General features: G+C 61.6%; 52 protein-coding genes, 1 tRNA gene, 1 pseudogene and 1 riboswitch (2 of these 55 running past the window's edge). Of the genes and pseudogenes, 14 read left to right on the forward strand and 40 right to left on the reverse strand.

Going from position 1 to position 57,525, the window contains the following annotated elements; translation table 11 throughout:
* The 3 genes from QMG79_RS06780 to QMG79_RS06790 form a co-directional block, all read left to right on the forward strand.
* Positions 1-285 carry the final stretch of an IMPACT family protein gene (locus QMG79_RS06780; RefSeq protein ID WP_283538034.1) on the forward strand. 423 nt of this gene lie to the left of the window's left edge, so 285 of the gene's 708 nt are visible here — the last part of the coding sequence; the start codon falls outside the window, past its left edge; it ends in the stop codon at positions 283-285.
* Entirely contained in the window at positions 278-838 is a 561-nt protein-coding gene (locus QMG79_RS06785; protein ID WP_283537806.1) for a GNAT family N-acetyltransferase, read from the forward strand. The genes QMG79_RS06780 and QMG79_RS06785 overlap by 8 nt, the downstream gene beginning before the upstream one ends.
* A gap of 165 nt (positions 839-1,003) precedes the next feature.
* Positions 1,004-1,570, forward strand: a complete 567-nt coding sequence (locus QMG79_RS06790) for a type 1 glutamine amidotransferase domain-containing protein (RefSeq protein ID WP_283537807.1) — start codon at positions 1,004-1,006, stop codon at positions 1,568-1,570.
* A gap of 194 nt (positions 1,571-1,764) precedes the next feature.
* Here QMG79_RS06790 and rpsA read toward each other — a convergent pair whose 3' ends face one another.
* From rpsA to polA, 3 genes are all read right to left on the reverse strand, one after another.
* A complete protein-coding gene (rpsA, locus tag QMG79_RS06795) occupies positions 1,765-3,246 on the reverse strand; it encodes a 30S ribosomal protein S1 (protein WP_283537808.1) in 1,482 nt (493 codons plus the stop codon).
* A gap of 216 nt (positions 3,247-3,462) precedes the next feature.
* Positions 3,463-4,758: a GNAT family N-acetyltransferase gene (locus tag QMG79_RS06800; protein ID WP_283537809.1), complete on the reverse strand. Its 1,296-nt coding sequence runs from the start codon at positions 4,756-4,758 to the stop codon at positions 3,463-3,465.
* A gap of 112 nt (positions 4,759-4,870) precedes the next feature.
* A complete protein-coding gene (gene polA / locus QMG79_RS06805; RefSeq protein ID WP_283538035.1) occupies positions 4,871-7,510 on the reverse strand; it encodes a DNA polymerase I in 2,640 nt (879 codons plus the stop codon).
* A gap of 193 nt (positions 7,511-7,703) precedes the next feature.
* Here polA and QMG79_RS06810 point away from each other — a divergent pair, with 193 nt between their 5' ends.
* Positions 7,704-8,171 carry a hotdog fold thioesterase gene (locus QMG79_RS06810; protein ID WP_283537810.1) on the forward strand — a complete coding sequence of 156 codons (468 nt, stop codon included), beginning with the start codon at positions 7,704-7,706 and terminating at the stop codon, positions 8,169-8,171.
* Between the two features lie 75 nt (positions 8,172-8,246).
* Here QMG79_RS06810 and QMG79_RS06815 read toward each other — a convergent pair whose 3' ends face one another.
* The 4 genes from QMG79_RS06815 to QMG79_RS06830 form a co-directional block, all read right to left on the reverse strand.
* A complete protein-coding gene (locus QMG79_RS06815; RefSeq protein ID WP_283537811.1) occupies positions 8,247-8,795 on the reverse strand; it encodes a dihydrofolate reductase family protein in 549 nt (182 codons plus the stop codon).
* Between the two features lie 93 nt (positions 8,796-8,888).
* Positions 8,889-9,110 carry a hypothetical protein gene (locus QMG79_RS06820; protein ID WP_283537812.1) on the reverse strand — a complete coding sequence of 74 codons (222 nt, stop codon included), beginning with the start codon at positions 9,108-9,110 and terminating at the stop codon, positions 8,889-8,891.
* Complete coding sequence (locus QMG79_RS06825) at positions 9,107-10,315, reverse strand: inorganic phosphate transporter (protein ID WP_283537813.1); 1,209 nt, start codon at positions 10,313-10,315, stop codon at positions 9,107-9,109. Before QMG79_RS06825 ends, QMG79_RS06820 begins: the two co-directional genes overlap by 4 nt.
* Before the next feature lie 167 nt (positions 10,316-10,482).
* On the reverse strand, positions 10,483-11,163 hold the full coding sequence (locus QMG79_RS06830) for a hypothetical protein (RefSeq protein ID WP_283537814.1): 681 nt from the start codon (positions 11,161-11,163) through the stop codon (positions 10,483-10,485).
* Between the two features lie 81 nt (positions 11,164-11,244).
* Here QMG79_RS06830 and QMG79_RS06835 point away from each other — a divergent pair, with 81 nt between their 5' ends.
* Entirely contained in the window at positions 11,245-11,865 is a 621-nt protein-coding gene (locus QMG79_RS06835; protein WP_283537815.1) for an L-threonylcarbamoyladenylate synthase, read from the forward strand.
* 60 nt (positions 11,866-11,925) lie between these two features.
* On the opposite strand, the gene QMG79_RS06840 is transcribed toward QMG79_RS06835, so the two are convergent.
* Together QMG79_RS06840 and hrpB are read right to left on the reverse strand one after the other, a co-directional pair.
* Positions 11,926-12,582, reverse strand: a complete 657-nt coding sequence (locus tag QMG79_RS06840; RefSeq protein WP_283537816.1) for a DedA family protein — start codon at positions 12,580-12,582, stop codon at positions 11,926-11,928.
* A 178-nt stretch (positions 12,583-12,760) separates the two neighbouring features.
* On the reverse strand, positions 12,761-15,433 hold the full coding sequence (hrpB, locus tag QMG79_RS06845) for an ATP-dependent helicase HrpB (RefSeq protein ID WP_283537817.1): 2,673 nt from the start codon (positions 15,431-15,433) through the stop codon (positions 12,761-12,763).
* Between the two features lie 293 nt (positions 15,434-15,726).
* Between hrpB and QMG79_RS06850 the strand changes: the two genes are divergently transcribed.
* Genes QMG79_RS06850 through QMG79_RS06860 form a run of 3 tightly spaced genes read left to right on the forward strand, consistent with a single transcriptional unit; the run spans position 15,727 to position 20,416 of the window.
* Positions 15,727-16,749, forward strand: coding sequence for a 3-oxoacyl-ACP synthase III (locus tag QMG79_RS06850; RefSeq protein ID WP_283537818.1), 1,023 nt, complete (start codon positions 15,727-15,729; stop codon positions 16,747-16,749).
* On the forward strand, positions 16,743-19,436 hold the full coding sequence (locus tag QMG79_RS06855) for an alpha/beta fold hydrolase (protein WP_283537819.1): 2,694 nt from the start codon (positions 16,743-16,745) through the stop codon (positions 19,434-19,436). The genes QMG79_RS06850 and QMG79_RS06855 overlap by 7 nt, the downstream gene beginning before the upstream one ends.
* Positions 19,433-20,416 carry an NAD-dependent epimerase/dehydratase family protein gene (locus tag QMG79_RS06860; protein ID WP_283537820.1) on the forward strand — a complete coding sequence of 328 codons (984 nt, stop codon included), beginning with the start codon at positions 19,433-19,435 and terminating at the stop codon, positions 20,414-20,416. Before QMG79_RS06855 ends, QMG79_RS06860 begins: the two co-directional genes overlap by 4 nt.
* Here the strand turns inward: QMG79_RS06860 and QMG79_RS06865 are convergent.
* Both QMG79_RS06865 and QMG79_RS06870 read right to left on the reverse strand, forming a co-directional pair.
* Positions 20,407-21,657, reverse strand: a complete 1,251-nt coding sequence (locus QMG79_RS06865; protein WP_283537821.1) for an Nramp family divalent metal transporter — start codon at positions 21,655-21,657, stop codon at positions 20,407-20,409. The two genes, QMG79_RS06860 and QMG79_RS06865, sit on opposite strands and share 10 nt — an antisense overlap.
* Before the next feature lie 253 nt (positions 21,658-21,910).
* A complete protein-coding gene (locus QMG79_RS06870; protein ID WP_283537822.1) occupies positions 21,911-22,792 on the reverse strand; it encodes a cytochrome c oxidase assembly protein in 882 nt (293 codons plus the stop codon).
* 98 nt (positions 22,793-22,890) lie between these two features.
* Between QMG79_RS06870 and QMG79_RS06875 the strand changes: the two genes are divergently transcribed.
* The 4 genes from QMG79_RS06875 to QMG79_RS06890 all read left to right on the forward strand — a co-directional run bounded on the left by QMG79_RS06875 (position 22,891) and on the right by QMG79_RS06890 (position 25,863).
* Entirely contained in the window at positions 22,891-23,394 is a 504-nt protein-coding gene (locus tag QMG79_RS06875) for an SRPBCC family protein (RefSeq protein ID WP_283537823.1), read from the forward strand.
* 374 nt (positions 23,395-23,768) lie between these two features.
* On the forward strand, positions 23,769-24,665 hold the full coding sequence (locus QMG79_RS06880) for a hypothetical protein (protein ID WP_283537824.1): 897 nt from the start codon (positions 23,769-23,771) through the stop codon (positions 24,663-24,665).
* Positions 24,662-25,270 (forward strand): hypothetical protein, encoded by a 609-nt coding sequence (locus tag QMG79_RS06885; protein ID WP_283537825.1) that lies wholly within the window; start codon positions 24,662-24,664, stop codon positions 25,268-25,270. The genes QMG79_RS06880 and QMG79_RS06885 overlap by 4 nt, the downstream gene beginning before the upstream one ends.
* 221 nt (positions 25,271-25,491) lie before the next feature.
* Positions 25,492-25,863, forward strand: a complete 372-nt coding sequence (locus QMG79_RS06890) for a hypothetical protein (protein WP_283537826.1) — start codon at positions 25,492-25,494, stop codon at positions 25,861-25,863.
* Positions 25,864-27,121: 1,258 nt separating this feature from the next.
* Here the strand turns inward: QMG79_RS06890 and QMG79_RS06895 are convergent.
* From QMG79_RS06895 to QMG79_RS06910, 4 genes and pseudogenes are all read right to left on the reverse strand, one after another.
* Positions 27,122-28,213 carry a type I restriction endonuclease gene (locus QMG79_RS06895; protein WP_283537827.1) on the reverse strand — a complete coding sequence of 364 codons (1,092 nt, stop codon included), beginning with the start codon at positions 28,211-28,213 and terminating at the stop codon, positions 27,122-27,124.
* A gap of 467 nt (positions 28,214-28,680) precedes the next feature.
* A pseudogene (locus tag QMG79_RS06900) lies at positions 28,681-29,008 on the reverse strand (IS3 family transposase); the annotation flags it as partial.
* 59 nt (positions 29,009-29,067) lie between these two features.
* A complete protein-coding gene (locus QMG79_RS06905) occupies positions 29,068-29,346 on the reverse strand; it encodes a hypothetical protein (RefSeq protein ID WP_283537828.1) in 279 nt (92 codons plus the stop codon).
* Between the two features lie 89 nt (positions 29,347-29,435).
* A tRNA-Leu gene (locus tag QMG79_RS06910) sits at positions 29,436-29,516 on the reverse strand.
* A gap of 202 nt (positions 29,517-29,718) precedes the next feature.
* On the opposite strand from QMG79_RS06910, the gene QMG79_RS06915 reads away from it, so the two are divergent.
* Positions 29,719-30,324 carry an ANTAR domain-containing response regulator gene (locus tag QMG79_RS06915; RefSeq protein WP_283537829.1) on the forward strand — a complete coding sequence of 202 codons (606 nt, stop codon included), beginning with the start codon at positions 29,719-29,721 and terminating at the stop codon, positions 30,322-30,324.
* 180 nt (positions 30,325-30,504) lie between these two features.
* Here the strand turns inward: QMG79_RS06915 and pyk are convergent, their stop codons facing one another.
* The 11 genes from pyk to hisI form a co-directional block, all read right to left on the reverse strand.
* On the reverse strand, positions 30,505-32,013 hold the full coding sequence (gene pyk, locus QMG79_RS06920) for a pyruvate kinase (protein ID WP_283537830.1): 1,509 nt from the start codon (positions 32,011-32,013) through the stop codon (positions 30,505-30,507).
* A gap of 75 nt (positions 32,014-32,088) precedes the next feature.
* Positions 32,089-33,546 carry a glutamate synthase subunit beta gene (locus QMG79_RS06925; RefSeq protein ID WP_283537831.1) on the reverse strand — a complete coding sequence of 486 codons (1,458 nt, stop codon included), beginning with the start codon at positions 33,544-33,546 and terminating at the stop codon, positions 32,089-32,091.
* Positions 33,539-38,155 (reverse strand): glutamate synthase large subunit, encoded by a 4,617-nt coding sequence (gene gltB / locus QMG79_RS06930; protein ID WP_283537832.1) that lies wholly within the window; start codon positions 38,153-38,155, stop codon positions 33,539-33,541. The genes QMG79_RS06925 and gltB overlap by 8 nt, the downstream gene beginning before the upstream one ends.
* A gap of 441 nt (positions 38,156-38,596) precedes the next feature.
* Entirely contained in the window at positions 38,597-39,703 is a 1,107-nt protein-coding gene (lgt, locus tag QMG79_RS06935) for a prolipoprotein diacylglyceryl transferase (protein WP_283537833.1), read from the reverse strand.
* 1 nt (position 39,704) lies between these two features.
* Complete coding sequence (gene trpA / locus QMG79_RS06940; protein ID WP_283537834.1) at positions 39,705-40,511, reverse strand: tryptophan synthase subunit alpha; 807 nt, start codon at positions 40,509-40,511, stop codon at positions 39,705-39,707.
* Positions 40,508-41,872: a tryptophan synthase subunit beta gene (gene trpB, locus QMG79_RS06945; RefSeq protein ID WP_283538036.1), complete on the reverse strand. Its 1,365-nt coding sequence runs from the start codon at positions 41,870-41,872 to the stop codon at positions 40,508-40,510. Before trpB ends, trpA begins: the two co-directional genes overlap by 4 nt.
* A gap of 105 nt (positions 41,873-41,977) precedes the next feature.
* Positions 41,978-42,799 carry an indole-3-glycerol phosphate synthase TrpC gene (gene trpC / locus QMG79_RS06950; RefSeq protein ID WP_283537835.1) on the reverse strand — a complete coding sequence of 274 codons (822 nt, stop codon included), beginning with the start codon at positions 42,797-42,799 and terminating at the stop codon, positions 41,978-41,980.
* The gene (locus tag QMG79_RS06955; protein WP_283537836.1) at positions 42,799-43,086 is read right to left on the reverse strand and encodes an HGxxPAAW family protein; all 288 of its coding nucleotides are present in this window, start codon (positions 43,084-43,086) and stop codon (positions 42,799-42,801) included. Before QMG79_RS06955 ends, trpC begins: the two co-directional genes overlap by 1 nt.
* Positions 43,087-43,167: 81 nt before the next feature.
* Complete coding sequence (locus QMG79_RS06960; protein ID WP_283537837.1) at positions 43,168-43,788, reverse strand: Trp biosynthesis-associated membrane protein; 621 nt, start codon at positions 43,786-43,788, stop codon at positions 43,168-43,170.
* Positions 43,785-45,341, reverse strand: coding sequence for an anthranilate synthase component I (locus QMG79_RS06965; RefSeq protein ID WP_283537838.1), 1,557 nt, complete (start codon positions 45,339-45,341; stop codon positions 43,785-43,787). The genes QMG79_RS06960 and QMG79_RS06965 overlap by 4 nt, the downstream gene beginning before the upstream one ends.
* A 97-nt stretch (positions 45,342-45,438) precedes the next feature.
* The gene (gene hisI, locus QMG79_RS06970; RefSeq protein ID WP_283537839.1) at positions 45,439-45,825 is read right to left on the reverse strand and encodes a phosphoribosyl-AMP cyclohydrolase; all 387 of its coding nucleotides are present in this window, start codon (positions 45,823-45,825) and stop codon (positions 45,439-45,441) included.
* Between the two features lie 111 nt (positions 45,826-45,936).
* On the opposite strand from hisI, the gene QMG79_RS06975 reads away from it, so the two are divergent.
* Complete coding sequence (locus tag QMG79_RS06975) at positions 45,937-46,581, forward strand: TIGR03085 family metal-binding protein (RefSeq protein WP_283537840.1); 645 nt, start codon at positions 45,937-45,939, stop codon at positions 46,579-46,581.
* A gap of 13 nt (positions 46,582-46,594) precedes the next feature.
* Here the strand turns inward: QMG79_RS06975 and hisF are convergent, their stop codons facing one another.
* The 14 genes from hisF to QMG79_RS07045 all read right to left on the reverse strand — a co-directional run.
* Positions 46,595-47,371: an imidazole glycerol phosphate synthase subunit HisF gene (gene hisF / locus QMG79_RS06980; protein WP_283537841.1), complete on the reverse strand. Its 777-nt coding sequence runs from the start codon at positions 47,369-47,371 to the stop codon at positions 46,595-46,597.
* Between the two features lie 12 nt (positions 47,372-47,383).
* A complete protein-coding gene (gene hisG / locus QMG79_RS06985; RefSeq protein ID WP_283537842.1) occupies positions 47,384-48,226 on the reverse strand; it encodes an ATP phosphoribosyltransferase in 843 nt (280 codons plus the stop codon).
* 98 nt (positions 48,227-48,324) lie between these two features.
* Positions 48,325-48,588, reverse strand: coding sequence for a phosphoribosyl-ATP diphosphatase (locus QMG79_RS06990; protein WP_283537843.1), 264 nt, complete (start codon positions 48,586-48,588; stop codon positions 48,325-48,327).
* Between the two features lie 169 nt (positions 48,589-48,757).
* Positions 48,758-49,243, reverse strand: a complete 486-nt coding sequence (gene ribH, locus QMG79_RS06995; RefSeq protein ID WP_283537844.1) for a 6,7-dimethyl-8-ribityllumazine synthase — start codon at positions 49,241-49,243, stop codon at positions 48,758-48,760.
* A 12-nt stretch (positions 49,244-49,255) separates the two neighbouring features.
* Complete coding sequence (gene ribA / locus QMG79_RS07000) at positions 49,256-49,984, reverse strand: GTP cyclohydrolase II (protein ID WP_283537845.1); 729 nt, start codon at positions 49,982-49,984, stop codon at positions 49,256-49,258.
* Positions 49,981-50,673 (reverse strand): 3,4-dihydroxy-2-butanone-4-phosphate synthase, encoded by a 693-nt coding sequence (gene ribB / locus QMG79_RS07005; protein WP_283537846.1) that lies wholly within the window; start codon positions 50,671-50,673, stop codon positions 49,981-49,983. The genes ribA and ribB overlap by 4 nt, the downstream gene beginning before the upstream one ends.
* Positions 50,673-51,332, reverse strand: a complete 660-nt coding sequence (locus QMG79_RS07010; protein ID WP_283537847.1) for a riboflavin synthase — start codon at positions 51,330-51,332, stop codon at positions 50,673-50,675. Before QMG79_RS07010 ends, ribB begins: the two co-directional genes overlap by 1 nt.
* Positions 51,332-52,516, reverse strand: a complete 1,185-nt coding sequence (ribD, locus tag QMG79_RS07015) for a bifunctional diaminohydroxyphosphoribosylaminopyrimidine deaminase/5-amino-6-(5-phosphoribosylamino)uracil reductase RibD (protein WP_283537848.1) — start codon at positions 52,514-52,516, stop codon at positions 51,332-51,334. The genes QMG79_RS07010 and ribD overlap by 1 nt, the downstream gene beginning before the upstream one ends.
* Positions 52,513-53,214, reverse strand: a complete 702-nt coding sequence (pnuC, locus tag QMG79_RS07020) for a nicotinamide riboside transporter PnuC (protein ID WP_283537849.1) — start codon at positions 53,212-53,214, stop codon at positions 52,513-52,515. The genes ribD and pnuC overlap by 4 nt, the downstream gene beginning before the upstream one ends.
* A gap of 93 nt (positions 53,215-53,307) precedes the next feature.
* Positions 53,308-53,454: riboswitch (FMN riboswitch) on the reverse strand.
* 101 nt (positions 53,455-53,555) lie between these two features.
* Positions 53,556-54,212, reverse strand: a complete 657-nt coding sequence (gene rpe / locus QMG79_RS07025) for a ribulose-phosphate 3-epimerase (protein WP_283537850.1) — start codon at positions 54,210-54,212, stop codon at positions 53,556-53,558.
* 88 nt (positions 54,213-54,300) lie between these two features.
* A complete protein-coding gene (locus tag QMG79_RS07030) occupies positions 54,301-55,905 on the reverse strand; it encodes an RsmB/NOP family class I SAM-dependent RNA methyltransferase (protein WP_283537851.1) in 1,605 nt (534 codons plus the stop codon).
* Positions 55,902-56,822, reverse strand: coding sequence for a methionyl-tRNA formyltransferase (fmt, locus tag QMG79_RS07035; protein WP_283537852.1), 921 nt, complete (start codon positions 56,820-56,822; stop codon positions 55,902-55,904). Before fmt ends, QMG79_RS07030 begins: the two co-directional genes overlap by 4 nt.
* Positions 56,819-57,397, reverse strand: a complete 579-nt coding sequence (def, locus tag QMG79_RS07040; protein ID WP_283537853.1) for a peptide deformylase — start codon at positions 57,395-57,397, stop codon at positions 56,819-56,821. Before def ends, fmt begins: the two co-directional genes overlap by 4 nt.
* 42 nt (positions 57,398-57,439) lie before the next feature.
* Positions 57,440-57,525 carry the end of a cytochrome gene (locus tag QMG79_RS07045; protein WP_283537854.1) on the reverse strand. It continues 799 nt past the right edge of the window, so the window shows 86 of its 885 coding nt (coding positions 800-885); its start codon lies off the right edge, out of view; the stop codon is at positions 57,440-57,442.

Consider the following 57,525-nt stretch of genomic DNA (forward strand, 5'->3'; position numbering starts at 1 on the left):
CTCGCTCCCCTGGTGCGCCGGTCCCGGCTGCGCATCTGCCGGGTTTCAGCAGCGCATCAGCATGCCGGGCGGCTGGAAAACGATCTGCGAACGGCCGGATACCAGCTGCAACCAACTACCTATGGGCCCCTCCAGGCAGAGCTCGTGCTGGCAGTGCCTGATCGGGCCAGCGCCATTGCGGGGGCCAAGGAGCTCGTGTTGTCCCTCACCGCGGGGATCTCTGAACTACATTCCGGTGAGACATCATGGATCGACCAGGATCTGAGACGAGGACACCATGACTGAATGCCACAGGGAGCCCGCCACCGACACCTCTTCGTCAAACCACAGGACTGACGCAACTCTTCCCCGGACGCTCCACCTGGCGGACGTCACAACTGTAGTTCTTCCTGGGCTACTGAGGCTGGCGTTGGCGCAGGCCGATGCGGATGACGTCACGCCGCCTCGTGGGGCCACAGCGGACATGGCCGGTGGTTGGAACCAAGATCGCATTGACTGGTTCCTCGCCTATCACCATGCAGCGAGTGGACTTGACGGACCTACGGGCGAGAAGACGTGGGCCGTCCTGGTCGATGGCGAACTGGCAGGCTCGGTTCGACTGAAATCCGTCGGGGTGGACGCCGCGGAAACGGGCATCTGGCTCGGGCGAACTTTCCGGGGGCAGGGCATTGGCTCCGGCGCCATGGAATTGGTCTTGACAGCTGCACGGGCCGTTGGCGTCACCAGGATTGTAGCTTCGACGGCGACCAGCAATGTCGCTGCCCAACGCCTCCTGGCCAGCGGCGGAGCTGACCTGACGCACACAGGAAATGCTGTCACCGCCCGGATGGACCTCTAGACAAGTACACCACGTCGTTGACTCACCCCATGCCTGCCACCGGCAGGCATGAACAGCTGATACCAAGCTTGCTTATTACTGCCTGGATTCATACGCTGGAGAGGTCCCCAAAACCGCTGCGCGCGCCCGCTTTGTCGGTCCGCGCACAGGATTCAGGAGTTTCCCATGACAGAACACACGATTGCTGGAAAGAAAGTTGCTTTCCTGCTCACCGACGGCGTGGAACAGGTAGAGCTGACAAGTCCGTGGGATGCAGTGAAAGCCGCAGGCGGCGAGCCAGTACTGGTCTCACCCACCAGGGATCCGCTGCAGGGCTTTGACGGAGATGACAAGGGCGATACCTTCTCCGTTGACATCACTGCCGCAGAAGCCAACGCCGAAGACTTTGCGGCACTGGTCATTCCGGGAGGCGTCATCAATGCTGACCATCTCCGGGCAGACAAGGATGCCCAGGCCTTTGCCCGCGCATTTTTTGAGCAGCATAAACCTGTCGCATCCATCTGCCACGGCCCCTGGCTACTCATTGATGCCGGTGTGATCAGCGGACGCAGGGTTACCTCCTACTACACCCTGGCGACGGACCTGAACAACGCTGGCGCATCCTGGAGCGACGCTGAAGTGGTGGTGGACAACGGCCTTATCACCAGCCGCACCCCTGACGACCTTGGCGCCTTCAACGCCAAGCTTCTTGAGGAGATCGCCGAAGGCAGGCACCAGGGCCACAACGTCTGATTCTTCCAGTTCCTTTGCCCCGGCGGGCAAAGGAAGCCGCAGGGCAATCGGCACCGGCCACTCGGTCGGTGCCGATGGTGTCTGAGGGTAAGGCACCGGACACAGCACTCTTCGAAAACCGCAACAAAAAACAGGCCCCCGCCTAGGGCGGGGGCCTGTTCCTGTGGTGCCTCAGTGGGCTCCGAAAACCGAAATTAGTTTCCGGTCAGCTTTTCACGAAGAGCAGCAAGTGCCTCGTCGGATGCCAGGGTACCGCCACCGGTGGTGGCTTCCTGGGCAACAGGCTCGGAGGAGTAGCTGGTGGTGCCTGAATCACTTTCACCGGACGTTGCAGCAACTGCATCGTCAGCTGCGTGCTGGGCAACCTGCTTCTTGTGGGCTTCCCAGCGAGTCTGGGCATCAGCGTACTGCTGCTCCCACACGGCGCGCTGGTTCTCGTAGCCTTCAAGCCACTCGTTGGACTCAGGATCGAAGCCCTCGGGGTACTTGTAGTTGCCCTCTTCGTCGTACTCTGCGGCCATGCCGTAGAGAGCCGGATCGAATTCGGTGGAGTCGGCGTCGACACCTTCGTTGGCCTGCTTGAGGGACAGCGAGATGCGGCGGCGTTCCAGGTCGATGTCGATGACCTTGACGAAGAGCTCGTCTCCGACAGAGACAACCTGCTCGGCCAGTTCAACGTGGCGCACGGCGAGCTCAGAGATGTGGACAAGGCCTTCGATGCCGTCTTCGACGCGTACGAACGCACCGAACGGAACCAGCTTGGTGACCTTACCCGGCACAACCTGGCCCAGTGCGTGGGTGCGGGCGAAGGTCTGCCACGGATCTTCCTGCGTAGCCTTGAGCGAGAGTGATACCCGCTCGCGGTCCAGATCGACCTCAAGGACCTCGACAGTGACTTCCTGGCCAACTTCGACAACCTCTGAAGGGTGGTCGATGTGCTTCCAGGACAGCTCGGAAACGTGAACCAGACCGTCGACGCCGCCCAGGTCCACGAATGCACCGAAGTTGACGATCGAGGAAACGACACCGGGACGAACCTGGCCCTTTTCCAGCTTGTTGAGGAACGTGGAACGAACCTCGGACTGGGTCTGCTCAAGCCATGCACGGCGGGAAAGAACAACGTTGTTGCGGTTCTTGTCCAGCTCGATGATCTTGGCCTCGATCTGCTGACCAATGTACGGAGCCAGGTCGCGCACACGGCGCATCTCGACGAGTGATGCCGGCAGGAAGCCGCGCAGACCGATGTCGAGGATAAGACCACCCTTGACAACTTCGATGACGGTGCCGGTAACGACGCCGTCTTCTTCCTTGACCTTCTCGATGTCGCCCCAGGCACGCTCGTACTGAGCACGCTTCTTGGAGAGGATCAGGCGGCCTTCTTTGTCTTCCTTGGTGAGCACCAGGGCCTCGACGAGATCGCCAACGGAGACAACGTCTCCGGGATCAACGTCGTGCTTGATGGAAAGCTCGCGGGAGGGAATGACACCTTCGGTCTTGTAACCGATGTCGAGCAGGACTTCATCGCGGTCAACCTTGACGACGGTACCTTCGACGAGATCTCCGTCGTTGAAGTACTTGATGGTGGCGTCGACTGCTGCGAGGAAGTCTTCAGCGGACCCAATGTCGTTAATGGCGACGACGGGGGTACCGGACTTCTCGGTGGAGGTGATGGTCATGTAGTAGGGGCTCCGTTGTGGATAGTGAGTCGGTCAGGTGACCACCACGTCCGGGTATCGGCAGTGGTGCGCGGCGGATTGCCGGGTCATCCTGATTATGGTGAAAAATTAATGCATTTTGACGCGCACACGTAGTACACGCCCGTTTATTCTAGACGAACCGGCCAACCGGGGTCAAAGCACGTACCTTGCGGGACCACAGGTCAGAGGGACACCTCAGAAGTGCGTCTGGCAGAATGCTGGACGTTCGACGGCGAACATTCTAGTCAGCAGGAATCCGGCCCCTGCGGTGTTTTCCTGGATTCGCCCGGCGGCCATCAGCGATGCGGCACTTGCTCCACCGAGGTAGAGCGATGACAGCGTTGAAATGTCCATCTCCAGGTCTGGAGCAGTTACGGACTCTGCAACGGCCGCACTGCCAGAGTCCACGACGAGCGTGAAGGTCCCGCCAGCGAGCCCTAGCGCGTCACGCAGCTTGAGGGTCAGGCGCCCGTCGGTTGGAAAGTAGCGTTCTTCGAGTGCTTTGCGGACATCCAGGATCCGAAGCCACAGCATATCCCGGGAGTCGGCGGCCGCTATGCACCGGGGATCCTCCAATGCCCAGGTCAGAGGGTTGTCAACAGCTGTGTTCTCCCAGGTCACCCGATCCACAAGATCGATCGCCCCGAGGTACTGCCAGAGCTCAAGATACGCCGCCGGGTTTGCGGCTACGAGGTCCACGATCTCCATGGTTGCGGGCGTCTTGTCCCAACCAGCAAATTTGTAGGAGACATACCCGTCCACCGTTCCGTCTGCCGAGTAGTGCAGTGCAGCCTTGACCTTTGCGTCAGGCGCACCATCCTCGTCCCCGACAGACCCGGAGGCAACCTGTCGGTAATAGTCTTGCCGGCCAACAGAGCCGGGGAGGTTGGCGTGCATCTTCGCAAATACCTCCGGGGCAAGATCCAGCAGGACCTTGGGGTCAGCCACATCCACTGTGCCGAGCGGCGTGTGATTGATCCGGAATCGCCGCGAGGTATCTACCCGGATGTTCTGCTCCGAGGTGGCCACGCCGAATCCAAACCGTCCATAGATGGATGCTTCGGACGCAGTCAGCGCAGCAATGGCCAGCCCATCTTTCTTGGCCAGCGCAAGGTCTTCGCTCATCATCCTGCGAAGCAATCCCCTACGACGGTGCGAGGTGCGCACCGTAACGGCAGTCACCAGGTGGGCTTCGAGAAGCCGCCCAAAGCCGATGTTCAGGGAATTGCGCATGGTCCCAAAGGTTGCCACGGGAATCTCTGCTGGCAGCGAGTGCGGCGCTGGCTCGCCTGTCTGGTAAGCCCCCGTGAACATCCGACCGTCGGCAACACTCATCTGAAGGCCGCGGTCAACGCGCTCCTCAGTGCGACGCTCGTCATGGAAACCGAATGTCACTGCATGGGTCCATGCGACGGCAGCGTCGTATCCTGGTTCGTTTTTGGCCACCGGGGCAAACCGGCGGATTACGTAGTCTTCGCTCGTTGTTGGCACGATGTCGAGCCTAGTCAAAGCTGTGCGGACGCGCTACCCGCAAGGCAAAACACCACGCCGAACGGCTCCCACAAGGAGTGATCCGCAGGACTTGACCTGAAGGGCGTCCCTATCAGTGGCCGGCGTCGTACCAGCTTGGACCCAGCCCGATCTGGATGTCGAGGGGGACTGTCAGCGAAGCGGCTCCGGCCATCTGTTGGGTCACCAGGGTCTTCACTGCTTCCAGTTCACCGGTGGCAACTTCGAGGACAAGTTCGTCATGAACCTGCAGTAGCATCCGTGATGTGAGGCCTTGGGCTTCGAGCTCCGCGGCAACTCCCAGCATGGCCCGCTTGATGATGTCCGCAGCCGATCCCTGGATGGGTGAGTTCAGGGCAATCCGCTCTGCGTTCTCGCGCGCCTGGCGGTCGGTGCTGGTCAGGTCCGGGAGGTAGCGGCGGCGGCCTTCAATGGTGGAGGTATAGCCATCAATACGGGCTTGTTCAACGACGCCACGCAGATAGTCCCGGACAGCTCCAAACCTGTCGAAGTAGTCCTTCATCAGGTTTCGAGCCTCATCCACGGAGATTTCCAGCTGCTTGGAGAGTCCGAATGACGTCAGCCCATAGGCCAGGCCGTAGGACATTGCCTTGACCTTGGAGCGCATGGCACTGGTGACATCCTCCACGGGAACATGGAAGATGTTGGAGCCCACAAACCTGTGCAAGTCCTCCCCCTCCCGGTATGCGGAGATGAGTCCCTCGTCGCCTGAGAGGTGGGCCATTATGCGCATTTCAATCTGCGAGTAGTCGGCCGAGAGAAGGCATTCGTAGCCTTCGCTGACCACAAAGATGCCACGGACGCGGCGGCCCTCCTCACTGCGGATGGGGATGTTCTGCAGATTGGGGTTGTTGGATGAGATGCGCCCGGTGGCTGCCACGTTCTGGGCGTAGGTGGTGTGGATCCGGGTGTCGGCAGCTACCGATTTCTTGAGCGAATCCACCATCTGGCGCAGCTTGGCGGATTCACGGTGCGCCATGAGCTGGACCAGGAATTCGTGCCCGGTTTTCTCCAGGAGGCTCTTCAGGGACGCTGCGTCGGTGGTGTAGCCGGATTTGATCTTCTTGGTCTTAGGAAGCTCAAGTTCTTCAAAGAGGACTGTCTGCAACTGCTTGGGCGATCCGAGGTTGACCTCATGTCCGATCGCCGAGAAGGCCTGCTCCTGGGCGTGCTCGATCACCTTGGCCAGATCCGCCAGTTGGTCGTTCATCTTGTCCATGGACACGGCGATGCCTGTCATTTCCATGGCTGCCAATACTCGGCTGACGGGTAACTCCAGGGTTGTCAGGAGTTCCTGTGCCTTGCGGTCGTGGAGTTCCGTTTCGAAGTACCGGCTCAGTGCCAGCACAACAGCGGCCTGCTGTACAAGAGCCACACGCCCGGTGGCGTCCGCTTCGTCGAGGGCAAGTTCCAACTGGCCGGTCTTGGCAGCTGCCGTGGAGACTGTCAGCTGCAGGTGATGTTGAGCCAGTTCCGCGAGTTCATAGCTGCGGCGGTCAGGCTGGATCAGGTACCCGGAAATGGATGTGTCATCAACCACCCCCTCCAGCCCTAGGCCTCGGCTTGCAAGACCTTTCAGGGCAGCCTTGTAGCCGTGCAGGAGCTTGGCCTCCTCAGGATCTTTCAGCCAAGCCGACACCACAGAATCGGCTTCGGCGTCCAAGGACACCAGGTCCACCACAGCGGCAGCGTCGTCGCGAACCAGGGCCAGGGCAAGTACTTCCTCCCCCACAACCGCCGGCTGCAGGTCAGCCGCCACGGCCGTCCGCTGGCCAGTACCGGCATCAAAGAAGGCCTTGAGTTCAGCGGCCGAGGTCAACTGGCTGAACTCAGGGATGGCGATGGACTCCTGTTCCTGGGCTGATTCCTCATTGCCATAAAGCGCGAACAACCGGGTACGGAGCGTACGGAACTCAAGGGTGTCAAAGAGCTCTTCGACCGCAGCATGGTCTGGCCGTGGTTCCTCCAGGTCATCAAGGCCGACTGGCAGGTCCAGATCCGTGAGGAGCCGGTTCAGGCGACGGTTGCGCTTAACGTCTTCAACATGCTCGCGCAGGGCGCCGCCCACCTTGCCGCCGATTGAATCAATGTTCTCGAGGATACCTTCGAGCCCGCCGTAGAGGTTGATCCACTTCGCTGCCGTTTTTGGACCCACGCCCGGCACCCCTGGCAGGTTGTCCGCGGTCTCACCCACCAGCGCGGCAAGGTCTGAATACTGCGGCGGAGTGACGAAATACTTCTCCTGGATGGCCGCAGCGTCCATGCGGGGAATGTTGGAGACACCCTGCTTGGGATACAGGACAAAAACGTTGTCGGTGATGAGCTGGAAGGCATCTCTGTCACCTGAGACAAGAAGGACCTCGAAGCCAGCTTTATCCCCCTTCGCGGCCAGGGTTGCAAGAATGTCGTCAGCCTCAAAACCGGGCATCTTGATGGTCTTGATACCCCAGGCACCCATGACCTTGTCGATCAGGTCGATCTGGCCGCTGAACTCACGGGGCGTCTCATTGCGTCCGCCCTTGTAACCGTCATACTCGGCTTTACGGAACGTGGTGTCATCACTGACATCAAAGGCAACTGCTACGTGGGTGGGTTTCTGTTCCTTGATCAGGTTGATCAGCATGGACGTGAACCCGTGCACGGCATTGGTGTGCTGGCCGGACGTTGTCGAGAAGTTTTCCGCTGGCAGGGCATAGAAAGCCCGGAACGCCATGGAGTGTCCATCAAGGACTAGGAGCCGGGGCTGGTCAGTGAGCGGTACCACCGGAGCCGCTGTTGCTGAGACACCCGTAGCGGCAGGCACCTGCCCGGGTTGGGTTGTCAGGGCGGAAGCCTCTGCAGGGGCAATATCGGTGCCGGCGGTGGCCGGTTTGGTAGTTTCACTCACAGGTGCCAGCCTAGTTGCCATGGACGACAATTTCACCCAGGTACCCTATGCCGACGAACTCACCGCAGCGGGGGTCCCTCCGCACCTCTTTGGCTGGCTTGGTGAGCGCGGTGTTGGCGCACTCGTCGTGAAAATGGGAATCCGGTTTGTGGAGCTCTCTGCGGAGCGCATCGTCGCGACCATGCCGGTAGAGGGAAACACCCAGCTCGCGGGGATCCTGCATGGCGGGGCCCACGTGGTCCTCGCCGAGACCTTGGGTTCCGTGGCTGCTGCCCTGCATGCTGGCACTGAGCGACATGCTCTCGGTATCGAGGTAGGCGCTACCCACCACCGTTCCATTGCCTCCGGAAGTGTCACTGGAACCTGCACACCCATCCACCTGGGCCGCACGTTGACGACCCACGAGATCGTTATGACAGATGATCAGGGCCGGCGACTCTCGACCGCAAAGATCACCAACATGCTGCGGGACAACCACCAGAAGTAGCCGTTCAGGACAGCCATTCAGGACAGTGGGCGGGCGCAAATGCCCCGGGCTGGGACTGCAATGCGGTACCTGGGTTCACGTCGCTTCATGGAAGCGGTACCGGTTCTCCACCACGCCACGGCCCAGCACCCTGGAACGCGACAGCGTTAAGTCGCCCGACGGTGCCGTGAGCGGTAGCAACCGACGTCCCGATCCCAGCACCACGGGAATCACCGACAGCACCAGCTCATGCAAGCTGCCAGCAGCGACAAACTGGGCCGCAAGGTCTCCGCCGCCGAGCACCCAGACATTCTTCCCTTGCGCCACGGCAGCAAAATCTTCGGTGAACTCGCTGACCGGACCCCTGATAAACCTGACATCGGCGCCCGCCGGTACTGACAGTTCCTGGTGGGTGAACACGTAACTCGGCACATCGGGGTAAGGCCAGGCCGCTGAGTTGTTCTCGCGGAGCCACCTGTAGGTCTGGGCTCCCATGACCACGCAGCCAATATCCGCAATGAAGTCGGCATAGGACTCCTCGCTGCCAGCGAAGCCGTCGAAGGCCAGCAACCAGGAGAGGCCGTGGTCATCAGTGGCTATGAATCCGTCAATCGAGGCCGCAACAAAATAGTGGAACTCCGTCATGTGACAAGCCTAGCGCCGACGGACCGGGAACCGCTTTGACAGCCCCCACGGCGCCATGGCCCATGGGCTTCACTGCTTCCTGTTCCGGGCCCGTCAGGCTCCGAAATACGGGATGATCAGGTATAGGCCGAACAGGACCGCCAGGCCGCACAGCCCGAAACAGGCGAAAGCCAAATATTTCACCGAGCGTGGCCTGGCCGCTGTGGTATCCCCGGCAATGGCTGTCAGCCTTACCCCCAAGGAGTAGAGAGTCACAACCACCAGTGCCGAGACAAGGGTGGCTCCGGCGACCGTCACCAATTCCAACCATTTCATGACTGCGTTCCCTTTGCCTTGGTGCCCTTGCTCTTCATCGACTTCTTCTTCCGAAAGCGGACCGCCTGCCCGGCCGACTCAACCTCGACAGCGTTGTGGCTTCCAACTGACGACTTCCGCGAATGCAGGAGCATGTAGGTTACAGCCGCAAATCCAGCGACTGCGGCGATCACAACGCCTACAGTCCCCGTACCGACCAGCACAGCCGTGAGTGCTCCGACAATGCCAGCCGCTGGCAGGGTAAAGAGCCAGCCGATAGCGATCCGGCCAGCAGTTCCCCAGCGTACAGACGTCCCCTTGCGGCCCAGGCCGGAACCAATGACCGAGCCGGAAGCGACCTGGGTGGTGGACAGTGCAAAACCTAGGTGCGACGACGCGAGGATCGCTGACGCTGTGCTTGTTTCCGCGGCAAATCCCTGCGCTGGCTTGACCTCCGTAAGGCCGGAACCCATGGTGCGAATAATCCTCCAGCCACCGGAGTATGTGCCGATCGCGATGGCGAGGGCGCAGGCCGAGATGACCCAGAACTGTGGCCCGGTACCGGCTTCCTGCGTCCCGGCGGCAATCAAAACCAGGGTGATGATTCCCATGGTCTTCTGCGCATCGTTGGTCCCGTGTGCCAGCGCAACGAGGCTGGAGGTGAAGATCTGGCCCGTGCGGAAACCGCCGCGCTTCTGGGTGAGCTTGTCACCCGTCTCGGGGTCATGGCGTGAGGTCAGGGAATAGGCAAGCCTGGTACACAAATAGGCAACCAGGCCTGCAATGAGGGGCGCAAAAACGGCTGGCAGGATGACCTTTTGCATCAGCGTCTCGAAATTCACGGCACTGAAGCCAATGCCCGCAATCGCTGCACCGATCAGCCCGCCGAACAGCGCATGGGAGGAACTCGACGGGAGGCCCTTGAGCCAGGTGATCATGTTCCAGAGGACAGCGCCCATCAGTCCGGCGAAAATGATCTCCGGCGTGATCTGAACTCCGTCGGTTCCTTCACGGATAATTCCCCCGGAGACAGTTTTTGCAACCTCCGTGGAAAGAAAGGCCCCCACCAGGTTGAGGATCGCGGCCAGGGCAACAGCGGTCTTGGGCTTGATCGCTCCGGTGGCGATGGGCGTTGCCATCGCATTTGCCGTGTCATGGAACCCATTAGTGAAGTCGAAAAAGAGTGCAAGCGCTATAACCAGCGCCACCATGAAGGTGATGTCCACCTGTTGCCCAATCTGCAGAAAACGTCAGTTCAGCAGTTCCACTCCCCTGCCTGCCCGTCACAGCCTAGTTCACCAAATGTTTGCCGGGAACGGGTTGCGGTATTCACAGAACAGGCCTGAAACCTTATAGATCGTACGCGCCAGGGCCTGCAGGGCAAAACACCACGCTAGGGCTTGGGACTCTCCTGGTGGCCTGAATCCAGCATTGGGGCCATCCGGGTTTCCAGTGCGGCAACTGCGGCATCGGGTAGATCAATAAGGCCATCCAGTTCGCGGCGCACCCTGCGATACGCGGACTGCCGTTCCGCTGGGGTTGCTGCAGTGTCTTCGGCGAGTCGCAGCAATTTCCTGGCGGTGGCGAGCCTGTCACGTTCAGGACCGGTGAACCGGCCATCCTTGATGCGTCGAGCCTCGCGTTCGGCGATCCCGAAAGCGACGTCGAAGCTATTGACTGCAGCCCGGTAGGCCTCACATCGGGCTACGGGAAGTGGATCACCTCCGGGCGGTGGGCGGAGACCCTCCGCTTCGCGTTTGGCTCGCAGGAACGCGACCGTGAGGGGCTCACGAACATCAGACATCATGGGAAAGTCGATCATCTTCCCCACATCCAGTTCGTAGTCGAGCCAGCGACGTTCGACGCCGTCGTGCGTCTTCTTGATTCCGTCCAGGTCAGCTTCGGCGTGCTGCAGCCGTTCGAAGCTCTGGTTTTTGGCTGCCAGGATTTCAAGGCGGCGCTGGTGGCGGCGTTCTGTGGACTTGCGCCATGAGGTGGCCCAACCACCAGCCATACCGCTGAACACAAAGACCAGCCACCAGTAATGTCCCAGGAAATTCAACAGTGGCTCCACGCTGTTATCGTCGCATCCCGGCATACGTACCGACAAGGTTCAGGATGGATGGTCACAGCCTGGCGCGCGTAGGATCAGGGCATGGCTCGCTACTTTGATGTTCACCCTGAGGACCCCCAGGCCCGTTCGATTGCCCAGGCGGTATCCATGATTAGGGATGGCGGCTTGATCGCATACCCTACGGACTCCTGCTATGCGTTGGGCGCCCAACTCGGAAACAAGGATGCGCTTGATCGGATCCGCACCATCCGGCAACTCAATGACAAGCACCACTTCACCCTGGTATGCCGTGACTTCGCCCAGCTTGGACAGTTCGTCAACATTGGCAACGACGTTTTCCGGAGCATCAAGTCAGTCACCCCTGGCAGTTACACGTTCATCCTGCCCGCCACCAAGGAAGTTCCCCGGCGGCTTCTGCACCCCAAGAAGAAGACAGTGGGCGTGCGGATCCCCGATCACCGCGTGGTGCAGGCCCTTCTTGCCGAACTTGGCGAGCCGCTGCTCTCCAGCACATTGCTCCTGCCGGACGAGGAGGAGCCCCTCACCCAGGGCTGGGAAATCAAGGAACGGCTTGACCACATGGTGGACGCGGTGATCGATGCCGGTGACTGCGGCCCAGAGCCCACCACCGTCATCGACTTTTCCTCGGGCGTTGCAGAGGTGGTTCGTCGCGGGATGGGAGATCCTTCCCGATTCGAGTAGGAGCAGGATCTGTCAGTAGCCGTGGTGGGTAGCTCGTTGGACAGGTGGCCCGACTTCGCCTCAGGAAGACACGGAACGGCGCGAATTCCGCACCTTGCGTGCAATGAAGACGAAGGCAAGAAGAAGACAGGCTGCAATCACCACACCTTGGAAGACGCCTGTGTACTGCTCCACGATGTGCCAGTTCGCGCCCAGGAAGTATCCCGCGAGAATAAGCACGCTGTTCCAGACCAGGCTCCCAGCCAGGGTCAACCCCAGAAAAGGCAGCATGGGCATCCTATTGATACCTGCCGGGATGGATACAAGGCTGCGAAACAGCGGAATCATCCGGCCCAAAAACACCGCTTTGTACCCGTGTTTGTCGAACCAGACGTGGACCTTGTCCACGTCGTCTCCTGACATGAACGGCACTTTGCGCACAAGGGCCCTGGTGCGTTCCAGACCCAGCCAGGCGCCCAGGAGATACAGGATCCACGCGCCAACCACAGATCCAAGTGTTGTCCAAAAGATGGCGCCCAGCAGGGTAAATTCACCCCTGCTGGCGGTGAAACCAGCCAACGGGAGGACCACTTCACTGGGAATCGGTGGGAACAGGTTCTCCAGGGCAACGATCAGTCCTGCCCCCGGAGCGCCGATGGCCTCCATGACGCTGACAATCCAGTCGGACAGTCCGCCGGCGGCTGAGGGGTCAGAAGCTGTGGGCAGGGCTGCGAGCATGGTGTCCTAACAGAGGTAGCGGTGCGGGCATGCACTATTCTCTCAAGGTTTCCTGAGTGCGAGCCGAATAGCACCTGGTGTGGGTCACCTGCTGGCGCCCTGCCCGACGACAGGGCGCCATCTGTTCGTTTGGCTCCGCAGGACACCAGCTGGCGCTCATTGGCTGGGGAGACGGACGCTACCCGCCCCGCCGCTTGGTTCGCGCGGTGGCCTGCGCTGTCCACGGATCCTCTGGCCAGGGATGCCGCGGATAGCGTCCCCGCATCTCAGCCCTGACCTGCGCATACGGACCAGACCAGAAGGACGTGAGGTCTCCCGTAACAGCGAGCGGCCGGCCCGCAGGAGACAACAGGTGGAAGAGGACCGATACCCGCCCGTCGGCCAACCGGGGCGACTCGGCAAGTCCAAAACACTCCTGCAATTTCACGGCAGCAACCGGGGCGCCGCCGTCGCCCGTCAACGAGTAGTCCAGCCGGACGGAGGACCCACTGGGAACGTGCAGGCGTTCGGGTGCCAGCACATCAAGCTTCTGTGCCACCTGCCAGGGCACCAACCGCCGCAGTGGTTCGACCAACGTGATCTTCGCCGCCGGAACACCCTCCGCCAGCCGGTCCAGTTCAGGTCCAAGCCAGAGGTCCACCTCAGCCAGCAATGCCCCGTCAGAGACATCTGGCCAGGGTTCCCCCACCACGCGATGCAGGAACGCCAGCCGATCACGCAGCAACTGCGCGGACTCAGACCAGCCAACAGCATCAAGGCCGTGCACCTGCAGGCTCTGCCCGACAGCGTTCCTAGCCTGAGTGCGCGTTGCCTGCACGGTGGTGGTCGAGAGGACCAGTGCACCCAGGGACCGCATCCGACGGGCAGTGATTTTTCCATTCGCGAAGACAGTCTCCACACGCTCGGTGACCAGACCTGCTGCTGCGGTCAGGGCGTCGGCTTCCGAGAGAGCAGCGGCAGATCGGATAATGGCGCCTGTTCCCGCGGCATCCCGTGCCTGCGACAGGGAAAGCTCCGCAATGGCAAGCCACTCATTGCCGGCAAGCCCACTCCCGACGGGGAGTCCGGCACGGGTTCCAGAGGCCAACAGGTACTGTTCCGTTCCAGGTATGCGGCGTGCCACGCGTTCCGGGAAGGCCAGGGCCACCACTGTTCCCGGACCATGCCCGGCGCTGGCCCGCGTCCCAACAGATTCGCCCCGAGGTCCGGCCGATTCTCCCTCTGGGTCCCCCGATGATCCGCGTACCCGTGGGATCAAGGCTTGAAACCTCCGGCTCTCATCCCGCCAGCGCTTGCCCGCAGGATCTTTCCCGGAACGAAGCATGCCCAGCGCGGCAGGAAGGTCTGCGCCAGCTGGCCTGGTGTCCTGGGTGACTGCGGCAACAACGTCAGCAGCAACGGTTGGTCCAGCCAGCAGCGAACCCTCCACCAGGGCCCTGCCCCAGCGAGGGTCGGCGGGTACAGCAGCCAGCTTTTGACCAAGGGACGTCACCCGCCCATCAGAGCCGAGTGCACCCAGGCCGCGAAGAACAGTCATGCCCGCCTCCATGGCCGGTACTGGGAAGGGATCCGGCATGCGAAGGCCGACGCCGGCGGGGGCGCCCCAACATGCAAGCACAAGTGCCGCTGAGGTGAGGTCGGCAACAGCCGCCTCTGGAGTTCGGTACGCAGGAGCCGCAGCAAACGTCTGCTGGCTGTAGCAACGGATCACCCGCCCTGGGCCTTGGCGGGCAGCACGGCCTGCCCGCTGGTGTGCTGAAGCCTTCGAACTCGTCATTGTTACCAGGCCCGTCATCCCCCGGCCCGCGTCCCGACGTGGTTCACGGGAGAGTCCAGAGTCGATCACCAGGCGCACCCCCGGCACGGTAAGGGAGGATTCGGCGAGCGCAGTGGAGACAATAACGCGAGGGAGTCCGCCCGGGGCCCGCGCTGAAACGGCTGCGTCCTGCAGTGCAGCCGGGACCTGGCCGTGGAGCTCCAGCACATCAAGGCCAGTGCCACAGCGGCTGCGGATCCGTTGCGCCACCGCAGCCACCTCACCCGCTCCCGGGACAAAGACGAGGCAGTCGGCGTCGGGCTCTGCGGCCAGCAGGTCATTCAAGCCAGCGACCGCGGTGTTCGCGATATGGTCCAGGAAAGACTTGGTGATGCCGCGCTCATCAATGCGGGTCTGCGACGGCGGATTCCATTCGACCGCCAGCGGGAACTGAGGCGCGGGGCAGTCAACCACTGGTGCTGACGCTCCGTCTTCCACCCCCAGCAGCGCCGCAAAACCGGCCGCCTCCAGAGTGGCTGACATGGCAATGAACCGAAGGTCCCCGCGCAGTTCACGCACCTCACCGAGCATTCCAAACAGGAGCCCAGACTCCAGTCCGCGCTCGTGCACCTCATCAAGGACAACGGCTCCTATGCCCGGCAGTCCCGGATCAGCCAGAAGGCGTCGGATAAGTATCCCCGGCGTCACAAATTCCACCAGGGTGTCAGCACCGGCTCTCTGTTCTCCCCGGATGGTGAAACCCACTCGGTGGCCAAGTGGACTGCCATCAAGATCCGCGAGCCGCCGGGCCGCGGAGCGCGCTGCCACACGGCGTGGTTGCATCACCACAACTTTGGAAATCGTTCCACGGCGTCCGTAGGCTGCCTCATTGGTGATGATGTTCGCCACAGCAGGAGGGACCAGCGTGGTTTTGCCGGTACCCGGTGGAGCCTGCACCACCACTGCAGCGCCCGGCCCGCCGTCGAGCAAAACCGCTTCAAGGTCGCTACGGGCCGCGGCAAACGCAAGACCGGCTTCCAGCCGCTGTAGATTAAAAGCTGCAGGGAACGTGGTCATCAGTCCATTCGGGGGCATTGGTGGCTCCTGGACGGCTCTCTGCTGCTGGGTCACGGATTCCTTGTCCAGCTGCGCTGACAAGGAATGCAGGCCACGGTGGCCGTGGCCGAATGGTCAGAAACAGCTAAGCGTACGTAGAATTATTTGTCGAGCTCCGACATTTCCGCCCGACTGAGCGGACCATGCCGCTGACGACGCAGGCGAAATATGCAGGAACCAGCCTGCACCGGGCATAGTTAAGCTCTTGGGCTTTTGCTTCTATGGGGTGAGCAACCTCCCGGGCACAGGACGGACACGAACAGAGGCTTGATTTGATAGGGAATGCAACATTCCGGCACAGCAACACCGCGTTGCTTTCGGTAAGCAGCGTCGAAGCTCCGCAGATAGTCAGCTCAGCTGACTTTGACCGCCGGCTCGCCCCGACCATGAAACGGCTCAGGTTCCCTCCTAACCTCCTGGAACGCGTCACGGGTATCACGCACCGGCGCTGGTGGGCTCCTGGGACATCGTTCGACGATGCCGCCATTGAAGCGGGCGCCAAGGCACTTGCCGAGTCGGGCATCGCAGCGTCCGAGGTGGGCCTCCTGATCAACACCTCCGTGACCCGCCGCAGCCTGGAACCCTCTGTCGCCGTGAAAATCCACCATGGCCTGGGCATGCCGTCCTCAGCCATGAATTTTGATGTTGCCAATGCCTGCCTTGGATTTGTCAATGGTCTGACGCTGGCAGCAAACATGATCGATGCGGGCCAGATCAAGTATGCGGTGATCGTTAACGGTGAGGACGCCGAAGCGACCCAGGAGGCAACCATAGCCCGCCTGCTTCGGCCAGAGACGACCCGCGCAGACTTCACCAGTGAGTTTGCCACGCTTACCCTCGGTTCAGGGGCGGCTGCAGCAGTCCTTGGTCCGGCAGACGAACACCCCGGCGCCCACCGGATCATTGGCGGCGTCATGCGTGCAGGGACTGAGCACCATGACCTCTGTGTGGGCGGCATTGACGGCATGTCCACCGACACCAAGGGACTGCTCGATGGTGGACTGCAGCTTGTGGTCGATGCCTGGCGCGAGGCGCAACCCGAGTGGGACTGGGCGTCCATGGACAGGTATGTCACGCACCAGGTGAGCAACGTGTATACCCAGGCCATCATTGACGCAGTGGACCTTGATCCGGCAAAAGTCCCCATCACGTTCACGGAGTGGGGCAACGTGGGTCCCGCTTCCCTTCCCATGACCCTCGCAGCTGAAGCCCAGACACTGAGCTCAGGTGACCGCGTCCTGTGCATGGGGGTTGGTTCCGGCCTGAACACTGCCATGGTGGAAATCGCATGGTAGCTGGCCCCTGGCCCGGCGTCGACCCTGCATGGTCCCGCGAAATCGATGTGGTTTCCACGTCCGAAGCGGACCCGGCTGGAACTGAGCGCAGATGGCATCTGCTGGATAACGGCGACCAGTTGGCTGAACGTGGACTGACTCCGAGGGGTACCCTGCTGTGTGTCCACGGAAACCCCACATGGTCCTACCTGTGGCGGACCCTGCTGGCCGCTGGATCCGATCCAGTCCACCCGTGGCGGGTTGTTGCGGTAGATCAGTTGGACATGGGCTTCTCTGAGCGTTCGGGAACATTCCGTCGCCTGGCGGACCGGATCAACGATCTGGGTGATCTCAGCGCTGCACTGGACCTCGGTAACCGGGTCGTCACCGTCGGCCATGACTGGGGAGGGGCGATCAGCCTTGGCTGGGCCCTGGCGCATCCGAAGCAGCTGGCAGGTGTGGTTCTCACCAACACAGCCGTCCACCAACCGGTTGAATCACGCATCCCGCCAGCTCTCCGCCTTGCGCTCCACCCCGCGGTTCACCGCTGGGGAACAACGACGTCGGACGCCTTCCTGCGGGTGACCCACGCCCTGGCGCACCCGCCGCTGTCTCCAGAAACTCGCGCAGCGTTCATGGCTCCGTACAGGGGTCCGGACCGGCGTGCCGGCGTCGGGAATTTTGTGGCTGACATTCCCGCCGACCCCTCGCATCCCAGCTTCCCCGCGCTCACGGGTGTCTCCGACGGACTCCGCCACCTGAAGGTTCCGGCACTGCTGCTGTGGGGACCCCGGGACCCCATTTTCTCCGATAGGTACCTCAAGGACCTCATCGATCGGCTTCCGCATGCGGAGGTTCACCGCTTTGAAGGCGCGGGTCACCTTGTCGCCGAGGACCGGGACATCGCTACCCCCGTCTTCGAGTGGCTCGCGGACCATGCTGCAGATACCGCACCATCCACAGAACCCAGCTTCGCCGGCTCTTCATCAACGGCAGACAACGATTCCACGGCGGCAGCCGATCCCGCCACTCAGCCGTTCTGGATGGCAATGACCGCACGCGCAGCAGGCGTCCACGGCGCTGAGACAGCCGTCGCGGAAATGTCTGCTGATGGATCCATCGCCAGCTCACTGACCTGGCGTGAGCTCGAGGATCGCGTCGCAGACCTCACCGCCGGACTGCACCAGGCCGGCGTAGGGCCGCTCAGCAGGGTGAGCCTGATGGTGCCACCAGGAGTGGACCTCACAGTGGTCCTCTACGCATGCCTGCGCCTCGGGGCCGTGGTGGTTGTCGCCGACGCTGGCCTTGGCACGCGCGGCCTCAGCCGGGCCGTCAAAGGCGCAACTCCCGATTTCCTGATTGGTATCACGAAGGCGCTGGCAGCTGCCGCCGCACTTGGGTGGCCAGGACGACGGATCAGTGTCGCGGACCTGCCCTCGGTGCAGCGTCGGGCTTTGTCCGTGGAGACGTCACTCGCTGCCCTGTCCGAGCGCGGGAAACACCGTGCCAGAACGGCCCTGTTGCCCACGCCAGACCCTGACGCACCCGCTGCAGTGCTCTTCACGTCGGGATCAACGGGCCCAGCGAAGGGTGTGCTTTACACCCATCGGCGCCTCGGCGCCATGCGGGACACGGTGGCCCAGACGCTGCAGATCAGTCCCGGAGCCCGCCTGGTTGCAGGCTTCGCCCCGTTTGCCCTCCTTGGTCCGGCGCTTGGTGCCGTATCAGTGACCCCTGCCATGGACGTGACAGCTCCCCGGACGCTGTCAGCCCAGGCTCTCGCGGACGCGGCTGCGGCAATCGAGGCGACAGTGGTGTTCGCGTCCCCCGCGGCGCTGCGCAATGTAGTCGCCACCCGGGAGCACCTGACCTCAGCCGGATCCCAGGCGCTCAGGCACGTCCACCTGCTCCTCTCCGCAGGCGCTCCTGTCCCCGAGTCGCTGCTCACCGAGGTCCAGCGACTGGTACCCTCGGCATCCCTCCACACCCCCTATGGGATGACCGAAGCATTGCCGGTAACGGACATCAGCCTCACCGAGATCCTTTCCGCAGCAGCAGACGCAATGGCGGGGACCGTTCTGGGTGCCGGCAACGGCGTGTGCGTTGGACGTCCCGTGCATGGCACCCGTGTTGCCATCATCCCGATCGCCCCGGACGGCACAGCCCCGGCGAACACTCCCGGTACGGAGCCAGGCGTGACGGGGGAAATCCTGGTGAGCGGCCCGCACGTGAAAGAAACATACGACAGGCTGTGGCTGACCCAGCGGGACAGTATCCGCACTTCGGGATGGCACCGCACCGGTGATGTTGGACACCTTGACGCCACCGGACGGTTGTGGGTGGAAGGCCGCCTCGGGCACGTGGTGAGTCCCCCGGGTGCCGCCCTGACCCCTGTCGGCACCGAGCAGGCCATCGAACGGCTGCACGACGTCGGACTGGCAGCCATTGTGGGGGTAGGGCCGGTTGGCACGCAGGCGGTGATCGCCGTCGTCGAGACGATTCCACCTGTCCGCCGTCCTGGCCTCGCCGCACCGGAACTGGCGGCGCGTGTTCGCAGGGCAGCAAAGGACGTAGGGACAGAGGTTTCAGCCGTGTTGGTCGTCGGCGCCCAACCTACCGATATCCGACACAATGCGAAGATCGATCGGACACGCCTCTCGCGGTGGGCGGCGTCAGTCGTCGCCGGCGGCAGGCCGGGCAGGCCATGAAAATCCTTGTCACGGGTGCCAGCGGAATGCTGGGACGGGAAGTGGCCCGCGTGCTGGTCAGTCAGGGCCATGAGGTCACCACGTTCCAGCGTCGGCCAGCGCATGTGGACGGCGCACAGGATCTCTGCGGGTCAATCACCGATCACCTGGCCGTTAGGCGTGCTGTTGACGGCGTCGAAGGTGTGATTCACCTGGCGGCAAAGGTCTCCTTCACTGGCCCAGCCGCGGAGTTTACCCAAGTGAATGTAGAAGGCACCCGGCACCTGCTCCGGGCCTCCCGTGAAGCCGGCGTCCGGGACCTGGTCTTTGTCTCTTCGCCCTCGGTTGCAAACACCGGGGAAGCCATCGCTGGAGCTGGTGCAGAGAAGGCTGATCCGGACCGGGCACACGGTTCCTACTCCCGGACCAAGGCCGCCGCAGAGCTACTGGCCCTGGCTGCGGACGCAAAGGAGTTCCGGGTCGCTGCCGTGCGCCCGCACATTGTCTGGGGACCGGGTGACACACAGCTGGTGGAGCGTGTGCTGGACCGCGCTGCACGCGGCCGCCTGCCCTTGCTTGACGCAGGAGCGGCTCTGATCGATACCACCTATATTGATAACGCGGCCTCGGCCATTGCAGCCGCACTGCACCGCATGGAGCACATTCACGGCAGGGCACTCGTCGTCAGCAATGGCGAGCCAAGGCCGGTGGGCGAACTGCTGTCCGGTATGTGCGCAGCGGGCGGTGTGGCGGGGCCGAGGTGGTCAGTGCCGGGCAGTGTTGCCCGAGCGGCCGGAACGCTCGTGGAGAGGATCTGGATCGTCGCTGGGCAGAAGGATGAGCCACCCATGACCCGGTTCCTTGCAGAGCAGCTCTCAACCTCCCATTGGTTCGACCAGCGGGAAACCCGCGAGCTCCTGGACTGGGAACCTGCGGTATCCCTGGATGAGGGCCTGGCGCGCCTGGCAGCACACTACGGCGGGTTGCCCAGCTACCCCTGACCAGTGAAGGTAAGCCAGATCAGGACACCATTAAGTCCGACAATCAGCACGGCGCTGCTCCACCCCGCGATCCTGATCGGCATCGAGTCAACGTGGCTGCCCATCACCTCCCTCGCACCGGTAAGGCGGATGAGGGGTATCAGGGCGAACGGAATACCAAAGCTCAACAAGACCTGGCTCAGCACAAGCGCAAGCGTAGGTTCCACGCCAAGCCCCAGGACCACCAGGGCAGGAACGAGCGTAATGACGCGCCTGGCCAGCAACGGAATCTTCACTTTCAGGAGGCCGCCCATGATTGCTGCGCCCGCATACGAGCCCACTGACGTTGAGGCCAGGCCTGAGGCAAGCAGGCCAACCGCGAAAACGACGCCGACCACCGGACCCAGAGCAGTGCTGATTGCAGCATGCGCACCTTCTATGGTGTCCGTTCCAGCGACACCCTGAAGGCTCGAAGCCGCCAGGAGCAGCATGGAGATATTGACTATTCCCGCAATGAGCAGGGCTCCAACAACGTCATACCGGGTTGCCCTGATGAGTCCGCGGCGAACAGCTGCGTCAGCCGAGAAGCCGTGCCGATCCCGTGCCAGCGCTGAATGCAGATAGATAGCGTGCGGCATCACTGTGGCTCCAAGCATGCCCGCGGCCAGGAGGACTGTCTCAGACCCCTGGAACCGCGGAATCAATCCCGAAACAACACCACCGGCGTCGGGCGGGCTGACAAAAAGGCCAGCGACAAAGCCGACTGCTATGACGGCCAGGAGGATCATGATGGCCGTTTCGAACGACCGCTGACCACGGGAAGATTGCAGAACAAGAAGGAGCATCGATGCCACACCGATGATCACTCCGCCCAAAAGCAGCGGAACGCCAAACAGCAGATAGAGTGCCACGGCGCCGCCAATGACCTCGGCCATGTCAGTTGCGCCTGCAACCGTCTCTGCCTGAAGCCAAAACAGCCTGCGGGGCCGGTCCCTGAGCCGCTCACCCAAAATTTCAGGCAGACTCTTCCCTGTCGCCAGGCCCAGCTTCGCAGACTGGTATTGCACCAGGACGGCCATCAGGTTGGCGAGGACCAATACCCAGACCAAGAGGTATCCGAAACGTGCACCTGCCGTGAGGTTTGCAGCAACGTTGCCCGGGTCCACATAGGCAATGGCTGCCACAAACGCAGGCCCCAGGAGCAAGAGCCGTGTGCGCCAGTCATGCCCGCTGACCTTCCTCGAAGTGCTCACAGTACTCATAGGGACGTAATCCAGCTGTGATTCATAGGATCAGATTACGCTAGTTTCGGTACACCTAAATTATTTAACTTGGAGTACCGAAATTAGCGGGGCTCACCGTACGTACCCCCCACGGTCACCCACAGCACGTCCAGCGTGACCGAAGCGCTGACCGGAGTGGTCCATCAACTGTGGAGCGTCGTGGAGAGCACGTCATAGGGGCAGGCACACGGACACCGCCGATGCACCATGACCGCCAAGCAACCGCTTGGGCCTAGCGGACGCGGCGCAGGTGGTGTGCGTTCAATTCGTCGAGCTGTTCATCGCTCAGATCGTCAAAACCCTTGGCTTCACGCCTGTCACTCCTCGCAAGCCGCATAAACATGAGGATGATCAACGGCAGGTCCACTATTTCGCAGATGAACCAGAGAAGATCCCCAGCGAGCTGTTGGTCCCTCAGCGCGTTGGGGTACCACGTGGCACCCGACTGGACTGCCATGACGTTGTCCAGCACCTGTCCATTGAGGCGCAGAAGGATTCCAGGAATTGCATCAATCAATAGTTCCATGAAGACGAAGATGAGTTCCAAGGTGATGAAGGCGCTGGAACGGTGAAAGTTTCCCTCTTCGATGACGGGAAGCGCCATCAGCAATCCCAGAAGCGGCACCAGGACCGTCAGAATGGCCTCCGCCACTGGATTGGCGCGAAGGGTATGGAACGCTGGCGTCAGAAAGAGGGAAAAGAGCGCCAGTCCCACGAGCGGTGCAGCCAGGGAGTTTGTGACAAAGCGGACCAGCCGATGTGACAGGACAGCATCGAGCCACGTCACTTGGGACGCCGACAACGCCGCCCGAGCGAGCGATACGGGCCTACCGAGGCCCACCAGCAGCGGAACAATGAAAAACAGCAGGGAAACCTTGAGCGTGAAAGCCCAGCGAAGATCCGCACTGTATACGCCGGGGAAGCCACATGTCAGCGCCGCGAACGACCCCAGGCCGAGGAGATAGAAAGCGACGCTCCTGTGCCGGGGCCAGTGATGACCCTGTGCTTTGGCTGACTTCAGGCCGAGGCTATAGAGGAGGGCGGCGGAGAGAATCAGGGCCAGGGCTGCCCAGTCAATCCGCCACGCTGTCAGAACAACATCTAGTGGTGGCACCGGGCCATGATAGTCCCGGATCCTTGGAGGTCTCTGGGCGGCATTGAACCGGTGCCCGGTTGTCCGCAAAGAAGCTACCAGTCTGCGAGGATACATGGATGAGCCAGACAAAAGTGCGTCATCACAACGAATCCGTCACGGTCCATGCATCACCGGAGATGCTCTATGCACTGGTCTCCGATATCGGCCGGACCGGCGAATGGAGCCCGGTCTGCACCTCGTGCTGGTGGGACGATGAGGCCACTGCCAGCCAGGCGGGCGCATGGTTCACTGGGCGCAACGAACTCCCCCACCGGTCGTGGGAGACGAGGTCACTGGTGGTCGCGGCTGATCCCGGTCGCGAGTTTGCCTGGGTGGTTGGTGGCAGTCTTGTCCGCTGGGGATTTACCTTCACGGCCTCGGACGCGGGAACAGTCCTCAGCGAGTCCTGGGAATTCCTTCCGGACGGAATAAGCATGTTCGAAGAAAAGTTTGGCGAATCAGCAGGCGAGCAAATCAGTGACCGAACCCGGCAAGCCCTGGACGGCATCCCTAAGACCCTTGCCGCGATCAAGCGAATCGCTGAATCGACCCATCAGAACGGGGTGGATGCTGCACCATAGAAGTCCCGCCCTATACGTAGCTCGCAAGGCAATACATCGTGTTCAGCTGGACGAAGCATTCAGCCCCCCCTGCACTGCACTCCACTGCGCTGCACTCCACTGGGCCCCGGGTGGAAACCGGACCGGGTTCCAGCCCCTGAATTTCCGCCACTCCCCCGCAAAACGGCCGGCCGTCTGCACGGAATCTTCGACGTCGTTGGCAGAACCGACGTCTGCGGCGACTCAAACCGCGCGGGTCCTGGATCGGGGACGGGAAGCCCGGCCCCAAAGTCCGAGTCCTCGCAGTTGCGGTGGCCCCCGTAGGCTTAGCTGCACTTCCGCAGATGAATCTGCCTTTGCGGTCCGTGTATGCGAACTGAGAGAGAGTGTGCAGCGTGAACGCCGCTTCTTCACCCATCCCCCCTGCAATCCCGGCTCCCGCTGCGTCTGACGCAACACCGCGGGTACGGTCGTCGCGGGGCCTCGTGCTCCTGGGCATCGGTTCAGTCCTGGCCTTGTGCGGGATGGCCCTGCTCGCGGTCATCATCGCCGGCACCGCGACGCTGCAGACAGAGTCGCTCGCTCGTATCGCCAACCGCACGGTGACCTATCGGGCGGAGTTCGGGTTAGTGGAGCGCAAGCTGTCGGGGCTCTCGGCCCTCACCGCCGGGCCCGGCATTCTGCTGGTAACGGCCACGTGTTTCCTAATCCCCGGATATCTGCGCCGGCGCGGCACGATGCACGGAATCCCCACCAGCGGCCTACGTGGCGGGTCCGTCCTCGCTACCTACCGGCCGCTCGCACTCTGGGCGCACGGTCTCTGGAGCCTCGTTCCACTAGCCGCCTGGGTACTGCTGATCCTTGTTCCACTGCGCAGCATGGCCGGTGGCGGGTGGCCTGCCGGTCTGCGCGAGGAGAACTCAACCGCCGTGTGGCTCGCCCTCGGCTTCTACGGGGCTGTCGCCAGTGGCCTGTTCGCGGTGGTTGTCACCTCCCTCATCAAGAAGGCGTACTTTCTCGCGTGGCTCCGACAGCACCCTGATACACCGGTAGATGAAGGGAAGGGTGCGTTCTGGCGCTGGGTGTGCTTTACCTGGCGTTTTGACCTCTGGCTCGCCGGATTCGGCGGGGCGCTGATCGGGGTGTGCTGGATCGGCCTGGAATTTGACGGTCAGCAGTTCGTCATGGTCGCCGCACTGACCGGACTGGCGCTCCTCCTGGCCGGCATTATCATGAGCCTCAATTACTGGCGGGCCAACAGGCCGCTCGGTACCGCGCTATCCAACGCATGACCACGGTCCCGAGGCCAGGCCGTACCGCGGTCCTTGCGGTAGTCACCGCGCTGGCTGTCCTGCTGGCCCTCACCGGGTGCAGCAGCCTGTGGCGCTCCGACGCACCACCGGCTGATCCACAATGGAAATACTCCGATGCAATGAAGGTCCTCGCTGAAATTCCCGGCGTAAACGAGTCCTACCTGACCAGCGGACCCGTTGGCCTCCCGAACCAGATTGAATTAACCGCCGGTCTCCAACTGGTGAAAGGGTATCCCGTGGAGCTGGTGCCCAAACTGGTGGACTACGCCCTTGCCCTAGCCTGGTCGGTTCCGGTTGAAAAACCCACCACCACGGTCTCGATCGCGTTTATGGCGGGAAAGAAAAGCGTAGACCTCCAGCCAGCGGCGCTTGCCCTGGGATGGCCGGAGTACACCGGACGGACGCTTTCACTGTCGCCCAAAGATCTCGCAGCCCGTTACGGCCCTTGGCCGGGCGACAGGCCCGCTGTTCCAGCAGAGCTCGCCACCTACGTCCCACCGCCACCGGAACCAACACCAGCCACCCCCACCGTCGGCGCGCCGCTACAGGCCGGAGATCTCCGGCCGGAGGCCCAAAGAAGCTAGGAGATGGGGCCCTCGGGCACGTCCCGCACTCCGGCGCCTTTGTCTCCATGGGTTTTGACGTCGGATTTATGGCAGTCAGGGCCGGTACTGCGTTTTGTGGTTGCCTTTCACAAGCCATGCCTAGTCCGATGCGTGTGAGTAAATCAAACAAGAGGAAGAACTCCCGGCCGCGGACAGGTCGCTTGGATTCGCCGGGATTCAAAGCGAGTCCAAAAAGGCCCATGATCGGGGCCTACCGGTTCAGCGATGACTTCATCAAGACAGTCACATCCATCCTTTGCGTTTCGATGGTCGGAATGATCGGCGGTGGTTACCTTCTTGGTTACCTGAGCGACAACTTTGAAGGTGAGACCCGGAACATCTTAAGTATCCTCGGTCTGAGCGTGGTCATTACTGGGATCACGCTGCCTCTTCTCATTGCAGGCATCCTCGGTGGCGAGGCCATCATGAGGGGCGCAGGCGCCCTGGGCTTCTGGACAGCGGGGTGGATCGCTGAAATGCCGATATGGATCCAGGGCCCGGAACTCGGATCGCCGCGGGCGTACGTCCGCGGGCCGGGTGACAAACGTTTCAGGCACTCGCCCAACGCGTAACTCCCACCGGGTTCAGCAGTCTTCCTCCTCCGCCATCAGAACCAACAAAAAAAGCCCCGGCAGGGGCCTATCAGGGAATGCTCTGTCCACACTCAGGGGCCTCAAGCCCCTGAGTGTGGACGACACTGTGCCCGAGGTGGGACTCGAACCGGGTTCCAGCTCCTGCAAACACTGGACTACCCCGGAAACATGCCGCCTTGTTGACCAAGCGGCTCTATAGGTTGCCAGTTACCGGCAGGCTTCGAAGTTGCCTGAAGACCCGATTACGTGGGAAGACCGGCTTATCGATGTCGGCTGGCAAATCTAAACTGGTCGAGAAGGTAGTCCATGGATGCAAACCCAGTGCTGAAGCCGAAGCTTGCGACACCTGCGTTGGTTCTGACTAGCGTGGCCCTCTCTATATGTGTCACCTACCTTCTGGGCTCTATGGCCAACAGCTGGCCTCCAACCATGCTGCTGCAAGCGACCGCGTTTGCCTTTTCCTGGCCATCACTACTGCCGGCGCAATATGGTTGGCGCGACTTCACCGGCTTCGTTTTTGGACAGCAGCGGCAATCGAACAGTGGACACACTTCGACGAGGCAAAGCTAGCGCACCGCATTACAGCCGAAGTCACGGTACTGAGCGTCGATTCCCTCCAACCCACACGATCCTGGATAATGATCCGGTGGAATCGTTTCGACCATGTTCAACACGCTTGGATTGAAGCCCTGCCCGATCCACTCTGGCCACGCTCAGTTCTGTTGATTTTCCCGGATCCAGCGCAGCTGAGGCCCGGAACGCCTTGGCCCACGACTTACTACATTCAGGCTTCTAATTGCTCTGCATGGGCACCACCCAAAAAGATTCGTTTAGGCACGCCCAAGCCTCGCTTGCCGACACGTTGAGCTAATTCGGGCTTTCATCTAGCTCAATTCAATAGAACGCCGAATGCAGGAAGGGCAAGTAAACTGGCTCGCTGGCCCGCACAACTGCTATCACCGGGAATCGTAAATAGGCGGACCGCGCACATACTGGGCATCCCGAAAACCTTTGTTTCATATCGCACTGCGGTCTATTCAGGATTCCCAGCCCAGAGGCGCGGGAGGCGGCGCTAGCCTAAGAGCTTCCGAGCCGGCTGCGTTTTATTCGATTAACGCAGCCGGCACGGTTTCAGTACCGAGGGACCCTCAGCAGGGCGGGGGTCCCTCTTTGTGCCCTCTGCGGCCAAGGTACCTCGGTCCGTTTGTGGCAGAAAATACAGATGCGGTCGTGGCCTTTACAAATAGCTTGAAACTGTGGCTCGCAACGCCTCGGTGTGCTCGTAGATCTCTTCCAGGGAGCCGATGGGCACTCTGGTTTCCTCTTTGTCCGGGCCGAAGAGTCCGATGTACTTCTGGGTGCGGTTGAAGTGCAGTCGCGTGATCGGCTTCCGATTGTTGTCGTCCAGCAATATCGCGAAGTAGGACTTGGAATCTCGCTGAGCAATGCGAGAGGGCTTTACCTCGCTGCACACAATGGCTCGGACGATCTGATAGCCCTCAAGCTCCTCTAGCGTTGTCTCGATGCCATCGGCTACCGCCAGATCGGCATCGGCGACCGGCGCGCTGGTGACCGATGCCGCGAGAGTAGGCTCATCATTTTGAGCAAAACTGGGCGACCCGAGAGCTTTCTTGAGGCGCTCATTGACCTGGTCGTTCAGGAACTGCTTCGTCGCCTTGGTCACCAGTGAAGTAAACTGTTCCCGCACCTTTTGGGTGTACGCCCCGGAGTACACTCGCGCCGTCAGAAACTTGACCCAATCGTCTTCCGGCTCGTGAAACTGGGCGGCCAGAGTCCTCTTGAGTTCTCCAATGTACTTTAGTTCCCCGGCGGCACTGATTATGGAGTCGAGGTCGAAGACGTCCTTGGACAGTTTCTGCAACTCGGGGATGAGCGACTCGTCAATGTCACTCAGGTCCAGGACCAAGAAGGGTTTCGCGTCCATTTTGTTCGGCGCGTCAAGATCAGTGAAGAACTGGTACACCTCGCCGTTGGTGAGGATAGCGATCCTGGCGTTGGTCACAGCGAAGTAGCGAAAAAGCTGGGAAGCGTGTTCGATCTTTACGGGCTCCGTCGACTTCTTGCATTCGATCAGAATCTGAATTTCGCCGTCCTTGACGATGGCGTAGTCGACCTTCTCCCCCTTCTTGAGGCCTACGTCTGCTATGAACTCCGGGACAACCTCCAGCGGATTGAAGACGTCGTAGCCCAGGATCGTGGAAATGAAAGGCATGACAAACGCGTTCTTCGTGGCCTCTTCGGTCTGAATTACTTCGCGCTGCTGCCGCACCTTTGCTGCCAACGCCGTGAGTTTTTCTGCAAAATCCATACGTCCCCCTCGAAACTAACGCCAATTGTTCTGCTAACCGTAGTCCACTGATGCGACAATCCGAGGCATCCTTCAATTCGTGCCGAGAGTGAATGCGAATGGTCCGGGGACTTGGAGGACGACCAAAGGTCGTACGGTACGGGGCTCGGCGAGAAACGTGAAGTCCTCAGAACCGACTGCCGTGACGGACGGTGAGAGACGAGGCGGGATTGAACGTTCTTCAGAGGCCTTGAAACATCCTCGCGAGCAAGATCGATGAGCAAAGGAACAACGCGCGTTGGATCATCAACGGACCTCCAGAGGGCCCCGGCTTCATAGTCAATCGAAGGCTTGTTGTGGATTTCGGTCGTGGTGCAGATGATGCCATAGCTTGTCGGCAACCACTGTTGATGGATGCTCTCCATGGAAAGTGAACCTGAATCGAACTGCCCCGGATCTTCGTTGACTCTCGGGGTTGAGCGTTGTTGGGCGGCCTTGAGGCCGGTATTGATTGTCACAAACTCGATCGGGGTTAGCCGCCCGAGGCGCCGCTGGCGGCGTTTTCGGTGGTAGCTTTTCTCGATCCAGGTCAGTATGGCCGGCCCGGATCGGCCCTCGTGGACCATCGCTGACGATCCAGCACGGTCTTCTGCAGGAGTGAGAAGAACGATTCTATGGCGGCATTGTCGGCACACGCCCCATCGATCTCTTCAGCCCGCTGCCTTTAAGCGTCCTGACGAAGGCGTTGGAGGGAAACTGCGAACCCCGGTCGCTGTGCACCAAGGTTCCTGCCGGCTCCCTGAGTGCTAGCGCGTTGTGAGCTTGTCCACCGGGATATGGCCGATGACGTCGGCAATGTGCAGCTTCAGCATGGTCTAATACGTGTTCACTGTGCCAACTGAAGGCCGGACCAGGACCAGAAGGTCGACGTCCCCTTGGATCACGGCAGCGACGGCATGCGCTTGGGTCTCGACCATCGCATGCTGAGCAATCTCAAAGGATTGGTTGTTGGCATCAAGGAGGCGCTTCAGTGTCTGGACCTCAGCCGACGTCGCGAGGGTAATTTCCTCTTGCTTTCGCGACCCGGGGTTCCTCCAGCGAACCGTAAACGACCTGGGTCCGTCTGATTTTTTCCGTTCCCAAATGCTGGCCATACCCAAAAATTTTAGGCTTCGTGTGCACAGAAGACGAGCTTCTGTGCACACTTTGAGGTTTAAAACCCCTCTGACCTGCGGAAACACTGTGCCCGAGGTGGGACTCGAACCCACACACCTTTCGATACCGCATTTTGAGTGCGGCGCGTCTGCCATTCCGCCACTCGGGCTGAGTGAAAACACACTCCCTGCGTACGCTCACAGCGGATTGTGAGCGACGCGATTACTTCGGGTGCGCGAAATTACTCTACATGCAGATAGGCTGAATCCCAGAATCGCGTCAGCGCCGCCGCAGTAGACCAGATCAACCACAGCAGGATATCCCCACTCACAGTGGTGAGCTCCATGCCGTCCCCCTTGTTAGGAGATCCCGTGAGTGAAATGACGGAGTCAACGCCCACGTCCCAGCCGGCCCGCCGTGTTGTGGTGGCCGAAGATGAGACCCTCATCAGACTCGACATCATCGAGATCCTCCGCGGTGAAGGCTATGACGTAGTCGGCGAAGCGGACAACGGTGAGAAGGCCGTGCAGCTGGCTGAAGAACTGAAACCCGACTTGGTGCTCATGGATGTCAAGATGCCCGTCATGGACGGCATTACGGCAGCGGAGAAGATCGTCAAGGCCCGGATCGCACCGGTGGTCCTCCTGACCGCGTTCAGCCAGAAAGAACTCGTGGAACGCGCCCGCGACGCCGGCGCCATGGCCTACGTCGTTAAGCCCTTCACCCCGGCTGACCTCATTCCTGCACTCGAGATTGCGCTCTCGCGCCACGAGGAGATCAAGGTCCTTGAAGCCGAGGTCTCTGATCTCCAGGAACAGTTTGCCACCCGCAAGCTCGTGGAGCGTGCCAAGAGCCTCTTGACGACCAAGATGGGCCTGACGGAGCCTGAAGCATTCCGCTGGATCCAGAAGACCTCCATGGACCGCCGCCTGAGCATGCGCGAGGTCGCGGAGACCATCATCAACCAGGTCAACTGACCAAAAAAGAGTCAGAATAGGGCCCCACCGTTGACATCAATGGTGGGGTCCTTTTCCTTATCATCGCTTTGCCCTTGACGGGCAAGGTAGGCACGATCGCCGTCGCCACGGCATAACAAAGGGCCCCGCTTTCGCGGGGCCCTCCGTCATTGACTACTAGCTGCTGAGCAGCTGGCTGCTTCAGGAAGAAGCGTCAGACTTGTTCTTCTTCTTCTTTTCCGGCCACGGACCGAGCTTTTCCTTGTTGCTGGACTCTTCGCCGTGACGCGAGGTGTCGGCGAGGTCGCCCACCTTGTGCACCTTGAGGGAGTTGGTGGAACCAGCTTTTCCGGGAGGCGAACCGGCCGCGATGACCACCAGGTCGTCGTCTTCCACGAGCTTCATTTCCAGCAGGCTGCGGTCAACCTGTGCAGTCATCTCGTCGGTGTGCCCCACCATGGGGACCAGCACCGGCTGGATTCCCCACGTGAGTGCGAGCTGGTTCCAGACGTGCTCAACCGGCGTGAACGCAAAGACGGGCTTCATGGGGCGCAGACGCGAAAGGCGACGCGCAGAGTCGCCTGACTGGGTGAAAGTACAGATGTACTTGGCGTCCAGCTGATCAGCGATCTCGACTGCGGCACGCGTGATGGCGCCACCACGGGTCTTGGGCTTGGTGCCCAGTGGAGGAACGCGCTCCAGCCCGTGCTTCTCGGTGGACTCAATGATCCGCGCCATGGTCTTGACCGTTTCGATGGGAAACTTGCCCACGCTTGTCTCACCGGAGAGCATCACGGCGTCGGCACCATCAAGGACGGCGTTTGCGCAGTCAGATGCTTCAGCTCGTGTGGGACGAGGGTTGTCAATCATGGATTCAAGCACCTGGGTCGCCACGATGACGGGCTTCGCCCAGCGGCGCGCCAGCTCAACTGCGCGCTTCTGGACAATCGGGACTTCCTCCAGGGGGAGCTCGACACCCAGGTCACCACGGGCGACCATGATCGCGTCAAACGCATCGATGATCTCGGGGAGCTGCTCAACAGCCTGGGGCTTCTCGATCTTTGCGATGACGGGAACGCGGCGGCCTTCCTCATCCATGATCTCGTGCACGCGGACGATGTCCGAGGCATCCCGGACAAACGACAGTGCAATCAGATCCGCGCCGCGGCGCATTGCCCAGCGGAGGTCGTCTTCGTCCTTGGTGCTCAGTGCGGGAACATTCACAGCAACGCCGGGGAGGTTGATGCCCTTGTTGTTCGAAACCATGCCGCCAACGGTCACGATGGCAACGACCTTGACGTCGTCGACCTCCACGGCGCGTAGCGCAACTTTTCCGTCGTCGATCAGGAGGGCATCGCCAACGTTGACGTCCTCGGTGAGGCTCTTCAACGTCGTCGAGCAGATTTCCTGCGTGCCCGGCACATCTTCAGTGGTGATTGTGAAAGTATCGCCCACTGCCAAAGCATGTGGGCCGTCAACAAAACGGCCCAGGCGGATCTTGGGTCCCTGAAGGTCAGCCATGATGGCCACAGGCTTGCCCAGGCTTGCCGCAGCCTTGCGGACGTTCTCATACGTGCTGTCGTGAACTGTGTAGTCGCCGTGGCTCATGTTCATCCGAGCGACGTCGACACCTGCTTCAAGGACCGCGAGGGTGTTCTCGTAACTTGCGATTGCTGGCCCGAATGTGGCCACGATTTTTGCGCGTCTCATGTACCTACCCTAGTAGTTTCGTGCTGTGGTTAAGTTTTCTAGAAGATGAATTCCTGGACGTGGGCGCCCACCGGACTACAAAACAGTCATGGCCCTGTCGCTGGGACCCACCGGAGCCGGCAGGATGGTGCTTCCCATCAGGAACTTGTCGACGGCGGCAGCGCAGGCTCGACCCTCGGCGATGGCCCAGACAATAAGTGACTGTCCACGCCCCGCGTCACCTGCCACAAAAACGCCCTCTGTGGAGGTCATGTAGTAGCCATCCCTGGCGACGTTTCCACGCCCGTCAAATTCGGCCCTGACCTGTTCGAGGATGCCTGACGGTTCTGGTCCGGTGAATCCGAGGGAGAGGAGGACAAGATCGGCGGGGATGATGCGTTCCGTGCCAGCCTTCGGGAGCCGCCTGCCATCAACGAATTCGGTCTCGGCGACCTTGACGCCCGTCACCTGACCATTTTCACCGACGAATTCAACGGTGGAGGCAAGGTAGCTGCGCTCACCGCCTTCCTCGTGTGCGCTGGCAACCTCAAAGAGGGTGGGGAATGTCGGCCAGGGCTGGTGTCCGCCACGTTCCACGGGCGGCTGCTGTCCAATGGCCAGTGTTGTCACCGATGCGGCCTGGTGACGGTGGGCTGTACCCAGGCAATCGGCACCGGTGTCGCCGCCACCGAGGATCACAACATGCTTGTCCTTCGCGTGAATCTGGTCATCGAGGGACTCCCCGGCAACGACGCGATTCGATGGCACCAGATAGTCCATGGCAAAGTGAACGCCGGCAAGCTCACGGCCGGGAATCGGCAGGTCGCGTGGCACCGTGGCGCCCGTGGCAACAACTACCGAGTCATAGCGCCTGCGCAGCTGCTCCCACGTGACGTCAGTGCCCACGGCGACGCCGGTTCGGAAACGGGTTCCTTCAGCCTTCATCTGCTCAACGCGACGGTCTATCTGCTCCTTCTCCATTTTGAAGTCGGGGATCCCGTAGCGCAGCAGGCCGCCAATTTTATCGTCCCGCTCATACACGGCGACAGTATGGCCTACCCGTGTGAGCTGTTGTGCCACAGCCAGGCCCGCCGGGCCTGATCCCACAACGGCGACAGTTTTGCCTGTCAACCGAGTAGGCGGAAGAGGCGTGACCCAGCCATTCTCGAAGGCCTCATCAATGATGGATACCTCCACCTGCTTGATCGTCACGGGCGGCTGGTTGATTCCCAGCACACACGAGGCTTCACAGGGCGCAGGGCAGAGCCTGCCCGTGAACTCCGGGAAATTGTTGGTGGCGTGAAGCCGTTCAATTGCTTCTTCGCCCTTATCTCGCCAGGTGAGGTCGTTCCACTCCGGAATAAGGTTCCCAAGGGGACATCCCTGGTGGCAGAACGGTACGCCGCAATCCATGCACCGGCCGGCCTGCGCCTTCAGGACACCCTTTTCCTGCGCTTCGTAGACCTCTTTCCAGTCCATGATGCGGACAGGAACAGGACGGCGCGGCTGGGTTTCCCGTTCGCGCACTTTCAAGAATCCGCGTGGATCAGCCACCGGTTACCTCCATGATTCGTGACCATACCTCTTCGCCATCAGGGTCCAGGCCCTCTTCAATGGCATCTAGGCGGGTCTGCAGTACCGCGGCGTAGTCGCGGGGCAGTACTTTGGTGATGCGGGCGGCAGTGTCCTCGAAGTCTTCGAGCAATCGACCCGCCAGCAGTGATTCTGTCTCTTCGCGGTGCTTGACCAGAAGGCCACGAACGATGTCACGGTCTTCGGCATCGAGGATATGCAACTGCAGCTCGCCACGTGCCAAGGCATCCTTGTTGACCTGCGCTTCGTGGAGGTCCAAGACGTAAGCGGTGCCACCAGACATTCCGGCACCGAAGTTCCTGCCGGTGGCTCCGATGATCAGCGTCTGGCCACCCGTCATGTATTCGCACCCGTGATCACCGATTCCTTCAACCACTGCCGTGGCGCCCGAGTTCCGGACCAGGAACCGTTCGCCGACCTGGCCGCGGAGGAACATCTCCCCGCTTGTGGCCCCGTAGCCGATGACGTTGCCAGCGATGACATTCTGCTCGGCCTTGAACACGTTTCCGCGGTCTGGTCGAACGATGATGCGACCGCCGGAAAGACCCTTGCCCACATAGTCGTTGGAGTCACCAAAAAGCCGCAGAGTGATGCCAGCGGGTAGGAACGCCCCGAGCGACTGGCCTGCAGTACCGCTCAGGGTGATGTCGATGGTGTCGGTAGCGAGGACATCCGTGCTGAATGTCTTGGTCACAACGTGGCCCAGCATGGTTCCCACAGACCTGTCGGTGTTGATGACATCAACTGCGATCTTGACAGGACTACGATCCGTGAGGGCTTCGGTGGCCATGCTGATCAGGCGCTGGTCGAAGTGCTTGTCGAGTTCATGGTTCTGGGATGTCATGTTGCGCCGGGGTGCGTCATCGTCGAATTCCAGCCCGTGAAGGATCGGATCAAGGTCCAGGCCCTCGGCCTTCCAGTGATTGACGGCATCCTTGGCGTCGAGCGAATCAGCGTGGCCGATAGCTTCTTCGAGGCTTCGGAAGCCAAGTTCAGCGAGTATCTCGCGGACCTCCTCCGCCAGGAACTCGAAGAAATTGATGACAAATTCCGGCTTCCCAGTAAACCGTGAACGCAGCTCTGGATTCTGCGTTGCCACACCCACAGGACAGGTGTCCAGGTGGCAGACACGCATCATGATGCAGCCTTCGACCACCAGCGGAGCCGTGGCAAAACCAAATTCCTCACCACCGAGCAGGGCCGCAATCACCACATCCCGGCCCGTCTTGAGCTGGCCATCAACCTGGACCACAACACGGTCACGGAGTCCGTTGAGCATGAGTGTCTGCTGAGTTTCCGCCAACCCGAGTTCCCACGGAACACCGGCGTGCTTGAGCGAGTTCAGCGGAGAGGCGCCCGTACCGCCGTCGTGCCCAGACACGAGAACGACGTCGGCCTTGGCCTTCGTGACGCCTGACGCCACAGTGCCGATCCCCACTTCCGAGACTAGCTTCACGTGGACTCGCGCCGAGGGATTGGCCCTTTTAGCGTCATAGATCAGCTGTGCGAGGTCCTCGATGGAATAGATGTCATGGTGCGGGGGCGGCGATATCAGGCCCACACCCGGAGTCGAGTGCCGTGTCCGAGCTACCCAGGGGTAGACCTTCTGTGCCATCAACTGGCCACCTTCGCCGGGTTTGGCACCCTGGGCCATCTTAATCTGGATGTCGTCCGCATTACTCAGGTACAGGCTCGTCACCCCGAACCGTCCGGAAGCGATCTGCTTCACCGCAGAGCGACGTTCAGGATCAAGGAGGCGGTCAACGTCTTCCCCGCCTTCGCCGGTGTTGGATTTGCCGCCAAGGCGGTTCATGGCGATGGCAAGGGTCTCGTGGGCCTCCTGCGAGATGGAACCATAGCTCATCGCACCGGTCGAGAAGCGCTTGACAATGCTGGAGACGGGTTCCACCTCTTCAAGCGGCACAGCAGTGCGGTGGCCGGTTTTGAACCTCAGCAGCCCGCGGAGCGTCATCAGGTTCTCGGACTGGTCATCTACGCCTTTGGTGTACGACTTGAAGATGTCGTAGCGGCGCTCCCGCGTCGCATGCTGCAGCCTGAACACCGTTTCAGGGTTGAAAAGGTGCGGCTCACCGTCGCGTCGCCACTGGTACTCTCCGCCGCCCAGCAGAGGCCGGTGCGGCTGTTCGATGCCGCCTTCGGGGTAGGCCATGCGGTGCCGAGCCAGGACTTCTGCAGCGATGACGTCGAGGCCAACTCCACCGAGCTGGGAGTGGGTACCGGAGAAGAACTCGTCCACCAGTTCCTGGCCAAGGCCGAGTGCTTCAAAAGTCTGGGCACCGGTATAGGAAGCCACAGTAGAGATGCCCATTTTGGACATGATCTTCAGGACACCCTTGCCCAGTCCCTTGATCAGGTTGTTCACGCCCTCCTGGGGGGTAACCCCCAGGACATCACCGGCAGTGATGAGCTGCTCTACGGACTCCATGGCCAGGTATGGGTTGACAGCGGACGCGCCGTATCCGATCAGGACCGCCACGTGGTGCGTCTCGCGGACATCGCCGGCTTCCACCACCAAAGCGGTTTTGGTCCGGTTGGCGCTGCGGAGCAGGTGATGGTGGACGGCGCTGACCAGCAACAGCGACGGAATGGGCGCCCACTGTGCATTGGAGTCGCGGTCGGAGAGAACGACATACTGGACGCCGCGGTTGATGGCACCGGACACCTGCTCGCAGATTTCAGTCAGCCGGGCACGAAGTGCGTTGTCTCCGCCTTCCGGGCGGTAGAGCCCACGGACCTTCATGGCCACTCGGTCGCCGTCGGAATTCTCAATATTGGCGATCTTGGACAGCTGATCGTTAGTGATGACGGGGAAGGGCAGAGCGATCTGGGGCTGGCGCACCTGCTTGGTGTCCAGAAGATTGCCGTTGGGGCCCACTGCGCAGGTCAGCGAGGTGACCAGCTCTTCGCGGATGGCATCCAGGGGCGGGTTGGTCACCTGCGCGAAGGACTGGACAAAATAGTCAAAGAGCAGACGAGGCCGCTTTGACAGCACGGCAACGGGAGTGTCCGAACCCATGGCACCCAGCGGCTCAGCCCCAGAGCGCGACATGGGCCCCAGGAGAATCTTGAGTTCCTCGGTGGTGTAGCCAAAAGTCCGCTGCCGGATGTTCACCGATGCGGCCGTGTGAACCACGTGTTCGCGTTCCGGAAGGTCCTTGAGGTCGATCAGGTTGTCCTTGACCCACTCGGCCCACGGGTTGGCTGCTGCCACTTCTGCTTTGACCTCGGAGTCGTCGATGATCCGGCCAGCCTCCGTGTCCACCAGGAACATCTTGCCAGGCGACACGCGTCCCTTCCGGACAACCTTTGCTGGCTCGACGTCGATAACGCCCACCTCGGAGGCGAAGATGATCAGTCCGTCTTCAGTGATCCAGTACCGTCCCGGCCGCAGGCCATTCCGGTCCAGGGTGGCACCCACCAGGGTGCCGTCGGTGAAGGACACCGCAGCGGGGCCGTCCCACGGCTCCATCAACAGCGAGTGGTATTCGTAGAAGGCGCGCCGGGCTGGATCCATGGTGGCGTGGTTCTCCCAGGCCTCCGGGATCATCATCATGATGGAGTGCGTGATGGGGCGTCCGGAGAGCCAGAGCAGTTCCGCGACTTCATCGAACGACGCCGAATCAGAGGCGCCAGGGGTGCAGATGGGGTAGAGCTCCTCGGGAATGTCTCCCAAAAGGGAGCTCGCAAGCTGGGACTGCCGCGCACGCATCCAGTTCCGGTTGCCCTTGACGGTGTTGATCTCACCGTTGTGGGCGATTGTACGGAAGGGTTGGGCCAGGGGCCATGACGGGAACGTATTGGTGGAAAACCTGGAGTGGACAATAGCCAATTTGGTCTTGAACCGCTTGTCCGAGAGATCGGGGTAGAACGGCTCCAGCTGGGCGGTGGTCAGCATTCCCTTGTACACAATGGTCCGTGAGGACAGGGACGGGAAGTACACCCCGAACTTGTTCTGGGCGCGCTTGCGGATCCGCCAGGCACGCGCATCAAGTTCCGCGGGTTCCAGCAGCTCGCCTGACGCGGTGGCGAAAAATGGCTGTGAGAAATACGGCATGCAGGCCCGAGCCATGGCTCCCACAAGGTCGGCAACAATCGGGACCTCGCGCCAGCCCAGGACCGTGAGGCCTTCATCCTCTGCCAGACTCTCGATCCCCGCTTTCGCAGCATCAGCCTCACGCTGTTCTGCGGGCAGGAAGGCCGTACCGGCAGCAAACTGGCCGGGCGCCGGCAGCTCAAAATCAGTCACGGCGCGGAAGAACTCATCAGGGATCTGCATGAGCATGCCGGCACCATCGCCGGTTCCCTCATCAGCCCCGACGGCGCCGCGGTGTTCAAGGTTTCGAAGGGCCGTCAGCGCTGCGGCGACGATGTCGTAGCCGGGTTCACCGCGCAGCGTCGCGATAATAGCGAGGCCGCAGGCGTCCTTCTCCTGCTCAGGGTTGTAGAGCCCTGAAGCTTCCGGAAGTGCAGCGAACCTGGTGAACGGAGAAACTACCTGTTCAGGCTGCTGCGATTCGGACCAGTTGGGAGTGTGAAGAGCTTTGGTCATGGGAGACGTCCTTCCTCCTAATCGTGCGTATGGAAGGGACAACGTTGGCCCCACTCAGCGCGCCGGTGTGACGGGCACAACAAAGTGTTAGTTACTTGGAATTGTAGGCCAGCGGGACTCACGCAACGAACAGTTACGCCGGCCCACCAACCGGTACACCCGACCAGCCGCAATATGCTGGACGAACTTTCCCGCTGCCACAACACTGTGGCGAGGACCCAGCCTGGATATCGGCAAGGGGCCCGTCCTGCCTCTGGGATGAAACAGGTAGTTGCTGCGGGTCAGGAAATAGCTGACAACTGGGGTTCAGTGTGGCAGTCACTTGGAGAGGTAGGTGTGCCCCCGCAACCATTGCTGCCCGGCCAATCGTGGCGGCTGAACAGTTTTTTGACTACGGGGACACTAGCACGGCATTCACTATCTGAGACATAAACGTCCACCCTACGGACGCTTAGGATCCTTCGTGTCCACCGTTCCAGGGTCGCGCAGCTGGCCGGTCTCCGAGGAATCGTCGCCGACGTTCTCCGGCGCGGACTCCGCCTGCCGGTGAATCGAGCGACTTTCCGGCGCAGCCTCAGCCGCAGCCGGCGCAGACCCAGCCGCCACGGGCACGGCGGCATCAGGTGCCGAAGCACTGGTTGCCGATGGTTCGGGCTCGCGTCCCGACAGGTAGACCGAGTCCGGGACAGGACGGCCACGAAGGCCTACCAGGATGAAGATCACCAGTGCTGCCAGGAAAACGGCAATGCTGGTCCAGACGTTGAGCCTGGTGGTGATCCCGAAAAGGCTGATCTGTTCGGCATCGTCAATCCGCATCGCCTCGATCCAAACCCGTCCCAGCGTGTAGTACATGGCGTAGAGCATAAAGAGACGGCCACGACGGAAGCTGAACTTCCTGTCCAGGGCCAAGAGGATCACGACCCCCACGACATTCCACAGCGACTCGTACAGGAAGGTGGGGTGAAACAGTGTGTCAGCCGAGAAGCCAGCCGGAACATGGACCTCGTCAACCTGAAGGCCCCACGGGAGTGTGGTGGGCCCCCCAAAGAGTTCCTGGTTGAAGTAATTGCCCCACCGACCCAACGCCTGCGCCAACAGGAGGCCAGGTGCAGCGGCGTCGACAAAACTTGAAAGTTTAACACCGGCGCGGCGGCAACCGATCCAGGCTCCGAGGGCACCAAGGGCAACAGCGCCCCAAATCCCCAGGCCGCCCTCCCAAATCCTTGGAATGCGGGAAAGATCACCGGTTCCGTCGAACCCCGGCCCGAAGTACGCGTCAGGCGAGGAGACCACATGGTAGAGCCTGCCACCAATGATGCCGAGCGGGATGGCCCAGATGACAATGTCCCACAGGCTACCCTCTGGCGCGCCACGCCTGGACCAGCGACGGGACGTCAGCCACAGGCCTGCAAATATTCCGACCAGGATGCACAGGGCGTAGGCGTGGATACGAAGGGATCCCCACGGTAGCGGAATATCGAATCCCGACCATTCGGGGCTGGGAAGCGCTGTTGGCACAACGGCAGCGACGGTGGTGAGGATGTGCATGTCAGGCCTCAACCCGCTCGAGTCCAGTGCTGAGCTCCTGGGTGAGTGATGCCACGGCGTCTACGCCACCGTCGCGAATTGCAGCAACGAGCGCAGTCCCTACAATCACTCCGTCGGCATAGGCGGCAATTTCACGGACGTGACCGGAATTCGAGACGCCCAATCCAACGCAGACGCGGTCGGCCCCGGCGGCGTGGGTGTCCGCAACGAGCTGTTGGGCACTGCTACTGACGTCCTGGCGGGCGCCGGTGACTCCCATGATGGAGACGGCGTAGACGAAACCACGGCTGGCGGCAACAGTCGAAGCCAATCGTTCAGGCGTTGAAGACGGAGCCACCAGGAAGACCCGGTCCAGTCCATAGTAATCAGATGCGGCAAACCACTCAGCTGCTTCGTCGGGGATGAGGTCCGGCGTGATGAGTCCCGCTCCCCCGGCTTCGGAAAGCCGCCTGGCGAATGTATCCACGCCCATCCGGACAACCGGGTTCCAGTACGTCATCACCAGGACTGCTGCGTCAGTTGCTTCGGTAATGCCCCGGACTACGTCGAACACTTTCTCGACCTTAAATCCGTTGGCAATTGCCTCAGTGGTGGCCGCCTGGATGACTGGACCATCCATGACGGGATCTGAATAGGGAATCCCTATTTCTATGAGGTCCGCGCCATTTCTGGCCATGGCAATGCCAGCGTCAATAGTTGCCTGTACATCGGGGTACCCAGCTGGAAGGTAGCAGATCAGGGCTGACCGGCCGGCGTCACGGGCCCTGTCAATGGCTGCTGCGGACTTACTGGACGTGGTGGCACTCATAACTGCATTTCCTCCTGCGCGGCGGCGCGTTCTGCGGGGCCCTTGGGCGCACGGGTGGACAGGTTGGTTCCCTTGACGCTGCCGTCCTCGTTCAGCAGGTCAAACCAGTCAGCGGCAGTTGCCACGTCCTTGTCTCCGCGCCCGGACAGGTTCACTATGATGACTGTGTCCTGGGGGTTTGCCTGCCCTTCGGTGAGCCGATGGCCAACCTTGATGGCCCCGGCAAGCGCATGGGCTGTCTCGATGGCAGGAATGATCCCCTCGCTCTGGCACAGGAGCTTGAAGGCATCCATCGCCTCTGTGTCCGTAATGGGCTCATAGCTCACACGGCCAATGTCGGAGAGGTAGGCATGCTCCGGACCAACACCGGGGTAGTCCAGTCCCGCGGAGATGGAGTGCGACTCGACTGTCTGGCCGTCGTCGTCCTGCATCAGGTAGGAACGGGCGCCATGCAGCACTCCAGGCTTTCCCAGGCTGATCGTGGCTGCATGCCGACCGGTCTCTACGCCGTCACCGCCAGCCTCAAAGCCGAAGATCTTCACGGATGGGTCGTCGAGGAAGCCGTGGAAGATCCCGATAGCGTTCGACCCTCCGCCCACGCAGGCACAGATGGCATCGGGAAGCTTGCCGACCTGCTCGAGGATCTGGCTGCGTGCTTCGTCTCCAATGACCTGGTGGAAGAACCTGACCATGGACGGGAAAGGATGGGCGCCGGCAGCAGTACCAAGGAGGTAGTGGGTGCTGTCCACGTTACTGACCCAGTCACGCAAGGCATCGTTGATGGCGTCCTTGAGGGTCTGGGATCCGCTGGTGACGGGCACAACTGTCGCGCCGAGGAGTTGCATGCGGGCGACATTCAAGGCTTGGCGGCGGCAGTCCTCCGCACCCATATAGACAACACACTCAAGGCCCAGCAGCGCAGCCGCCGTGGCACTCGCAACACCGTGCTGGCCTGCGCCCGTCTCGGCAATCACGCGGGTCTTCCCCATGCGCTTTGCCAGCAGTGCCTGGCCCAGCACGTTGTTGATCTTGTGTGATCCTGTGTGGTTGAGGTCTTCGCGCTTGAGGAATACCCGTGCACCGCCGGCGTACTCGGAAAACCGCTTCGCCTCTGTCAACAGCGAGGGACGGCCAGAGTAGTTCTTGTTCAGATCGGCAATCTGCGCGAGGAATTCCGGATCAGCCTTGGCCTTGTTGAACGTATCTTCAAGTTCGTCCAGGGCAGCGATCAACGATTCAGGCATCCATCGCCCACCGTAGTTGCCGAAGTAGGGTCCCGGCGCGTTCTTCAGCGACGGTGCCCCCTGCAAAAAGGCATCTGCCGGGTTGTTGTCCGTGTTGGTTGAGGGTGCATCGACCATCGGTCCCACCGTCCTGTTCATCATTGATCGAAATAAAGTTGATCGGAAGAAATTCGAGAATTGAAGCACTGCCGCCTGCCCTCAGGGCTCGGCGAAAAGCTGTCCTCAGCCGCGGGAAACCCGCCCGCTCGCACCGGCGGCCATGAACTCCGCAATCCGTTCCTGCGGCGTTGCGTGGCTGACCAGTGCCTCACCCACCAGGACCGCATTGGCGCCATGCGCGGCGTAGTGTTCAACGTCGGCTGCGTCACGGACGCCAGACTCGGCGATGATCAGCGCCTCTGCCGGGATGAGGCCTGAGAGTGTGGCGAACACGGAACGGTCGACGTCGAGCGTCTTCAGGTTCCGGACATTAACACCGATGATGCGGGCTCTGGCAGCAACAGCCCGTTCGATTTCCTCGGGCGTATGGGTTTCGACGAGGACGTTCATTCCCAGCGAGTGGCTGATCTCGGTATATTCGTTCAGCTGGGAATCCGAGAGCGAAGCGACGATCAGCAAGACCAGGTCCGCCCCATGTGCCCGCGCTTCAAACAGTTGGTACTCATCAACGGTGAAGTCCTTGCGGAGCAGGGGCACATCCACTCTCGCCCGGACGGCGTCGAGGTCGGCCAGTGCGCCGCCGAAGCGGCGCTGCTCAGTCAGTACGCTGATGACCGCTGCACCGCCGTCGGCATACTGCACAGCCAGGGATGCCGGATCGGCGATGCTGGCCAGATCGCCTTTTGAAGGACTACGGCGTTTGATCTCAGCAATCACGGCGAGGTTGTCACGGACGGCGTCCGGTCCGCCAAGCGCGGCCCACGCATCACGTGCGGGAGCAGCCTGGGCCGCCCGCTCGGTGATCTCAGCAAGGGAGACAAGGCGCCGCCGGCTGGCCAGGTCCTCCCGGACACCGGCATTGATGTCATCGAGAACTGTGGACATCAGTGGCCGGTGTTTTTCAGCTTGTGGCCCTCAACGCCGTAGCCGGCCTTACGCATGACAAAACCAAGGATGAGGCCGATCACCATGACCACAGCGCCACCGATAAAAATGGGGGTGTTGGCAATGACGAATGCGATAGAACAGATGAGTGCGCCCACCAGCATGACAATGACGCACGTCCACGCGGCCGGGCTGTTACCGTGGCCGAGTTCCTGGCTGTGGTCAACGCCATGGAATTCCTTTGCGGCACCTTTGGACGTGGATGCGGAAACAGGGGCTTTGCTCATTGTGAATCTCCTCAGGACGAATACTGCTTATATTCTGCCATTTTTCGTGGCCGGACCGGGCACCGCCGCTCCCGCTTGGACTCAGGTGGGGTCATCTCCGCGTGACAGCCTGTCCCAGCTGTCTATCTCATCCACTGGTCCGGCGTCGGCACTGACTCGCGTGGCTGCGGCGTCGTAGCGGGTGCGTGTTTTCCAATAGCGTGCCGCCGGGATGACAAGCACACCTGACCCCACCAGGAGTGCACCGGCCACAACGGCCAGGACAGGGAACACCGTAACGCTGACGTCTGCGGTTCCACCGGAGACGCCTGTGGCCGCTGCAATGGATCCCTGGGCTGCAGCGAGGGGGTCAGCCAACACTGTTGCAGCGGCACCGATGATCCCGGCTGCTGCCGCGACAATGATGGCCGAGACAATCCAGCGCGCTATCTTTCCTGCGATCGACACGGCAATCCCACCAGCAAGTGCAGCCAGTGCAAGTGCAGTGACAGCTGTCGCGGCCTTGCTGCCCTGGACTGTCAGCGCATTCTGGGTACTCAGGTTCTGCCCCAACTCGCTGGCGTCCAGCTGCACCGTCAACCAGGTCTGCGTGGTGGTGAAGAAGACAGCCAACGACAGCACAATCATTACCAGAACCACTGTGGACTTTCGTGCCCAAACCGGTGTCGCAGTGCGCGGTGCGCTAGCGCCGGTCGTGCTCATCGAATCTCCTCCACGGCTCGCAGCGAAACAGTCCGCAGCGAACTGGCTTCGTGGACGGCCCTAAGGGGAGCCGCGGCCTTGTTGACGGTTTCCAGCGCTTCGGCTGGATTGCTTGAATCTGCAACAATGCCGCCGCCGGCCTGCACGTAGGCTCGTCCATCTTTGAGGAGGGCCGTGCGGATTGCGATGGCCATGTCCATGTCTCCGGCAAAGTCCAGGTACCCGATCACGCCGCCGTAAACGCCGCGGCGGTGCGGTTCGAGTTCATCCAGCAGCCTGAGTGCACGCGGTTTAGGGGCGCCTGAGAGGGTTCCAGCAGGAAATGTTGCCCGGAGCACGTCGTAGGCAGTGGCGTGAGGCGCCAACTGTCCCACCACCGTGGAGACCATGTGCATGATGTGACTGAAGCGCTCTACTTCCATGAATTGCGTGACATCAACCGTTCCGGGGACGCAGACCTTGGAGAGGTCATTGCGGGAAAGATCAACCAGCATCAGGTGTTCTGAGCGCTCCTTCTCATCTGCAAGGAGTTCTTCGGCCAGGGCTTTGTCAGTCTCGACCGTTTTACCCCGGGGACGCGATCCAGCAATGGGATGGGTAATGACGTCCTCGCCCGTTACCGTCACCAGCGCTTCTGGAGACGACCCAACAATGGAGAACTCCCGGCCCTGTGCGTCCTCGAAGCTGAAAAGGTACATGTAGGGGCTGGGGTTGGTGGTGCGCAGAATCCGGTAGACATCCAGTGCCGAGGCACCGCAGTCCATTTCGAAACGCCGCGAAATGACGACCTGGAAGACCTCGCCGTCAACGATTGCCTCCTTGCCGCGGTCCAGCGCAGCAAGGTACTCCTTTTCGTCCCAGCGTTCCCGTACGCTGGCTGCAAAATCGACTGTGGCCGCGTCGATGACGGAGACCGGATGCCGCAGGGGTTCCACAACTTTCGCCAGGAGTGCCCGAACCCTCGCGACGGCTTCAGCCCATGCCTCGTCCACGCCGTGGGTGCCGCCGTCGAAATTGATCGCATTGGCAATCAACAGCACGGTGCCGTCCATGTTGTCGTGGACAGCCATGTCAGAGACCAGGTTCAGCGCCATTTCGGGTAGCTGCAGGTCGTCTTCAGGCGGACTGAGCAGCTTTTCCCAGTGCCGGACGGCCTCCCAGCCCAAAAATCCCACCAGTCCGGAGGTGAAGGGCGGAAGTCCCTCAAACCGTTCCGTCCGCAGCGCCTCGATCGTGTCGCGCACCGCGTCTACCGGATTGCCCGACGTCGGAACGCCCGCAGGCGGTTCGCCGAGCCAGTGGGCCGAACCCTGCTCCGTGGTCAGGGTAGCCCGGGATGAAGCGCCGATGAAGGAGTACCTGGACCAGGAGCCGCCAACAGCGGCAGATTCCATCATGAAGGTACCGGGCTGTCCGTTGGCAAGCTTGCGGTACAGGCCGATGGGAGTCTCGGTGTCCGCGAGTACTTTCAGTCGGACAGGGATGACCCGTCGGGTGGCGGCAAGTTCACGGAACTCTTCCAGGCTGGGGCTGATGGTTCCAAGGTCCTGCATGGCTGTGGTTCTCCGCCTGTTCTTGTCTTGGGGTGTCTTTGTCTGCTGTCCGTGGGACTGAGCCAGAGGCGCGGCAGTAGCCGCTGTCGTGTGAAAGCTAGGAGGCCCGGTGTCCGGTGACAGCATCCAGTGCGCGGCCGTCAAAACACGTATGCGTCCCGGTGTGGCAGGCGGCCCCCACCTGATCCACCTGAACCAGGAGCGCGTCACCGTCACAATCGAGGGCAACGGATTTTACCCACTGCGCGTGGCCGGACGTATCGCCTTTGCGCCAGTACTCCTGGCGGGAACGTGAGTAGAACGTCACGCGGCCTGACGTAAGGGTTCGCCGCAGGGCTTCATCATCCATCCAGCCGAGCATGAGCACCTCGTGGGTATCAAACTGCTGGATGACGGCGGCGACCAGGCCGGCGGCGTCACGCTTGAGTGCCGACACAATCGCGTCGGGGAGCGGGATGGGGGCGGGAGCGGGCTGATCTGACATCACATCAAGTCTAGTGCCTGCATGCACAACACCCCTCTCGGTCTCCCACACGCCGAATCACCCGGCGATTCACTGCGCATCGGGTGCCGTCTCGTGCTAATTTCTCAAGTAATGAATTTCGTCGATCCGTCCCGAGAAGTCTTGGCCGAAACGCTCCTTGCAGCCGGCCCCGATTCCCCCACGCTCTGTGAAGGCTGGCAGACCAGGGATCTGGCTGCGCACCTTTTCCTCCGTGAGCGCAAACCCGTTGTTGGACTGGGACTTATCTTCAAGAGCATGGCCAAGGCAACGGAAAAGGCGACCGACAAACTCGCCACGAAGCTGGAAAGTCCCACTGAATATACGAAGCTGATCACAACGTTTCGCGCTGGGCCGCCGCGCTACTCCCCCATGAGCATCCGGGCGGTGGATGAGAGCAGCAACCTGATCGAGTACTTTGTGCACACCGAGGATGTCCGCCGGGCGACCGAACGTTGGGCGCCACGGGCACTCGACGAAGCCTACTCCGATGCACTCTGGGATGACCTGATCAAGCGCGCAGCCATCCTCTACCGAGGCGTGGACCTTGGAATTGTCCTCGTTCGCCCCTCCGGCCCCCGGCATGTCGCCAAGCGTGCACCCGTGTCCGTGGCGATTGTCGGTGAGCCCGGAGAGCTCCTGATGCACGCCCACGGCCGCACTAAGAACGCCCTCGTAACATTCGAAGGACAGCCGGACGCAGTAGCCCTTCTGCAGTCAGCAGAAGTAGGACTGTAGTCCCCACCCGGCGCTAGCGGACCAGGAATCCCGCCTCGCGGATGGCATCTTTGACCTGCTGCATCATGTTGTCTGGTCCCCAGTGAAAAATGGATGCCGCAAGGACAGCATCGGCACCGGCTGCAACAGCGGGCGGGAAGTGCGCCGGCTCGCCAGCACCGCCCGAGGCGATGATGGGAACTTTCACCGCAGCACGCACACGCCGGATCAGCTCCAAGTCAAACCCGTCCTTGGTTCCGTCAGCGTCGATCGAATTCAGGAGGATCTCGCCTACGCCGCGTTCGGCAGCCTCGTGGGCCCAGGCAATGGCGTCGATCCCAGTTCCCTGCCTGCCGCCGTGGGTCGTCACTTCGAATCCAGACGCAGTGGGTGCTGATCCGGGTCGCGTCCGGCGGGCATCCACGGAAAGCACCAGCACCTGGGAGCCAAAGTGTCGTGTGATCTCGTCAATGACGTCTGGCCTAGCGACAGCAGCAGTGTTGATGGAGGCCTTGTCAGCGCCGTGGCGCAAGAGCCTGTCCACCTCGGCGACACCGCGGACACCGCCACCCACCGTCAGGGGAATGAAGACTTCCTCTGCGGTGCGTCGAACGACGTCGAAAGTCGTTTCGCGGTTCCCGGACGACGCCGTGACGTCGAGGAACGTCAACTCATCGGCGCCCGCCGTGTCATAGCGATGGGCAAGCTCCACGGGGTCGCCAGCATCCCGCAGGCCTTCAAAGTTGATGCCCTTGACCACGCGGCCAGCGTCGACGTCCAGGCAGGGAATAACGCGAACAGCTACAGGCATGGAAGGACCTCTCTAGATACGGCAGGCGTGGATGCTGCTGACCAGGATAGCCCTCGCGCCAAGGTCGTAGAGCTCATCCATGATGCGGTTGGTATCGCGCTTGGGAACCATGGAACGCACGGCCACCCAGTCGGAATCCCGAAGCGGTGACACCGTAGGAGACTCAAGTCCCGGCGTGAGTGCCGCAGCGGCTTCCACAAGTTCCTTGCGGATGTCATAGTCCATCAGCACATACTGCCTGGCTACTAGGACGCCCTTCAATCGACGGATAAGGACCTCGGCAGCAGGGTTTCGTTCTCCCCTGCGGCCAATCAGGACGGATGCTGAATGCAGAATGGGTTCGCCGAAGATTTCCATCCCTGCCGCCCGCAGGGTGTTTCCCGTTTCCACGACGTCTGCGATCGCGTCAGCCACACCCAGTCGCACGGAGGACTCCACCGCACCGTCCAGACGGACAACAGATGCATTGATGCCACGCTCGGCGAGGTAGCCGCGAAGCAGCCCGTCATAGCTTGTCGCAAGCCGCTTGCCCTCAAGCTGGTCAACCGATGTGAAGTCACCCACGGGTCCGGCAAACCGGAACGTCGAGGCAGCAAAACCAAGCTCCAGCAACTCGTCCGCCTCGACCTCAGCATCGAGCAGCAGGTCGCGGCCGGTGATGCCGACGTCGAGCGTTCCCTGGCCTACATACACGGCTATGTCCCGGGGCCGCAGGAAGAAAAATTCGATGTCGTTGTCTGGATCAACCATGACGAGTTCACGTGAGTCACGGCGCTGGCGGTAGCCAGCCTCGGAAAGCATGGCGGAAGCTGCCTCGGAGAGGGAACCTTTATTGGGAACTGCTACTCGCAGCATGGTTGTCTCATTTCAGGGGTGGGGGCGGGATACAGGAACTCAGGTAACACCTGGTCGACCGGTCCGGCATGATGGCCGTACGCAGTTCGCAGCAGGGGCTAGAGATGCTTGTAAACATCCGCCAGGGTGAGACCTTTGGCCAGCATCAGCACCTGAAGGTGATAGAGCAGCTGGGAGATCTCCTCAGCTGTTTCCTCATCAGATTCATACTCTGCGGCCATCCAGACTTCCGCGGCTTCCTCGACGACTTTCTTGCCGATGCCGTGCACGCCGGACTCTAGTTCAGCAACAGTGCGGGAGCCAGCCGGCCGCGTGGCCGCCTTTTCACTCAGTTCAGCGAACAGTGTCTCGAAATTCTTCACTGCACAAGCCTACTGTGTACTGGGGCAGCCCTGCCTCTTGGAGCCCGCAACACCTTGCTGATGTGAGGGAGGCCACGTAGCGTGTGGTTCGCCAACAAAGGGTGTCTCCCAGGTTTCCTGCACCCCACCATCGCGGCGAGACTCGTTCCCAACCCGGTTTGGCGGGAGGTCAGCTGAAGGGCTGCAGGAGCACAGCCGTTGCCACTGCGGCTGTGACTGCCTCGTGTCCTTTGTCTTCTTTTGAGCCGGGCAGCCCAGCACGGTCCAGTCCCTGCTGCTCGGTATCGCAGGTGAGTACACCAAAACCGACAGGGGTACCAGTGCGGACGCTCACTTCCGTGAGGCCGTCCGTCGCCGCCTGGCAGACGTATTCAAAGTGCGGGGTACCGCCCCGAATCACGACGCCCAGGGCCACCACAGCGTCGAAGTGCGGGGCGAGCCGTGCCGCTGCGACAGGAAGTTCAAAGGCCCCCGGTACACGCAGGACCACGGGGTCGGCGATCCCAGCGTCTGCAGCGCCACGAAGTGCACCAGCCACCAACCCGTCCATGATCTCGGTATGCCAGCTTGCGGCCACTATTGCGAGCCGAAGGCTGCCAGCTGTTTCGGGAGTGAGTGTACTGAGGTCAATAGTGGGTGCGCCGTGGCCGCTCATGGGGGTGTCCGTTCAGTCTTGTTCGTGGTTGGGTTCGCGGGTCAGGGGTTCGACGTCGGCCGGAAGCAGTGCCGCATCCGCACCGAGCGTCAGACGATGGTCCATCCGGTCCCTTTTGGTCTTAAGGTACCGGAGATTCTGTTCACGGGATGGGACTTCCGTCGGAACCATCTCCACCACCTGCACGCCGGCGTCGGCCAGGCGGTCCTTCTTGTCAGGATTGTTGCTCAGCAAGCGAATCCGGTGCAGTCCCATTTCCGCCAGGATCTGCCCCGCAGCGGCATACTTCCTGGCATCCACTGGAAGGCCCAGCTGCTCGTTTGCCTCAACAGTGTCATACCCGGCTTCTTGGAGTGCGTAGGCCTCAATCTTGTTCGCCAGGCCGATTCCACGCCCCTCATGACCGCGCAGGTACAGCAGGGTTCCGCCCTGGGCGTTGATGAGTTCCAGGGCGAACGCGAGCTGCTCACCACAATCGCACCTGTACGAACCGAACACGTCGCCCGTCAAACATTCGGAGTGGAGGCGCACCAGCGGTGCAACTCCTTCCTGGGGCGGTTGTGGTGAAGTCACGGCCAGGTGCTCCACGCCTGTTTCCAGGTCAGTCCAGGCCTGGGCGACAAAATGACCGTATGCCGTGGGGAGCTGGACAACGGGGCCACTGCTCACAGGATGCGGGGATCCGTGTGAGTTGAGCGCGGCGTTGTCGATGGCATTGCCAGACGTATCCGAAAGCGTCATCTTTTCTCCTCTTGAAGACCCCGCCCGGAAGCGAGGGCGCCACCGCCAAACACCGCACTGTCCGACACCGCAACATGTGCCACCAGATCTGCAATAGATATCAGTGGACAGCCATGGTCGGCAGCAAACGTTCGCAGTCCGTCAAGGCGCATCATTTCACCATCGTCGTACACAACTTCAGCAATGACTCCTACCGGCTCCACACCGGCGAGTCTGCACAGTTCGATTGCAGCCTCGGTATGCCCCGGGCGCTCACGCACTCCACCGTTAACGGCCCGGAGTGGGAAAACATGCCCAGGGCGGGTCAGCGATTCTTGCCTCAGTCCCGGATCGGCAATGCTTCGGGCGGTCAGGGCCCTGTCCGTGGCTGAAATTCCGGTACTGACACCTACTGCCGCATCGCAGGAGACCGTGTATGCCGTGCCCTTTGCATCCTCGTTGACGGCCACCATGGGCGGCAGGGCCAGGGCATCCGCCCGGTCTTCGGTCAAGGGAACACAGATGACCCCTGAGCTGTAGCGGATAGTCCACCCCATCAGGGCTGGGGTTGCAAACTGGGCAGCAAAGATAATGTCACCCTCATTTTCCCGGTCTTCGTTGTCAACTACCAGCACGGCCCGGCCAGCTGCGATGGCTCGAACTGCGTCCTCGATCGGGTCCAGCACACCAACGGTTAATGGAGTCGCCATTATGACTTTTCCCCTGATTCCTGGTCCTGGGCAGCCGTCCCTGATGGCCGATGCCGGAAGGACAGGAGTCTCTCTGTGTATTTCGCCAACACGTCCACTTCAAGGTTCACGCGGCCGCCCAAGGGTTTGGCGCCCAAACCTGTGTCAGCCAGGGTGGTGGGAATAAGCCCCACCTCGAACCACGCACTGCTGGACCAGGGGTCACTGACGGCTGTCACTGTCAGCGATACCCCGTCGATGGCGATGGACCCCTTCTCCGCGACGTACTTGGCCAGATCCTGGGGTATCGCAAACCTCAACCGCTCCCAATTGCCAAGGTTTTCGCGTTCCACCACCTGGCCCACGCCGTCTACATGCCCCTGCACCACATGTCCGTCAAGGCGACCGCCCGCTTCCACGCAGCGTTCAAGATTCACCGAATCTCCTACCGCAAGCTCACCAATGGTGCTCCTGAGCAGGGTCTCGCCCATGACGTCGACGCTGAAATCCGTTCCGTCAATAGTCGTGGCTGTCAGGCAGACGCCGTTGACTGCCACAGAACCACCCAGTCCAAGGCCCTGTGTACTGGTCGGAGCATTGAGGCGAAGGGTGGCACTGTGGTCCCCGCTGCGTTCCACTGCTGTGACTTTGCCCTGTTCGGCAATGATTCCTGTAAACATCAGTTAACTCCTGGTGCTGAGTAGGTGGTCGAGCCAGGAAGAACCCCCGGCAGAGGTTGGCTTCCTACCGCCGGCTCCTGCACACCGCGGTGTCCGGCCGGGTGCTCATCGAGTGGCGGTACTGGCCGAAGGTGGAGCTTGACGTCGCGGCCCAGGAAGACGATGGGTCCACCCTGGGCGGGGTCCCAGTCCCACTGCTGGGCCTGGGAGAGGGTCGGGATACCGAGCCCAGAGAGTGCCGGGGTACCCGAGCCCAGCAGAGTTGGTGCCAGGTAAACGATGAGCTCGTCGACCAGACCCGCCTGCAGGAACGTGCTCAGGATCCGGGACCCGCCCTCAACCATCACGTGTCTGATCCCGGCGGCGTACAGTTCCGAAAGTGCAGCGCGCGGATCCCTGGTTGCGAGCTGGACGGCATTACCGTCGTCGCCCCAGACAGCGGCTCCGTCAGGGATGGGGCGGTGTCCCATGACCACCCGCAGTGGCTGCCGGCCGCTGAGCCGCCCGTCGGCGTCGCGCGAGGTCAAGCGTGGGTTGTCCACTAGCACTGTCTCGGTACCCACCAGGATCGCATCGGCTCGACTGCGGAGACCATGATTGTCCGCCAGCGATTCAGCGCTGGAGATCCATTGGCTCGTCCCGTCCTCGGCTGCGATACGGCTGTCCAGTGTCTGGGCGATGTGGAGTGTGACAAAGGGCCGGGGCTCTGACACTGCCGTGAACCAGCGGGAATTGAGTTCATACGACGCCGACTCTGCCAACGAACTACGGACAGTGACACCTGCGGCCAAAAGCCGCGAAGCACCGCCAGCCGCGGGATCGTGGGGATCGTCCACGGCATAGATCACGTGGGTGATCCCGGCATCAATAATTGCCTGGGAGCAGGGACCCGTTCGGCCCTCATGGTTACAGGGTTCAAGTGTCACCACCATGGTTGCCCCCCGAAGGTCAAAGCCAGAGTCCGTGGCCTTGGATATGGCGTCTACCTCTGCATGCATCGTGCCGGCCCCACGGTGATATCCAAGGGCCAACAGGTCGCCGGCGCTGTCCATAATGGCCGCACCCACCAGCGGATTCGCGCCACGGGGCCCCAACGTTGCTGCCTGCAAGGCCTGCGCCATGGCCGCACGCTCACCGGGAGAGAATGAGCGGTCTGGAGCACGGACGTCCTGGGATACGCTCATCGGGTTGTCACCGGGTCAGGGAAGACGGTCTCGACAGTGACAGCACTGCGGCTACTTTGCCTGGAGGCGCGCCACCAGACGAAGAAACCCGTCAGGGTGAAGAAACCGTAGAAGATGTACATCAGTGCGCTGGCATAGTAGCCGGCACTGAACAGCAAGGGAACGCCCACAATGTCAACGGCCACCCATATCAGCCAGAACTCCGTCCATCCCCGGGCCATGCCGTAGGTAGCCAGCAGGGATCCGACGAAGGTCCAGGCGTCAGCCCAGACAGGTGGGTAGGATCCCATGATGGAGAACAGGGGTGTCAGTGCGGCGGTCCCCGCTACCAGCGAGATGGCCAGGATCACACGGGTCCGGTTGCTTGCCCAGCCGGGCTCCACGGCGGTATTCCCGCCGTCGGCGTGCCTGCTTTCCCGCCAGCGGCGCCAGCCGTAAATGGCTACCGCGATGAACATTACCTGCCTGCCGGCCTGGCCCCAGAGGGTTGCGGGCGTGGCGGACCCAAAGACGTTTCCTAGGAAGACGGTCAGGAGCAGGATATTGCCGACGATGCCCACCGGCCAGGCCCAGACTCTGCGCCTCATACCACCAAGGGCACTGAGCAGTCCGAATATATTGCCAAGAACTTCTCTCAGAATCAGCGCAGTTCCGCCTACGGGAATCTGGGCTTCGAAGAGCCATCGCAAAAGGTCCATTGTGTGTGTCGTTCCTTCCCTCTCGAACCGCGATGGCTCCGGGGGCATACGACAGCACAGAACGGCGGCGCTCAGGGCACCACCGAACAAGCTGTACGTGCTTCTCTCATCCAGACTTTAACTGTCGGTACCGGAATTTCACCGATTCAACCGTCTGCTGTACCTCCCTAGAGAAATACAGCGCGCGGGTCGCGGACTATAACCGCCGGTTCGGACTTACACCGACCCCGGAGCACGTATGTGTTGCTATCATCCCACAACCGGACCGCACCACGGCTTATTCCCAGACCCACGGCGTAACGCCAGGAGTCAATCGGCCAAGAGGTCTGGAGGTTGTGGCGTCAGCGGCTGCCAGCAGCCCGTAGTCGGGTGACGGCCTCCGCTGGATCCTCGGCACCATAAACGGCTGAGCCAGCCACAAAAACTGTCGCTCCGGCGTCGGCGGCGCGAAGGATCGTCTCTTCGGTGACGCCGCCGTCGACCTGAAGTGCCAATCCCAACCCAGAGCCGTCAATCGCGGCACGTGCCCTGCGGATCTTGGGCAGCGTGTTGTCAAGGAACGCCTGGCCGCCGAACCCCGGCTCGACAGTCATAATGAGCAGCATGTCCAACTCTTCGAGCATGTCCAGATAGGGCTCTACGGCTGTTGCGGGCCGGAGTGCCATTCCCGCTTTCGCTCCCCGGGCACGAAGCTCCCGGGCGAGTTTGATGGGCGCCAGGGCAGCTTCCGCATGGAAGGTCACCGAAGCCAGGCCAGCTTCTGCATAGGCCGGGGCCCACCTGTCGGGATCGGCAATCATCAGATGTGCATCCAGTGGTATCGGACTGATTTCCTGCAGTCTCTTGACGATGGGAAGTCCCAGGGTCAGGTTGGGCACAAAGTGGTTGTCCATGACGTCCACATGCACGGCATCAGCGTTGCTGATCCTGTGCAGTTCAGCTTCAAGGTTGGCAAAGTCGGCGGAGAGGATGCTCGGATTGATGCAGCACTGCGTCATACTGATGGCCTTTCGCAAGAATGTGGAGTGGGCGGACGGTCAAGCGTCGCGATGCCCCCGTGAATTATCCGAAGCGGCACCTCTTGGATCAGGGTGCCTTCCGGATCAGGGCTAGGAACATCGCATCTGTCTGGTGGATGTGTGGCCACAGTTGGGCTGTGAGCTCGTGCCCTGCGCCCAGGTCACCGCCGAGGCTGACGGAATCCAGGACAGCTCCAGCGTCGAGGAGCTCCAAGTCCGTGCGCTTGCGCAAAACATCGGCGACGACGGCTGTGGTCTCGGCTGGATGCGGGGAGCAGGTTACGTAGGCAACCACGCCACCTGGCCGGACAGCATTCAGGGCCGAGTTCAGCAGTGCACGCTGGAGTGGCCCCAGGTCAGCAAGGTCTTTGGCAGTCCTGCGCCACCGGGATTCCGGGCGTCGACGAAGAGCACCGAGCCCGCTGCACGGAACATCGACGAGGACGCGATCAAAGGTTTCCGGCTGTTCGGTTCCAATGTCGCGTCCGTCTCCGGTCCGCACGCTCCAGGCATCACGCGGGACAGCCGAGAGTGCTGTGGTGACAAGCTTTGCCCGGTGCGGGAGGGGCTCATTCGCGAGCAGGAGGGCTCCGCGCTGGTTTGCCAGGGCAGCAAGGAGCGCAGCTTTGCCCCCGGGACCCGCACACAGGTCCAGCCAGGTCTCGTGACCGTCACCGTCGAGCTCCACCGCAGCAAGGGCACGTGCCACCAACTGCGAACCCACGTCCTGGACACGCAAGCTGCCTTCACGGACGGACTCAAGCCGGCCCAGGTCACCGCCGCTGCTGAGTGCTGAGTCAACCACCAGGTCCCCTGGCGTTGCTCCCTCAGCGAGGGCTTCTTCGAGGGAACCGATGCCCGGCAGGGCCACAAGGTTCACGACCGGGGCAGCATTATCTGCCTCCAGGAGGTCGTTGATTTCCGAGGCTGGGCGGCCGTGGGCCACCAGGGACTGACGCATGGCCCGGACAATCCACTCGGGGTGCGCGTAACGCAGCGACGCATTGGCGGTCTCGTCGGTTGAGCCGCTGACAAGCTCCTCGATCCACTCGCCGAGGGATTTGGCAGACACCTTGCGCAGGACTGCATTGATCAGGGCGGAGGGCCCAGCACCAATCACAGCCCGGGCAAGCCCCACAGTCTGGTCCAGTGCGGCATGGGCTGGAACGCGCATGGCCAGCAACTGGTGGGTTCCGATCCGAAGTGCGGCAAGCACTGCCGGGTCTAACTGGGCCAGGGGCCTGTCGACGCAGGTGGCGAGGATGGCGTCGTAGGTTCCCTGTCCTCGCAGAGCACCATAACTCAGCTCCGTCGCAAACCCGGCATCCCGTTTGTCCAGGTTGTGGTGCCTGATGCGGTGCGGCAGCACGAGGTTCGCGTAGGCGTCGTCGTCGGCCACCGCACGAAGGACCTCGAAGGCAACCAGGCGTGCGGGATCTGCCCGACGGGTTCGCTGTCCGGGAGTTGCGTCAGTGAAATTTTTCTGTGTGCTCCTGTTCCGTTCGCGGCCCTGCGCGTCACGCCTCCTGCCGGAACTTCCGGCTTGTTCCCGCGCAGCGCCTGGACCACCACGTTGTTCACCCTGAGAACCACCGCTGCCGGGTCCCTGACGGTGAGGCCGCTGACCGCCACGGCTGCTGCCTCCCTGCCCTGACTGTTCGGAGCCGCTCATTCGAATACCACGCTTTCAAGAGATGCCAGGCCACGGGCCCAATCGGCCGCCGCCATCATTTTTTTGCCTGCAGGTTGGATCTGGACCAGGTGGACAGCATGCGATCCGGTGCCTACCAAGACCCGCTTGCCGTCCAGGCGAAGGACACCGGGGGCCAGGTCGATGACCGCAGGCTCACTTTTCACCGGCCCAACTTTGAGCCGCTGACCAGCAAATTCTGTCCAAGATCCGGGCTCGGGCGTGACGCCGCGAATCTGCCTGCTAATGGCCACCGCGGGATGCGTCCACGTGATGCGGCCGTCGTTGAGCGTAAGTTTTGGCGCGAGTGTGACGTCACCTTGCTGGGGCAAAGCCACAGCGTGTCCGGTCTCGAGTGCCGAGAGCGTCTGTGTCAGCAGCACGGCCCCGCTGTGGGAGAGTCGGTACAGAAGCTCACCGGCGGTATCACCGGCATGCACCGTTTCCGTCAGCGTACCGAAAATCGGGCCGGTATCCAGGCCCTCCTCCAACTGGAACGTCACGGCACCCGTGACGTCGTCTCCAGCCATGATCGCTCGTTGCACAGGTGCTGCCCCACGCCAGCTGGGAAGAAGCGAAAAGTGCAAATTAATCCAGCCATGTTTGGGAGCGGCCAACGCCGCGGGGGGCACCAACCCGCCGTATGCCACGATGGCTGCGACATCCGCACCTGCATTCCGGATCAGCTCGGTGACCTCAGGGGTGATTCTTGCACCGTAAATAACCGGAATTCCACGCTCCGCGGCCCGTTGCGCGACGGGCGAGGGCGTCATGACCCTCTTGCGTCCGATCGGGGCATCAGGCCGCGTCAGGACGGCGACGACGTCGAATCCAGCCGCAATCAGCGCATCAAGTGACGGAACGGCGACCGCTGGCGTTCCCGCAAAGAGGACCCTCACTGGCCCAGGCCAAAGCTGGAACCCGCGCCGCCGAAGCTGGTTCCGACGGTTTTGGCCCGCTTTGCCGTTGTCTCTTCAGCGATGGAGTCGTAGGTGGCATTCCGGATGACCCGAAGGGCAGTTTTACGGTCCTCGCCAGTCAGCCTGTCGGTGTAGAGGACTCCGTCAAGGTGATCATTTTCATGTTGGAAGCACCGCGCAAGCATGTCCTGCGCAGCCACGCTCACTGGGACCCCGTGCATATCCACGCCTGTGATCCGGGTTGACCTGAAGCGCTGCACCGGGAAGCCCAGGCCGGGAATGGAGAGGCACCCCTCCACCACATCAGCCTGGAAGTCTGTGCTGTTCTCCAAGACGGGATTGATGATATGACCTTCCGTCCCGTCAATACGGTAGGTGAACACGCGGAGGCTGACGCCTACCTGTGGGGCAGCCAGGCCAGCTCCCTCGACGTCTTCCATGGTCTCCATCATGTCCGCCACGAGTTTTTCCAGCTCGGGTCCGAAGTCCGTCACGGGATCCGCCACTGTGCGGAGCACGGGATCGCCGATGATGCGGATATTCAGAATGGCCATGGAGGATCGGTCCTTAAGTCAGATGGCAGGGGCACACCCAGTTTAGTGGCTTGTCGCCTGATTGCCGTTGGGAGCGGCGGCCGGCTGTCGAACCGGCGGCGCGATGGGCAGGAGTGCCTGCCCGGCGG

It is taken from the genome of Pseudarthrobacter sp. PS3-L1 (assembly GCF_030063285.1).
Classification (GTDB): Bacteria; Actinomycetota; Actinomycetes; order Actinomycetales; family Micrococcaceae; genus Arthrobacter.

Coding starts and splice junctions, on each gene's coding strand:
- QMG79_RS06785 (WP_283537806.1), top strand. CDS start 278: ATGACTGAATGCCACAGGGAGCCCGCCACCGACACCTCTTCGTCAAAC.
- QMG79_RS06790 (WP_283537807.1), top strand. CDS start 1,004: ATGACAGAACACACGATTGCTGGAAAGAAAGTTGCTTTCCTGCTCACC.
- rpsA (WP_283537808.1), bottom strand. CDS start 3,246: ATGACCATCACCTCCACCGAGAAGTCCGGTACCCCCGTCGTCGCCATT.
- polA (WP_283538035.1), bottom strand. CDS start 7,510: ATGGCGTTCCGGGCTTTCTATGCCCTGCCAGCGGAAAACTTCTCGACA.
- QMG79_RS06810 (WP_283537810.1), top strand. CDS start 7,704: ATGGACGACAATTTCACCCAGGTACCCTATGCCGACGAACTCACCGCA.
- QMG79_RS06815 (WP_283537811.1), bottom strand. CDS start 8,795: ATGACGGAGTTCCACTATTTTGTTGCGGCCTCGATTGACGGATTCATA.
- QMG79_RS06820 (WP_283537812.1), bottom strand. CDS start 9,110: ATGAAATGGTTGGAATTGGTGACGGTCGCCGGAGCCACCCTTGTCTCG.
- QMG79_RS06835 (WP_283537815.1), top strand. CDS start 11,245: ATGGCTCGCTACTTTGATGTTCACCCTGAGGACCCCCAGGCCCGTTCG.
- QMG79_RS06840 (WP_283537816.1), bottom strand. CDS start 12,582: ATGCTCGCAGCCCTGCCCACAGCTTCTGACCCCTCAGCCGCCGGCGGA.
- hrpB (WP_283537817.1), bottom strand. CDS start 15,433: ATGCCCCCGAATGGACTGATGACCACGTTCCCTGCAGCTTTTAATCTA.
- QMG79_RS06855 (WP_283537819.1), top strand. CDS start 16,743: ATGGTAGCTGGCCCCTGGCCCGGCGTCGACCCTGCATGGTCCCGCGAA.
- QMG79_RS06860 (WP_283537820.1), top strand. CDS start 19,433: ATGAAAATCCTTGTCACGGGTGCCAGCGGAATGCTGGGACGGGAAGTG.
- QMG79_RS06865 (WP_283537821.1), bottom strand. CDS start 21,657: ATGAGTACTGTGAGCACTTCGAGGAAGGTCAGCGGGCATGACTGGCGC.
- QMG79_RS06875 (WP_283537823.1), top strand. CDS start 22,891: ATGAGCCAGACAAAAGTGCGTCATCACAACGAATCCGTCACGGTCCAT.
- QMG79_RS06885 (WP_283537825.1), top strand. CDS start 24,662: ATGACCACGGTCCCGAGGCCAGGCCGTACCGCGGTCCTTGCGGTAGTC.
- QMG79_RS06890 (WP_283537826.1), top strand. CDS start 25,492: ATGATCGGGGCCTACCGGTTCAGCGATGACTTCATCAAGACAGTCACA.
- QMG79_RS06895 (WP_283537827.1), bottom strand. CDS start 28,213: ATGGATTTTGCAGAAAAACTCACGGCGTTGGCAGCAAAGGTGCGGCAG.
- QMG79_RS06905 (WP_283537828.1), bottom strand. CDS start 29,346: ATGGCCAGCATTTGGGAACGGAAAAAATCAGACGGACCCAGGTCGTTT.
- pyk (WP_283537830.1), bottom strand. CDS start 32,013: ATGAGACGCGCAAAAATCGTGGCCACATTCGGGCCAGCAATCGCAAGT.
- gltB (WP_283537832.1), bottom strand. CDS start 38,155: ATGACCAAAGCTCTTCACACTCCCAACTGGTCCGAATCGCAGCAGCCT.
- lgt (WP_283537833.1), bottom strand. CDS start 39,703: ATGCACATCCTCACCACCGTCGCTGCCGTTGTGCCAACAGCGCTTCCC.
- trpA (WP_283537834.1), bottom strand. CDS start 40,511: ATGAGTGCCACCACGTCCAGTAAGTCCGCAGCAGCCATTGACAGGGCC.
- trpB (WP_283538036.1), bottom strand. CDS start 41,872: ATGGTCGATGCACCCTCAACCAACACGGACAACAACCCGGCAGATGCC.
- trpC (WP_283537835.1), bottom strand. CDS start 42,799: ATGTCCACAGTTCTCGATGACATCAATGCCGGTGTCCGGGAGGACCTG.
- QMG79_RS06955 (WP_283537836.1), bottom strand. CDS start 43,086: ATGAGCAAAGCCCCTGTTTCCGCATCCACGTCCAAAGGTGCCGCAAAG.
- QMG79_RS06960 (WP_283537837.1), bottom strand. CDS start 43,788: ATGAGCACGACCGGCGCTAGCGCACCGCGCACTGCGACACCGGTTTGG.
- QMG79_RS06965 (WP_283537838.1), bottom strand. CDS start 45,341: ATGCAGGACCTTGGAACCATCAGCCCCAGCCTGGAAGAGTTCCGTGAA.
- hisI (WP_283537839.1), bottom strand. CDS start 45,825: ATGTCAGATCAGCCCGCTCCCGCCCCCATCCCGCTCCCCGACGCGATT.
- QMG79_RS06975 (WP_283537840.1), top strand. CDS start 45,937: ATGAATTTCGTCGATCCGTCCCGAGAAGTCTTGGCCGAAACGCTCCTT.
- hisF (WP_283537841.1), bottom strand. CDS start 47,371: ATGCCTGTAGCTGTTCGCGTTATTCCCTGCCTGGACGTCGACGCTGGC.
- hisG (WP_283537842.1), bottom strand. CDS start 48,226: ATGCTGCGAGTAGCAGTTCCCAATAAAGGTTCCCTCTCCGAGGCAGCT.
- ribH (WP_283537844.1), bottom strand. CDS start 49,243: ATGAGCGGCCACGGCGCACCCACTATTGACCTCAGTACACTCACTCCC.
- ribA (WP_283537845.1), bottom strand. CDS start 49,984: ATGACGCTTTCGGATACGTCTGGCAATGCCATCGACAACGCCGCGCTC.
- ribB (WP_283537846.1), bottom strand. CDS start 50,673: ATGGCGACTCCATTAACCGTTGGTGTGCTGGACCCGATCGAGGACGCA.
- QMG79_RS07010 (WP_283537847.1), bottom strand. CDS start 51,332: ATGTTTACAGGAATCATTGCCGAACAGGGCAAAGTCACAGCAGTGGAA.
- ribD (WP_283537848.1), bottom strand. CDS start 52,516: ATGAGCGTATCCCAGGACGTCCGTGCTCCAGACCGCTCATTCTCTCCC.
- pnuC (WP_283537849.1), bottom strand. CDS start 53,214: ATGGACCTTTTGCGATGGCTCTTCGAAGCCCAGATTCCCGTAGGCGGA.
- rpe (WP_283537850.1), bottom strand. CDS start 54,212: ATGACGCAGTGCTGCATCAATCCGAGCATCCTCTCCGCCGACTTTGCC.
- QMG79_RS07030 (WP_283537851.1), bottom strand. CDS start 55,905: ATGAGCGGCTCCGAACAGTCAGGGCAGGGAGGCAGCAGCCGTGGCGGT.
- def (WP_283537853.1), bottom strand. CDS start 57,397: ATGGCCATTCTGAATATCCGCATCATCGGCGATCCCGTGCTCCGCACA.